The organism is Mycobacterium lepromatosis (assembly GCF_000975265.2).
Classification (GTDB): Bacteria; Actinomycetota; Actinomycetes; order Mycobacteriales; family Mycobacteriaceae; genus Mycobacterium; species Mycobacterium lepromatosis.
The window spans coordinates 403701-461044 of sequence record NZ_CP083405.1; the positions used below are offsets into that span (position 1 = coordinate 403701).

At 59.5% G+C, this 57344-nt stretch carries 55 protein-coding genes and 8 pseudogenes (1 of these 63 only partly in view); 50 read left to right on the forward strand and 13 right to left on the reverse strand.

All coding sequences use genetic code 11. The features are described from left to right. The 3 genes from MLPF_RS01695 to MLPF_RS16825 form a co-directional block, all read left to right on the forward strand. Positions 1-741, forward strand: partial view of an acyl-[acyl-carrier-protein] thioesterase gene (locus MLPF_RS01695; RefSeq protein WP_045843852.1) — the 3' portion only. It extends 57 nt beyond the left edge of the window; 741 of the gene's 798 nt are visible here — the last part of the coding sequence; its start codon lies beyond the left edge, outside the window; it ends in the stop codon at positions 739-741. 395 nt (positions 742-1136) lie between these two features. After that, entirely contained in the window at positions 1137-1304 is a 168-nt protein-coding gene (locus MLPF_RS16820) for a hypothetical protein (RefSeq protein WP_420329657.1), read from the forward strand. 392 nt (positions 1305-1696) lie between these two features. Continuing rightward, a complete protein-coding gene (locus MLPF_RS16825; protein WP_427901952.1) occupies positions 1697-1909 on the forward strand; it encodes a hypothetical protein in 213 nt (70 codons plus the stop codon). 72 nt (positions 1910-1981) lie between these two features. Here MLPF_RS16825 and MLPF_RS16830 read toward each other — a convergent pair whose 3' ends face one another. Next, a complete protein-coding gene (locus tag MLPF_RS16830; RefSeq protein ID WP_420329656.1) occupies positions 1982-2164 on the reverse strand; it encodes a hypothetical protein in 183 nt (60 codons plus the stop codon). 253 nt (positions 2165-2417) lie between these two features. On the opposite strand from MLPF_RS16830, the gene MLPF_RS01705 reads away from it, so the two are divergent. Both MLPF_RS01705 and MLPF_RS01710 read left to right on the forward strand, forming a co-directional pair. Then, positions 2418-3281, forward strand: coding sequence for a 3-hydroxybutyryl-CoA dehydrogenase (locus tag MLPF_RS01705; protein WP_045843851.1), 864 nt, complete (start codon positions 2418-2420; stop codon positions 3279-3281). 192 nt (positions 3282-3473) lie between these two features. Then, positions 3474-4323: pseudogene (locus MLPF_RS01710) on the forward strand (cyclopropane mycolic acid synthase family methyltransferase). Positions 4324-4409: 86 nt separating this feature from the next. On the opposite strand, the gene pcaA reads toward MLPF_RS01710, so the two are convergent. Further along, complete coding sequence (gene pcaA / locus MLPF_RS01715; protein WP_045843841.1) at positions 4410-5297, reverse strand: cyclopropane mycolic acid synthase PcaA; 888 nt, start codon at positions 5295-5297, stop codon at positions 4410-4412. Positions 5298-6366: 1069 nt separating this feature from the next. Next, positions 6367-7068 carry a TetR/AcrR family transcriptional regulator gene (locus tag MLPF_RS01720; RefSeq protein ID WP_045843840.1) on the reverse strand — a complete coding sequence of 234 codons (702 nt, stop codon included), beginning with the start codon at positions 7066-7068 and terminating at the stop codon, positions 6367-6369. Positions 7069-7215: 147 nt separating this feature from the next. Here MLPF_RS01720 and MLPF_RS01725 point away from each other — a divergent pair. From MLPF_RS01725 to deoC, 6 genes and pseudogenes are all read left to right on the forward strand, one after another. Next, positions 7216-8198: pseudogene (locus MLPF_RS01725) on the forward strand (DUF445 family protein); the annotation flags it as partial. Between the two features lie 66 nt (positions 8199-8264). Continuing rightward, positions 8265-8598: pseudogene (locus tag MLPF_RS01730) on the forward strand (transcriptional regulator). Positions 8599-8849: 251 nt separating this feature from the next. Further along, the gene (hbhA, locus tag MLPF_RS01735) at positions 8850-9416 is read left to right on the forward strand and encodes a heparin-binding hemagglutinin HbhA (RefSeq protein WP_045843848.1); all 567 of its coding nucleotides are present in this window, start codon (positions 8850-8852) and stop codon (positions 9414-9416) included. A 118-nt stretch (positions 9417-9534) separates the two neighbouring features. After that, positions 9535-9822 (forward strand): DUF2516 family protein, encoded by a 288-nt coding sequence (locus tag MLPF_RS01740; protein WP_045843839.1) that lies wholly within the window; start codon positions 9535-9537, stop codon positions 9820-9822. A gap of 102 nt (positions 9823-9924) precedes the next feature. After that, positions 9925-10305 carry a DUF2599 domain-containing protein gene (locus MLPF_RS01745; RefSeq protein WP_045843847.1) on the forward strand — a complete coding sequence of 127 codons (381 nt, stop codon included), beginning with the start codon at positions 9925-9927 and terminating at the stop codon, positions 10303-10305. Then, complete coding sequence (gene deoC / locus MLPF_RS01750) at positions 10305-10991, forward strand: deoxyribose-phosphate aldolase (RefSeq protein WP_045843838.1); 687 nt, start codon at positions 10305-10307, stop codon at positions 10989-10991. Before MLPF_RS01745 ends, deoC begins: the two co-directional genes overlap by 1 nt. A gap of 60 nt (positions 10992-11051) precedes the next feature. On the opposite strand, the gene MLPF_RS01755 is transcribed toward deoC, so the two are convergent. Continuing rightward, entirely contained in the window at positions 11052-12071 is a 1020-nt protein-coding gene (locus tag MLPF_RS01755) for an LmeA family phospholipid-binding protein (RefSeq protein WP_045843837.1), read from the reverse strand. 23 nt (positions 12072-12094) lie between these two features. Then, positions 12095-12910 carry a carbon-nitrogen hydrolase family protein gene (locus MLPF_RS01760; protein WP_045843836.1) on the reverse strand — a complete coding sequence of 272 codons (816 nt, stop codon included), beginning with the start codon at positions 12908-12910 and terminating at the stop codon, positions 12095-12097. Positions 12911-13650: 740 nt separating this feature from the next. Here MLPF_RS01760 and MLPF_RS01765 point away from each other — a divergent pair. Together MLPF_RS01765 and MLPF_RS01770 are read left to right on the forward strand one after the other, a co-directional pair. Continuing rightward, on the forward strand, positions 13651-14754 hold the full coding sequence (locus MLPF_RS01765) for a UDP-N-acetylmuramate dehydrogenase (RefSeq protein WP_045843835.1): 1104 nt from the start codon (positions 13651-13653) through the stop codon (positions 14752-14754). Positions 14755-14757: 3 nt separating this feature from the next. Beyond that, a complete protein-coding gene (locus MLPF_RS01770; protein WP_420329655.1) occupies positions 14758-16161 on the forward strand; it encodes a L,D-transpeptidase in 1404 nt (467 codons plus the stop codon). Positions 16162-16585: 424 nt separating this feature from the next. On the opposite strand, the gene MLPF_RS01775 is transcribed toward MLPF_RS01770, so the two are convergent. After that, on the reverse strand, positions 16586-16768 hold the full coding sequence (locus MLPF_RS01775; RefSeq protein WP_050039351.1) for a hypothetical protein: 183 nt from the start codon (positions 16766-16768) through the stop codon (positions 16586-16588). A gap of 250 nt (positions 16769-17018) precedes the next feature. Here MLPF_RS01775 and MLPF_RS01780 point away from each other — a divergent pair. The 8 genes and pseudogenes from MLPF_RS01780 to MLPF_RS01815 form a co-directional block, all read left to right on the forward strand. Then, positions 17019-17141, forward strand: a pseudogene (locus MLPF_RS01780) (cell division protein ZapE); the annotation flags it as partial. Continuing rightward, positions 17124-18157 (forward strand): annotated as a pseudogene (locus MLPF_RS16835) (hypothetical protein); the annotation flags it as partial. The pseudogenes MLPF_RS01780 and MLPF_RS16835, both read left to right, overlap by 18 nt. Before the next feature lie 98 nt (positions 18158-18255). Continuing rightward, on the forward strand, positions 18256-19566 hold the full coding sequence (gene mshA / locus MLPF_RS01790) for a D-inositol-3-phosphate glycosyltransferase (RefSeq protein ID WP_175266492.1): 1311 nt from the start codon (positions 18256-18258) through the stop codon (positions 19564-19566). 113 nt (positions 19567-19679) lie between these two features. Further along, on the forward strand, positions 19680-20195 hold the full coding sequence (locus tag MLPF_RS01795) for a type III secretion system chaperone family protein (RefSeq protein ID WP_045843832.1): 516 nt from the start codon (positions 19680-19682) through the stop codon (positions 20193-20195). A 12-nt stretch (positions 20196-20207) separates the two neighbouring features. Continuing rightward, the gene (locus MLPF_RS01800; protein WP_045843831.1) at positions 20208-20951 is read left to right on the forward strand and encodes a phosphoglyceromutase; all 744 of its coding nucleotides are present in this window, start codon (positions 20208-20210) and stop codon (positions 20949-20951) included. A gap of 158 nt (positions 20952-21109) precedes the next feature. Next, the gene (locus MLPF_RS01805; protein WP_156147289.1) at positions 21110-22330 is read left to right on the forward strand and encodes a sensor histidine kinase; all 1221 of its coding nucleotides are present in this window, start codon (positions 21110-21112) and stop codon (positions 22328-22330) included. Positions 22331-22376: 46 nt separating this feature from the next. After that, entirely contained in the window at positions 22377-23060 is a 684-nt protein-coding gene (gene regX, locus MLPF_RS01810; protein ID WP_045843830.1) for a two-component sensory transduction protein RegX, read from the forward strand. A 286-nt stretch (positions 23061-23346) separates the two neighbouring features. After that, positions 23347-23661: a hypothetical protein gene (locus tag MLPF_RS01815; RefSeq protein WP_236685214.1), complete on the forward strand. Its 315-nt coding sequence runs from the start codon at positions 23347-23349 to the stop codon at positions 23659-23661. Between the two features lie 329 nt (positions 23662-23990). Here MLPF_RS01815 and MLPF_RS01820 read toward each other — a convergent pair whose 3' ends face one another. Then, entirely contained in the window at positions 23991-24329 is a 339-nt protein-coding gene (locus tag MLPF_RS01820) for a GMC family oxidoreductase N-terminal domain-containing protein (RefSeq protein WP_236685213.1), read from the reverse strand. A gap of 99 nt (positions 24330-24428) precedes the next feature. On the opposite strand from MLPF_RS01820, the gene MLPF_RS01825 reads away from it, so the two are divergent. The 3 genes from MLPF_RS01825 (at position 24429) to MLPF_RS01835 (ending at position 26791) form a co-directional block, all read left to right on the forward strand. Continuing rightward, entirely contained in the window at positions 24429-24623 is a 195-nt protein-coding gene (locus tag MLPF_RS01825; RefSeq protein WP_236685212.1) for a hypothetical protein, read from the forward strand. A gap of 1720 nt (positions 24624-26343) precedes the next feature. After that, a complete protein-coding gene (locus tag MLPF_RS01830) occupies positions 26344-26529 on the forward strand; it encodes a hypothetical protein (protein WP_236685211.1) in 186 nt (61 codons plus the stop codon). An 85-nt stretch (positions 26530-26614) separates the two neighbouring features. Further along, positions 26615-26791, forward strand: a complete 177-nt coding sequence (locus MLPF_RS01835) for a hypothetical protein (RefSeq protein ID WP_237756046.1) — start codon at positions 26615-26617, stop codon at positions 26789-26791. 76 nt (positions 26792-26867) lie between these two features. Here the strand turns inward: MLPF_RS01835 and MLPF_RS01840 are convergent, their stop codons facing one another. Continuing rightward, a complete protein-coding gene (locus MLPF_RS01840) occupies positions 26868-27662 on the reverse strand; it encodes a DUF3109 family protein (RefSeq protein WP_175266491.1) in 795 nt (264 codons plus the stop codon). Positions 27663-27804: 142 nt separating this feature from the next. Between MLPF_RS01840 and MLPF_RS01845 the strand changes: the two genes are divergently transcribed. From MLPF_RS01845 to MLPF_RS01885, 9 genes are all read left to right on the forward strand, one after another. Then, positions 27805-28824: a Ppx/GppA family phosphatase gene (locus MLPF_RS01845; RefSeq protein ID WP_045843828.1), complete on the forward strand. Its 1020-nt coding sequence runs from the start codon at positions 27805-27807 to the stop codon at positions 28822-28824. Then, positions 28821-29888, forward strand: a complete 1068-nt coding sequence (locus tag MLPF_RS01850) for a hypothetical protein (RefSeq protein WP_045843827.1) — start codon at positions 28821-28823, stop codon at positions 29886-29888. Before MLPF_RS01845 ends, MLPF_RS01850 begins: the two co-directional genes overlap by 4 nt. Before the next feature lie 28 nt (positions 29889-29916). Beyond that, positions 29917-30759: a sugar phosphate isomerase/epimerase family protein gene (locus MLPF_RS01855; protein WP_045843826.1), complete on the forward strand. Its 843-nt coding sequence runs from the start codon at positions 29917-29919 to the stop codon at positions 30757-30759. Between the two features lie 158 nt (positions 30760-30917). Then, positions 30918-31184 carry a hypothetical protein gene (locus tag MLPF_RS16840; protein ID WP_052696487.1) on the forward strand — a complete coding sequence of 89 codons (267 nt, stop codon included), beginning with the start codon at positions 30918-30920 and terminating at the stop codon, positions 31182-31184. Between the two features lie 319 nt (positions 31185-31503). After that, positions 31504-32376: a pyrroline-5-carboxylate reductase gene (gene proC, locus MLPF_RS01865; RefSeq protein ID WP_175266496.1), complete on the forward strand. Its 873-nt coding sequence runs from the start codon at positions 31504-31506 to the stop codon at positions 32374-32376. Between the two features lie 138 nt (positions 32377-32514). Continuing rightward, positions 32515-32775 (forward strand): cell division/environmental response transcriptional regulator, encoded by a 261-nt coding sequence (locus MLPF_RS01870; RefSeq protein ID WP_045843824.1) that lies wholly within the window; start codon positions 32515-32517, stop codon positions 32773-32775. A 254-nt stretch (positions 32776-33029) separates the two neighbouring features. Then, a complete protein-coding gene (locus MLPF_RS01875) occupies positions 33030-33131 on the forward strand; it encodes a 30S ribosomal protein bS22 (protein ID WP_003402602.1) in 102 nt (33 codons plus the stop codon). A gap of 71 nt (positions 33132-33202) precedes the next feature. Further along, complete coding sequence (locus MLPF_RS01880; protein ID WP_045843822.1) at positions 33203-34321, forward strand: SDR family oxidoreductase; 1119 nt, start codon at positions 33203-33205, stop codon at positions 34319-34321. Between the two features lie 5 nt (positions 34322-34326). Then, positions 34327-35406 (forward strand): lysophospholipid acyltransferase family protein, encoded by a 1080-nt coding sequence (locus MLPF_RS01885; protein ID WP_045843844.1) that lies wholly within the window; start codon positions 34327-34329, stop codon positions 35404-35406. Positions 35407-35440: 34 nt separating this feature from the next. Here MLPF_RS01885 and cmaA2 read toward each other — a convergent pair whose 3' ends face one another. From cmaA2 to MLPF_RS01900, 3 genes are all read right to left on the reverse strand, one after another. Beyond that, positions 35441-36367, reverse strand: coding sequence for a cyclopropane mycolic acid synthase CmaA2 (gene cmaA2, locus MLPF_RS01890; protein WP_045843821.1), 927 nt, complete (start codon positions 36365-36367; stop codon positions 35441-35443). A gap of 10 nt (positions 36368-36377) precedes the next feature. Further along, entirely contained in the window at positions 36378-36878 is a 501-nt protein-coding gene (locus MLPF_RS01895; RefSeq protein WP_045843820.1) for an FAS1-like dehydratase domain-containing protein, read from the reverse strand. A 104-nt stretch (positions 36879-36982) separates the two neighbouring features. Further along, complete coding sequence (locus tag MLPF_RS01900; RefSeq protein WP_045843819.1) at positions 36983-37885, reverse strand: HAD family hydrolase; 903 nt, start codon at positions 37883-37885, stop codon at positions 36983-36985. Positions 37886-38687: 802 nt separating this feature from the next. Here MLPF_RS01900 and MLPF_RS01905 point away from each other — a divergent pair. The 9 genes and pseudogenes from MLPF_RS01905 to MLPF_RS01945 all read left to right on the forward strand — a co-directional run bounded on the left by MLPF_RS01905 (position 38688) and on the right by MLPF_RS01945 (position 46842). After that, positions 38688-38996, forward strand: a pseudogene (locus MLPF_RS01905) (glutaredoxin family protein). A gap of 53 nt (positions 38997-39049) precedes the next feature. Continuing rightward, complete coding sequence (locus MLPF_RS01910) at positions 39050-40456, forward strand: glutamyl-tRNA reductase (RefSeq protein WP_045843817.1); 1407 nt, start codon at positions 39050-39052, stop codon at positions 40454-40456. 13 nt (positions 40457-40469) lie between these two features. After that, positions 40470-41417: a hydroxymethylbilane synthase gene (hemC, locus tag MLPF_RS01915; RefSeq protein WP_045843816.1), complete on the forward strand. Its 948-nt coding sequence runs from the start codon at positions 40470-40472 to the stop codon at positions 41415-41417. 21 nt (positions 41418-41438) lie between these two features. Beyond that, positions 41439-43115, forward strand: a complete 1677-nt coding sequence (locus MLPF_RS01920) for a bifunctional uroporphyrinogen-III C-methyltransferase/uroporphyrinogen-III synthase (RefSeq protein ID WP_045843815.1) — start codon at positions 41439-41441, stop codon at positions 43113-43115. Positions 43116-43161: 46 nt separating this feature from the next. Continuing rightward, complete coding sequence (gene hemB, locus MLPF_RS01925; RefSeq protein WP_045843814.1) at positions 43162-44151, forward strand: porphobilinogen synthase; 990 nt, start codon at positions 43162-43164, stop codon at positions 44149-44151. A 38-nt stretch (positions 44152-44189) separates the two neighbouring features. Next, positions 44190-44690: pseudogene (locus MLPF_RS01930) on the forward strand (DUF3093 domain-containing protein). A gap of 1004 nt (positions 44691-45694) precedes the next feature. Next, entirely contained in the window at positions 45695-45976 is a 282-nt protein-coding gene (locus tag MLPF_RS01935) for a hypothetical protein (protein WP_045843812.1), read from the forward strand. Between the two features lie 129 nt (positions 45977-46105). Further along, positions 46106-46261 (forward strand): hypothetical protein, encoded by a 156-nt coding sequence (locus MLPF_RS01940; protein WP_156147287.1) that lies wholly within the window; start codon positions 46106-46108, stop codon positions 46259-46261. A gap of 416 nt (positions 46262-46677) precedes the next feature. Then, positions 46678-46842, forward strand: a complete 165-nt coding sequence (locus tag MLPF_RS01945; RefSeq protein WP_237817232.1) for a hypothetical protein — start codon at positions 46678-46680, stop codon at positions 46840-46842. 528 nt (positions 46843-47370) lie between these two features. Here MLPF_RS01945 and MLPF_RS01950 read toward each other — a convergent pair. After that, positions 47371-47688, reverse strand: a complete 318-nt coding sequence (locus tag MLPF_RS01950; RefSeq protein ID WP_156147286.1) for a hypothetical protein — start codon at positions 47686-47688, stop codon at positions 47371-47373. Positions 47689-48443: 755 nt separating this feature from the next. Between MLPF_RS01950 and MLPF_RS01955 the strand changes: the two genes are divergently transcribed. Next, entirely contained in the window at positions 48444-48626 is a 183-nt protein-coding gene (locus MLPF_RS01955; RefSeq protein ID WP_050039347.1) for a hypothetical protein, read from the forward strand. Between the two features lie 926 nt (positions 48627-49552). Here MLPF_RS01955 and MLPF_RS01960 read toward each other — a convergent pair. Beyond that, positions 49553-49938, reverse strand: a pseudogene (locus MLPF_RS01960) (nitroreductase family deazaflavin-dependent oxidoreductase); the annotation flags it as partial. Between the two features lie 99 nt (positions 49939-50037). On the opposite strand from MLPF_RS01960, the gene hemL reads away from it, so the two are divergent. The 7 genes from hemL (at position 50038) to MLPF_RS01995 (ending at position 56574) form a co-directional block, all read left to right on the forward strand. Then, positions 50038-51378 (forward strand): glutamate-1-semialdehyde 2,1-aminomutase, encoded by a 1341-nt coding sequence (gene hemL, locus MLPF_RS01965; RefSeq protein WP_045843809.1) that lies wholly within the window; start codon positions 50038-50040, stop codon positions 51376-51378. Further along, on the forward strand, positions 51378-51986 hold the full coding sequence (locus MLPF_RS01970) for a histidine phosphatase family protein (protein ID WP_045843808.1): 609 nt from the start codon (positions 51378-51380) through the stop codon (positions 51984-51986). Before hemL ends, MLPF_RS01970 begins: the two co-directional genes overlap by 1 nt. Before the next feature lie 14 nt (positions 51987-52000). Continuing rightward, positions 52001-52651, forward strand: coding sequence for a TlpA disulfide reductase family protein (locus MLPF_RS01975; RefSeq protein WP_045843843.1), 651 nt, complete (start codon positions 52001-52003; stop codon positions 52649-52651). Continuing rightward, a complete protein-coding gene (locus MLPF_RS01980; protein ID WP_045843807.1) occupies positions 52648-53436 on the forward strand; it encodes a cytochrome c biogenesis CcdA family protein in 789 nt (262 codons plus the stop codon). The genes MLPF_RS01975 and MLPF_RS01980 overlap by 4 nt, the downstream gene beginning before the upstream one ends. Before the next feature lie 11 nt (positions 53437-53447). Continuing rightward, a complete protein-coding gene (resB, locus tag MLPF_RS01985; protein ID WP_162196989.1) occupies positions 53448-55070 on the forward strand; it encodes a cytochrome c biogenesis protein ResB in 1623 nt (540 codons plus the stop codon). Beyond that, positions 55067-56062: a c-type cytochrome biogenesis protein CcsB gene (ccsB, locus tag MLPF_RS01990; protein WP_045843805.1), complete on the forward strand. Its 996-nt coding sequence runs from the start codon at positions 55067-55069 to the stop codon at positions 56060-56062. The genes resB and ccsB overlap by 4 nt, the downstream gene beginning before the upstream one ends. Positions 56063-56361: 299 nt before the next feature. After that, the gene (locus tag MLPF_RS01995; protein WP_045843804.1) at positions 56362-56574 is read left to right on the forward strand and encodes a hypothetical protein; all 213 of its coding nucleotides are present in this window, start codon (positions 56362-56364) and stop codon (positions 56572-56574) included. The last annotated feature ends 770 nt before the right edge of the window (positions 56575-57344 follow it).

Below are 57344 nucleotides of genomic sequence, written 5' to 3' on the forward strand. Positions count from 1 at the left end.
CGTGAATGGCCGCTTCGCGTCGGGGACATCGACCGCACCGGTCGGCTACGATTAGACGCAGGTGCTCGGCACATCCAAGACATTGGTCAGGATCAACTGCGCGAGATGGGGTTCGAGGAGACCCACCCACTGTGGATTGTGCGCCGCACCATGGTTGACTTGATCCGTCCGATTGAGTTCCAGGAAATGTTGCGGCTGCGTCGGTGGTGTTCGGGCACCTCGAACCGGTGGTGTGAAATGCGTGTCCGTATTGATGGGCGCAAGGGTGGCCTCATCGAGTCCGAGGCGTTCTGGATCAACATTAACCGGGAAACTCAGATGCCGGCGCGCATCGCCGACGACTTCCTGGGGGGCCTGCACAGGACCACGTCCATCGATCGGCTGCGGTGGAAGAGCTATTTGAAGCCAGGTAGCCGTGACGATGCGTCGGAAATCCACGAGTTCCCGGTGCGGGTAACTGATATCGACTTGTTCGACCACATGAACAATGCGGTGTACTGGAGCGTGATTGAGGACTATTTGGTGTCTCACTCCGAACTACTCAAAGGGCCGCTACGCACCACCATCGAACATGAGGCGCCCGTTGCGCTGGGCGACAAGTTGGAGATCGTTTCGCACGTTCACCCTGCTGGTTCGACCGATCGATTCGGTCCTGGCTTGGTCGACCGCTCTGTTATAACGCTCACATACGCGGTTGGCGACGAAACGAAAGCCCTCGCCGCCATTTTTGCACTATGGTGAAACCGCAAGCCGGGGAACTCTTGGCAAATACTTGGTTGACCTGTGAATCAGTGGTTACTGAACGGTAGTTTCTGAAATGTTTAGCGGTTTTGATCTTTTGTAAAATTCGCACAATCTCCTGAGGTCGTGACCGAAATTTGTAAGTTAAACAGGTGGGTTTGGGAAAGCAGGCTGTGCCATGGTCGAATTAGCGCAGCAGTGAATGCTGGGCTATTAGCACTGTCTCGCAGCGGTACGGTACCACCAATGCAGCAGTACCTGAGCAAGAAACACCGTTAAAAGAGCAGGCTAACTGTCTGTCGTTGGCACCCCTAAGAGCGCTGAGCGGATTCAGCACGACTGGGACACAAGTCGCGCTGGAAGTATGTCACTCGTTACCTAGCATCGCCGCGGACATGGTCGCCCTGCAGGGCAGCGTTGTTGAGGAACACACGCTAGCCCGCCATGGCGCGGAACTGTTGTGGGAACAGTTGCACGACTGGAAATGGGTCAACGCGCTCGGTGCCTTGATTGGCAACATGGCTGTCCCGCGGATGAGCGCCGACCAAAATCGCCAAGGCTGAGGGTGACACCTCGGTGGAGAACTGGTTCGCGCCGATCGTCGCGGACGGTGAGGTTTTGCTTCGGTAGTGTGCTCAACGCTTTAGAGTTGTAGAAGGCCTTGATCGCCACTGGGTGTCGCTGGTTAGCACTGGGATACCAGCTGGCCTCTGAGAAGATGATGTGCTCCCTTGCGTGGCAAGGTTATGATTCCCACCCAGCAGCACATCCGTATTTGATGTCTGCTCGGCTCGTGTCTGACCCGGTAGACGTGCCGACTGTCATGATTGCCCATATCGGCGCCGAGGTTGCCCCCTGATTAACCTCCGACGTTGACAAGCGTGACCGGCTGTTCATCACCGGCGAGCGTGCTAAGGATGGTTTCCACCGCACCAAGAACGGCATCGAGCTCTGCATCGCTCGATCGAAGGTCCATGCACCGTTCGTCGATTTGATCTGGATGGAGATCGGCACCCCGGACCTCAAGCTTGCGCAGAAATTCTCCGAATCGGTCATTCCTGCCCGGACCAGAGGCTGGCGTATGATTGCTTGTCATCGTTGCAATTGGAAGCAACACATTGACGACAGCACTATAGCCAAGTTCCAGAAGGATCTTGTCGCAATGTGATTCAAGTTTCATTCCATTACGGGCCGGCTTCCATGCATTGAATTACTCGATGTTCGATCTCGCCCATGACGACTATAGGACTATGCCCGTAACCAGATCACCGCCTAGGTTGGGTGGCAGGAGCGCTAGTTTGCAGTCGAGGAGCGTGATTACACAGCTACCGTGCGCCAGTACGAGGTTGGTGCCGGCTACTTTGATCGGCATCGCCACCACGGTTGACTCGCATTCGTCGATGGTCGCTCTGACCGGTTCCATCGAAGAGGGCTAGTTTCACCGAGGATGAGCGGGCGTAAGTCTGCGAAGACGAGGTAAAACCGATTGAGTGGGGGTCCTCTAAGCATGACTGGGGTTATGCTAGGCATGGAGTTGGTGCGATATTTTGTTGGTTTTTCGCTGCGATTTATGCCCGAAGGGCTGAGATGAGTTTGACAGCTTAGGCCTCGCTCAGCGAACGTGGGTGGGGCCTCTTGCGGTAGAACGGACAATACGGACTCTGGAGAGACAACAGTTGAGTGATGAAGCGATCCAGCGAGTAGGGGTTGTCGGGGCGGGGCAGATGGGGTCAGGCATCGCTGAGGTTGCCGTTCGTGCCGGTGTGAGCGTTACGGTGTTCGAGACCACTGACGCTTTGATCACCGCGGGGCGCAACCGCATTGTAAAGTCCTTGGAGCGTGGCGTTAACACGGGCAAGGTGACAGAGTACGAGCGCGACCGCGCTCTCGGCCATCTGGCCTTCACCACAGACCTGAGTGACTTGGTCGACCGGCAATTGGTGATTGAGGCCATTGTTGAGGACGAGGCCGTCAAGACGGAGGTCTTCGCCGAACTCGACCGAATCATTACCGATCCCGATGCGGTGCTCGCGTCAAACACCTCCAGCATCCCGATCATGAAAATCGCTGCGGCCACCAAGAACCCACAACGAGTCCTGGGTCTGCACTTCTTCAACCCGGTCCCTGTGCTATCCTTAGTCGAATTGGTCAGCACGTTGGTCACCGATGAAGCCACTGCCACTCGCACCGAAGAGTTTGCTAGCGGAGTGCTTGGCAAGCAAGTGGTGCGCTGCTCGGACCGGTCTGGTTTTGTGGTCAATGCGCTGTTGTTGCCGTATTTGCTGTCGGCGATCCGGATGGTCGAGGCTGGCTTTGCCGCCATCGAAGATGTCGACAAGGCTGTTGTTGCTGGGCTGTCGCACCCGATGGGCCCGTTGCGGCTCTCCGATCTCGTTGGCTTGGACACCCTAAAACTAATCGCGGACAAGATGTTCGAAGAATTTAAAGAACCGCACTACGGTCCGCCGCCGCTGTTGCTACGTATGGTCGAGGCGGGCCTGTTAGGTAAAAAGTCGGGTCGGGGTTTTTATACGTACTGAAGTAGCATGGGGTCCACCCGCGCGGTTCTTGCCGAGTTCGTGAGCGCCGAAAGATGTCGAGATTAATCGCAAGTGTACGCCGAGTGGTATGACAGTTGTTGCAAAAAAGACACTACTACACCAGTTTAACAAATGAGAAGTTTTTGCTGAACATGACCGAGTTAACACTCTTTTACGAAGAGCCCTAAATCTATTTATGGTGTTTCGGATGAGTTTTTCTCATTATTTTTAGATTTAATGATGGGATTATACGTGCGCGTACTTCGAGCGTGACGACATGACGCTCGAGGAGGCGCAGCTCGCCAAGGTCGATCTAGCGTTGGGAAAGCTCAAGCTTGAGCCCGGGATGACGTTACTGGACATCGGCTGCGGTTGGGGCGCCACCATGAGACGCGCGATTGAAATATACGACGTCAACGTTGTGGGCTTGACGCTGTCCGAGAATCAAGCCGCCCACGTTCAGAAGACATTCGATGAAGTAGACACCCCCCGAACCCGGCGGGTATTGCTGGAGGGCTGGGAGAAGTTCCACGAGCCCGTCGACCGCATTGTCTCGATCGGTGCATTCGAGCACTTCGGCCGCCAACGCTATGCCCGTTTCTTCAAGATGGCCCACGAAGTCTTGCCGGCCGATGGCGTGATGTTGCTGCACACCATCGTCCGTCCCACCTTTAAAGATGCCAGAGCGCGAGGCATAACGTTGACCCACGAAATTGTTCACTTCACCCAATTCATCTTGGCTGAGATCTTCCCTGGTGGTTGGCTGCCAACAGTCCCGACGGTAGACGAACACGCCACTGCGGCCGGTTTCAAGTTCACACGGGTCCAGTCGCTGCAGCTGCACTACGCCAAAACCTTGGACTTGTGGGCTGCCACACTTGAGGCCAACAAGGACAAGGCGATTGCCATCCAGTCTGAAGAGGTCTACGACCGCTATATGAAGTACCTAACTGGGTGCTGTTACTTCTTCCGCAAAATCATCGGCAACGTGGCGAAGTCCATCACTGAGGCAGTAATCTCGCGACAAGCTAGCAAGCGATAGGGCTGACGCCAGACCCACGCGCGGATCTGGGGTTTATATTTATGGGGTTAAATCCGTGGCGGTTTGTTGACGGTTAAGCGGGTGACTCAATGTCGTCTTGCGGCTGCTGGTTGCTTTTCCAATGTGAACTGGTCAACATCGGTGTACCCATCGCGGAACAGCTTAGCGCACCCAGTTAGGTACTTCATATAGCGGTCGTAGACCTCTTCAGACTGGATGGCAATCGCCTTGTCCTTGTTGGCCTCAAGTGTGGCAGCCCACAAGTCCAAGGTTTTGGCGTAGTGCAGCTGCAGCGACTGGACCCGTGTGAACTTGAAACCGGCCGCAGTGGCGTGTTCGTCTACCGTCGGGACTGTTGGCAGCCAACCACCAGGGAAGATCTCAGCCAAGATGAATTGGGTGAAGTGAACAATTTCGTGGGTCAACGTTATGCCTCGCGCTCTGGCATCTTTAAAGGTGGGACGGACGATGGTGTGCAGCAACATCACGCCATCGGCCGGCAAGACTTCGTGGGCCATCTTGAAGAAACGGGCATAGCGTTGGCGGCCGAAGTGCTCGAATGCACCGATCGAGACAATGCGGTCGACGGGCTCGTGGAACTTCTCCCAGCCCTCCAGCAATACCCGCCGGGTTCGGGGGGTGTCTACTTCATCGAATGTCTTCTGAACGTGGGCGGCTTGATTCTCGGACAGCGTCAAGCCCACAACGTTGACGTCGTATATTTCAATCGCGCGTCTCATGGTGGCGCCCCAACCGCAGCCGATGTCCAGTAACGTCATCCCGGGCTCAAGCTTGAGCTTTCCCAACGCTAGATCGACCTTGGCGAGCTGCGCCTCCTCGAGCGTCATGTCGTCACGCTCGAAGTACGCGCAGCTGTAGGTCTGGGTGGGGTCAAGGAACAGTCGGAAGAAGTCGTCAGATAGGTCGTAGTGGGCTTGTACGTTTCTAAAATGCGGCGTTAGCTGCACGGACATACGGTAATTGAGCCTTTCTGTGTCCCGGAGGCGTTTATGGCGCGGCAAAAGACACACTCTGGCTTGGGCCCCCGATGCATCCTCTGCATGTTAACCGTTCAAATGGCTCAAGTCGTCTACGCTGCGTTCGACATAGCATCACAACAGTCGATGCGATTCACAATGCGTGCAGGACGGTGCCGATCGTGAGGTCCACGACGAGCGGTCCCCTGGCTGGACGCACGTGCACCTACGCCAACCCGGCGTACTACACCGGCCCCGCCGGAAACTCCGGAGGCGGCTGGTTGGGTTTCGGCCGACGGAAGAAATACGGTCATGCCATTCACCAGACGAGGCGGCGCCATCAACAAGAACCAATGCGGACCACGGCCTGGCTCCTACCGCGACAGCGACTGTGATCAGTACGTAGAACCCGACCATCTTGGCCAGCGTCATCACGCTAGCGCGAGCCTCGCCAAGAAGGACCGGGAACGTCGCGATGCCGAGCGGTCGGTCGTAGGGGGATCTTGTCGATATGCTTACTCATCAGAACCGTCGTGCTCAACAAACCATTAGGTAGGAAACCGAGGCCAGTGCGACGTCTCAACTGCCTGCGTCCACCGCTAAGCCAAGTAGTACGTTCCGCACACCATTAGCGGGGACCATACAACGAAAATGTCGGGTTCACCGAGGCCATGTCTCTTTAACCGCAGCGTCGATGCTTTGTAAGCGACACTGAGTAAGAGCGACGCCGCTGAATACGAGGACTGCTGCGGGTCCACGTCAGCGTGAGCAGGATTGCCAGTTAGATAAAATTCATCAATAGATGTACAATCGCTAGCCGCAGTATGCTGCGGCTGAGCATCTCCAACAGCACTGGGTGAGGAGCGTAGCGGGCACGCAGGCAAAGGCATTGTCGGTGCTGACGTGAGGGTCATACAGGTTGTTGGCTATATGTAAGCCCGTGACATTCACCACGGCCAGGATCAGTCAACTTCAATATAGTGCGAAGTGCTTATGCCCACAACTTCAGCCGCGAACCAACGCTCACCTCGGACATTCCTCAAGCCTAAATCCGCAACGGAACCGCTTAGGGTGTTCGTGGTGGGACGATCGGTGATGGATGTGGCTGTTCACGGAACTTTTCCAGCGATCCGCCGACCTCGACGATCCCGCACAGTGCGTTCCAACTGAGCATGGTTAGGTAGTCGATCAGCTCGTCGGCGCTCATCCGTGGGTCCGACATCCACGAGTGGGTGGCAAGCTGCACGCCGCCAACTATCAAGTAAGCCCAGGGTTCCACGCCGCCGGTGTCCATGCCAGCCTCTTGCATGCGGCGACGCATCATGACTGCGAGCATGCGCGCAATGATCCGCTCGGAGTCGGCGATCACTTTACTTTTGCTGGCCGAGCTGTTCGCCATCACAAACTGATACGGTTCGGGTTCAGCCGCCACGGTTTTGACATACACCCGGATGATTTCACGAGTCAGATCAAAGCCATCCAGATTCGTTGACAGCGCGGCGGCCATGTTGGGAATCAACGTGGTTTGCGCGAAGCGCATCATCACCGCTGTAGTCAGGTCGTTTTTGTCTATAAAATAGCGGTAAAGCACGGTCTTGGAGACCCCGATCTTCCCTGCGATTTCATCCATGCTCAGGAAGCGACCCTGCCGGCGAATCGCATCGATAGTGCCGTCAACCAGCTCGTTGCGGCGCTCTACCTTGTGTTGGTGCCACCGCCGCTTGCGGCCATCCGTCTTGGCGGCCACAGTCGGGATATGCTCTGCCACTGTCCTCTGGTTCCCATTCACTAGACGCACTCGATATTATGGCCCGCCGTTGGCGTGGGCTCTATGCGCACAAGGGCTCGGAGAACAGTGTGGTTACAGTAACCTGGCTCCGACTATAGCGGGTGGTGTGTGGCGGCATACAGGACCTTGTCAACCTTGATGACACAGATCTTCTTGTCGCTGCAGTTCGTAGAGACCAAGCTGAGCGACGCGCAGGTACAGGGCCGACTTGGTAGGTGGCTGTCGGAAACATCGCATGCCCGGTGCGTGGTGACCAAGGCGGCGACGGTGCTGCGTATGCTGGCGGAGTTACTGCATGACAAGGACATTCAACAGGTGCTCGATTGGATGATCGTACGCTGCATCGCTGAACCGCAATGAGGTCAGTGGTGGGGCCGGGTACTGGTGTCCCTGTTCCCCGAGAACCGGTAGAGGCCCTGATCCAGATGTTGTTCGAACAGATGTTTCATTGGTTGCTGGACGCCGGCGAGATCATCCAGCGGGTGGTCGAGCGTGACTCACCGAGTAGGTCGCTGCGCTTCATCGATCATCTTGTCGGTTACCTCATCGTGTTGTGACGACCACATCAATTGTGGATTGGTGGACTTCACCGATAAGTTGCGTAGCAACCCCCGACCACGGATCGCGTCGTCTGGTGATTCGATTTCTGCTCGAATTCGCCGACGATCTGCAGCATCAACCTGCCATTATTGCGCGCGCCTGTGCGGTCCAGGAACAGTTGATGGCGCGCGATGAGATCGGCAACCGCGTGGCAGACGTTGAGGAGCTGGTGCCTGGGGTCCAGAAGGGTTGGCCGACCCGTCTGGCGCGTTGTGCGCTCGCATCGCTGGCACCGTGGTTCGGATCGAGGAATCACTGTGTGATGCTGCCTACCTGCGAGGCAAAGTCGACAACTGGATGGTGCGGGCAACCCAGCATCTGGCTTTGCAATATGGCGTAGAGATCATCGCGATCATCACCGAGACGATCGAGTGCTGATACGCCGAAGAAACCAGCCGACGCATCGAATTGCACACGGTCGTGAACTGCAGTTTATTCGGATCAATGTCACCGTGGTGAGGGCGCTGGCCGGACTAGCGATCTACACCGTTGCGCAAATGTTGTTCTGAATAATGGATTTGTTATGCATGCTAGTATCATTAGGTATCGACTATCGGGCGCAAGGAGGTGCGTCGGTGGTGTCAGACGAAAAGCTTTCTGCCAAGGTGTCCACCTCTGCCTCTGATATCGGTAGTTTTATCAAAACGCAGCGTGAGACGGCGTAAATCTCGGTGCGGAAACTTGATGAACAGTCCGGCGTCAGTAATCCGTAATTGAGCCCGGTGGAGCGCGGATTGCGCAAGCCGTTAGCCGACTTCTTGAGCCCAATGAGACCAGTCAAATGTGTAACGCCATCATCACCGATACGGCGATCACCGAGCGGCAGAAGCAGGTTTTGCTCGACCTTTATGCCTCTACCTAAATCAAAAGGAATCCATCCTTGAGGCGTGTCCCACCGAGACCCAATAACTACTACGAGTGACCAGCCTGGTTGGTTCGCAATCTGCTGAGGCTGGTGGGAATAGCCCACTAGCTGCCGGTTTACCCGAGAAAGGGCGACCCTGTTTAGGTCATGGTGGGTCCAGCCCGATTACTTGGTCAACAGAATGTCAATCCGCGAGTCTTGACTACTCCTCCCAGCGGAGCCGACGCTTGGCCTAACTTCCCGGACTAGACATGACTGACGCCTATAACGACAAAAATCTATGAAAGGAATCACCATGGCTGAAAACCCGAACGTCGACGACCTGCGTGCGCCATTGTTGGCAGCGCTGGGCGCGACAGACTTGGCCTTGGCCACCGTTAACGAGTTGATCGGCAACATGCGTGAACGTGCCGAAGAAACTCGCATCGACATCCGGAGCCGCGTTGAGGAAAGCCGCGCTCGTGTGGCCAAACTGCAGGAGGATCTGCCCGAACACCTTAGCGAGCTGCGTGAGAAGTTCACCGCCGACGAGTTGCGCAAGGCCGCTGAGGGCTATTTAGAGGCCGCTACCAGCCGGTACAACGAGCTAGTCGAGCGTGGCGCGGCCGCCCTGGAGCGGTTACGCAGCCAGCCGGTCTTCGAGGACGCGTCGACACGTGCCGAGGGTTATGTGGACCAGGCTGTCGAGTTGACCCAGGAGGCGCTGGGTACTGTCGCATCGCAGACCCGCGCGGTTGGTGGACGCGCAGCCCAGCTGGTCGGCATCGAGCTACCCGGGAAGGCGGCGGCGCCTGCGAAGAAGGCTCCCGACAAGAAGGCGCCTGCGAAGAAGGCTCCGGCTAAGAAGGTCACACAGAAGTAGGTTCAGGTTCTGAGTTACCCTGGTGGGGTGGTGCGGACCCGTAACGTATTTGACTCCGAGTTGCCTTGGCGGCGACTTGGAGTCGACGTTTGGTGCGGTACCCGCATACGCTTAAAGGATGAGCCACCTCGTGGGTACTGTCATGTTGGTCTTGCAGCTCGCCGTTCTGATGACGACGGTGTACGCGTTTGTGCATGCAGCGCTGCAACGACCCGACGCCTATACCGCCGCTGACAAGCTGACAAAACCGCTGTGGTTAGTGATCCTCGGTGCAGCTGTGGCGCTGACCTCTATCCTAGGCTTCGTTTTCGGTGTGTTTGGCATAGCGATAGCTTCCTGTGCCTCTGGGGTCTATCTGGTTGACGTACGGCCCAAGCTGCTCGATATCCAGGGCAAGTCGCGCTAACCCCATGACTGTTATCTCGGCCGCGTAGACGACGGTACTTTATTGGTGTATTGGGCTCGCTAGTAGCGTACAGTCCCCGTTGTGGTCGATCCGAGCACTGGCATGTCTAGCCTCTTGAGGCTGTCGTATGTCCCTCCTTTTGTTGACCACACCGAATGGACACGTTGGAGAAGCCTTATCAGCTTGTGCTTCGACCCGAAACTTTCTGGGCGTGCCTCTGCGATGCAGCTCGGTGTAGCTGCCGCCGACGAAACGTGGAGCGGGGTCCTCACGCTGTCTCCGGACGCCGAGGACGCCGACACCGCGGGCATGCGCGCACAGTTCATCTGTCGCGGACAGTTCGTCGAATTCGTGCAGCCCAGCAAGATAAGCTCGAATCTCGAGCCATGGCGTCCCGCCATCGATGACTTCGAGATGTTCGTTGCCGGCTGCAATCCCGGTATATCCGAAGGAACACAGCAAGCCGACGAGGGACCGCGGTAGTGCCGGGCCAACCTACTCGGAAACAGCTGGCGGCGTTGGTTGACCATACCCTGCTCAAGCCCGAGGCGACCCATGCTGATGTGGCTGCTCTTGTTGCCGAAGCTGTTGAGCTGGGCGTCTACGCAGTTTGTGTCTCGCCGTCGATGGTGCCGGCTGCCGTTGAAGCCGGCGCGGGTGGTTTGCAGGTTGCTACGGTGGTGGGGTTTCCGTCGGGCAAGCACGTGTCCATGGTCAAGGCGCGAGAGGCAGCCCAGGCCGTAGCATCCGGTGCAACTGAGATCGACATGGTCATCGCCGTCGGTGCTGCTTTGGCTGGAGACCTCGATGCGGTGCGGTCCGATATCGAGGCGGTGCGCTCCGCTATAACCGGTGTAGTGCTCAAGGTGATTGTGGAGTCGGCGGTGCTGTTGGGCCAGGCAAACGAACGTACTCTTGCTGACGTGTGTCGTGTCGCGAAAGCCGCCGGTGCGGACTTCGTCAAGACCTCGACTGGTTTTCATCCCGCTGGGGGAGCGTCGGTGCGCGCCGTCGCGCTGATGACCGAGGCCGTCGGGGGCCGGCTAGGGGTCAAAGCCAGTGGTGGTATCCGTACCGCCGCTGACGCGATTGCACTGCTGGACGCTGGTGCCACAAGGTTGGGCCTGTCTTCCACTCGAGCAGTGTTGGATGGGCTCTGCCCACCCTAAGTCGTTTTTCTTGTTTTTCCTGAGCAGGTCTGCCGATGACTGCTGGGCGTCATAACGCGCTTAGAGGTTAGCGAAGCAGGGGTCCTGACCGCCGTTACTGGGGGGAATATTGGCGTTCTGGGTCGAGAAGTGGCTTATCACGCCGGTCGACGTGACCTCCACGCTGTCCGCGTGGATGCCCAGGGGGTAGTTCTTGGTTAGGTTGGCGGTGAAATCGTCCAGGGTGAATTGCACGGTCTCTTTCGGCAACGAGAAGCCTAATGTATTGAAATTGATGATCTGTAGCTGCAGGCCACCGTTAGACACCACCGGCTTAGCCACAATGTCGTTCAGCATTCCTTTCAGCTCGATGGTGCCATTGGCGGGGTGAGTGGTCACATTGTTGGTGACGAAGGCGCCAAGTACCGGAATCGAGTTCTGCACCGATTGCTTGATGCCATCAGATGACCAGGTGATGGTGGCATCCAACACGCCGATCGTGCCCCTCGCAGTCGGGGTGTCTCTGATCTCCACATTCTGCATGTCTATTGCGATCTTCATGCCTTTGGCATCACGAATCTGGTTACCTGCGGTTTCCACAGAGATGTTGGTGAAATGTCGGGTAGTGATCTGCCACAGCAGTAACGGTGTCACACCGAACTTTGCGGAGGCCTGATCTTTGACCTCGCAGGCCACCACCTGGGCGACTTTGTTGTTCGCGGTGTGGCGGGCAAAAAATTCGGCTCCGACTAGCCCGCTGGTGACGAGCGCAACCACGATGATCAAGATCAGGACGATGGTGAGTGGGTCGCGAAGCAAGCGTCGTCGGGTTTTCTTTGGTGCTGGTTCTTTTTTCGGCGCAGTCAGCTGATCTGCTGGGGCCGGGGGTGTGGTGCGCGGTAGTGGGTTCCTCGCCCGCGGTGCCTCCGCATTCCCTCCTCCGATCTGCTTGGTCTGCTGCGTCAGCTGGCCGAGCGTAGTCGGAGACTCACCAGGCCTCGTCCGTTCAGTCGGAGTTTGCGGATGGCCGAGGAGACCCCGGTAGCCGAGACGCGTCCACATCGACGGGCTCTCATTCGGTGGTTCTTGCGGATTGGTCACCTACGTGATTGTGCCCTTTCAACCTAAGCAAAATGTGAACGGTTGCGCAGTACAGCGATGTTCTTGCGGGCCGTGGTCACGTTGTTGACGTCGATGTCGGCGACGACCAGCTGTGGCTCGGTGCCAGCCGACGCCACCACCTCACCTAACGGCGAGGCCACCAGGCTGCCGCCTACTCCGGTCGGCGCGGCTGAGCTGGGCTCCGAGCCGGTTAGGGCACTGCCTGGGTCAGCCTGACCGGCTGCGGCGACGTAGCTCATCGAGTCAAGCGCGCGGGCGCGGGCAAGCAACGTCCACTGCTCGAGTTTGCCAGCACCGGAGCCCCATGACGCGCAGATCACGATCAGTTGTGCGCCGCGGCGGGCCAGCTCGGTGTACAGCGCCGGAAAGCGGATGTCGTAGCAAATGGTGAGACCAACTTGGACGTCGTCTACCGTGATCACCACCGGTTCGTGCCCGGCTGCGACCGCCCGGGACTCAGTGAAGCCGAACGCGTCGTAGAGATGGATTTTGTGGTAGTGGGTGTCCGGCTGGTTGGGTGTCCCGGGGCCAGCCGCGATCAGCGTGTTCATTACCTGTCCGTCGTCAGCGGGGGTGAATATTCCGGCGATTACGGTGATGCCGGCCTCGGTTGCTATTCGTCGCACACCGTTGGCCCAGGGTCCGTCGACGGGCTCAGCGACCGGTCCCAGTGGAACACCGAATCGGCACATGGTCGCCTCCGGGAAGACCACTAGTGCCGCGCCGGAGTCGGCGGCCCGGCCGGTGTACTCTCGCACCAGCCGCAGATTTGCTCCCGGATCGGTTCCGCTGAGGATTTGCGCCAATGCGATTCGCATGTGCGTAAGCTTAGGCCTGGAGACGATGCGCTGCGCTTACAGCGTGAGGTAGGGGTGACTTCCCGCTTGCGTGGGAGAGCGGGGCTGTTCTGGATAGGTCCGGCGGTTGCTTCCGTCGGGCCGTCTAAGGCTGGACCTGGTGGAAAGCGGTAGGTAGGTTGCGCTGGTAGCGAATCAGGCGCTCTTCGCGATCCACATCGTGGTGAAACCCTGTTTAAGTCTCACCAACGTGGCCCAACTGGGTGCCGATGATCTTTCTCGAACTGGCCGCCAATAATGGGGATTCGCACTCTGAACGATGACCTGAAGTTTCAGCCGGGCTCCGCTGGACTCCGTCGATCAGTGACAGCACCGCAATGCCCGACAAGTTGGCTAGAGTATTCTAGATAGATCCCACAATGGACGCCGTCGCGACGCCATCGGCGATTGGACTCTGGGGTCTTCTCACGTCTAATCCTATAGGCCGCCTCGGTGTACCTGTGTGACCAGGTCCGGTAGGTTGTGACTGCGCATCACCTGCACGATGACTACTTCGACTACTTTCTGGTCTCGTCTTTGCTAAACAACACCCCCACCCGCATCGACGTCCAGCCGCCTGTCGTCGACTGCGGCCTTAGCCAGTCGGGCCTGCCAGTAGTTCGCCTCGCTTAATGCTTGAAAACGTCTTCGACATTGCCTTCGTAGTCCGGTGTACATGTCGCATGATCGCGGCGTAAGAGGTCAGTCTACCGTTACTTGCCATGAAACGGAGCGCTGTCGGTTCGTTCTTTGCCGGCGCGCATGTCGCAGAGGCGGTGCCACTTGCGTCGTTGACCACATTGCGGGTCGGTCCAGTCGCCCAGCGGGTTATCACGTGCGCCAGCACCGAACAGGTAGTTGACGTTATACGACAGCTAGACGTACCAGCTGGCGGCGGGGGCGCTGGACCGCTGTTGGTATTTGCTGGCGGCTCCAATTTGGTGATTGCCGACACGCTGGCCGACCTGACCGCGGTGCGCTTGGCCAATGCTGGCATCACTATCGACGGCAACCTAGTGCGTGCCGAGGCTGGCGCGGTCTGGGACGACGTGGTGGTGAGGGCTATCGAGCACGGGCTTGGCGGGCTGGAATGTCTGTCTGGTATCCCCGGATCGGCTGGGGCCACTCCGGTGCAAAATGTGGGCGCCTACGGCGCAGAAGTGTCTGACACGATCACTCGGGTCCGGCTGTTGGAGCGTAGTAGCGGCGTGGTTCGTTGGGTTCCCGCCTGCGAGTTGCGTTTTGGTTACCGCACCAGCGTTTTCAAGCAAGCTGACCCGTCAGGGTCGCAGCCGCCTGCTGTGGTGCTGGAAGTGGAGTTCAAGCTCGATGCGTCGGGGCGCAGCGCACCGTTGCAATATGGCGAGCTGGCGGCCACACTCGACGCGACTAGTGGACAGCACGCCGACCCCCACGCGGTGCGCGAGGCGGTGCTGGCGCTGCGTGTTCGCAAGGGTATGGTTCTCGACGCGGCAGACCATGACACTTGGAGCGTCGGATCTTTCTTTACTAACCCGGTGGTAGCGCCGGACGTCTACTATGAGCTGGCCAAGATGGTGGATGGGCCGGTGCCGCATTATCCGGCGCAGGGCGGCTTCAAGCTGGCCGCTGGCTGGCTGGTGGAGCGGGCTGGCTTCGGCAAGGGTTATCCCGATGATGCAGCCCCATGCCGGCTTTCCACCAAACACGTGCTTGCCCTAACCAACCGCGGCGCCGCCACCGCCGAAGACGTGGTAACTCTGGCCCGCATCGTTCGTAACGGGGTCTTCGATGTGTTTGGTATCACACTCGAACCTGAGCCTGCGCTGGTCGGGTGCGTGTTGTAGCTATTGCTTACGGGTTATCGTATTTTGCGGAAAGTTTTTAGAACAGGGGAGAAGTCGCCTGGCCCAGTATCTTTGTGTGTCGTGAGCGTATCCACCCCGCGTCAAGACCGGGAGCCGATTAATCGGCGCGTGGCTTTGACGGCTATTGGGCTAGGGGTGTTCGCTTCGAGCTTATTTGCCGCTTGCACGAGCAGTGCGATCAAACAATCCGAGAAGAAGGCGACGCCAGCACCGCACTTAACGTTTCAGCCGGCGACTGCGACTGATGACGTGATTCCGGTCGCGCCGATCAGTGTCCAAATCGCCGACGGTTGGTTCCAGCGCGTCACATTGACTAACCCAGTGGGCAAGGTCGTTTCTGGTGCTTTCAACCAAGATCGCACCGTCTACACGATTACCGAACCGCTGGGCTATGACACGACTTATACTTGGAGCGGTTCGGCTGTCGGTCACGACGGCAAGGCCGTTCCGGTAACGGGCAAGTTCAGCACTGTGACCCCCGTCAAGAAGATCAATGGAGGATTCCAGCTCGCCGACGGCCAGACGGTCGGGGTCGCTGCGCCGATCATCATCCAGTTCGATGCGCCCATCAGCGATAAGGCTGCCGTCGAAAAGGCGTTGACCGTCACTACCACCCCACCCGTTGAGGGTAGTTGGGCATGGTTGCCTGACGAGGCGAAAGGCGCCCGCATTCACTATCGTCCACGCGAGTATTACCCGGCGGGCACCACCGTCAACGTCGACGCGAAACTCTACGGGCTGCCGTTCGGCGGCGGTGCATACGGCCTGCAGGACATATCGTTGAACATCCAGATTGGTCGACGCCAGGTAGTCAAGGCTGAAGTGTCGTCGCATCGCATTCAGGTCGTAACTGATGCCGGCGTCATCATGGACTTCCCTTGTAGCTACGGTGAGGCTGACCAGGCTCGTAACGTGACCCGCAACGGCATCCACGTGGTCACCGAGAAATACTCCGACTTCTACATGTCCAACCCGGCTGCCGGCTATAGCAATGTGTATGAACGCTGGGCAGTACGGATTTCCAACAACGGTGAATTCATCCACGCCAACCCGGCCAGCTTGGGAGCGCAGGGCAATACCAATGTCACCAACGGGTGTATCAATCTGTCCACGGGAGATGCCGAGCAATTCTACCACAGCGCGATCTATGGTGACCCGGTTGAGGTGACCGGAAGTTCGATCCAGCTGTCCTACGCCGACGGTGATATTTGGGACTGGGCAGTGGACTGGAACACCTGGGTGGGGATGTCGGCGCTACTACCGTCTCCAACGGCGCATCAGCCGGCCACCCAGATCCCCGCTACCGCGCCGGCCACCCCGCCGGGTGCTCCCACCTTGTCGGGCACTCCAACGAGCGGTTCAGGAACTGCTAGACCCGGTGGTTAGCGCAGTGGGTGGCTGACGCTTGCTCGTGTGGTCGGACGATGGTCTGGTCCACGTTGACGCGAGAAGGTTGTGAGGTCATGAACCCGATAGCTTGGACCACGTCAGCGGTGTCGTTCGGACGAGACCGTGTCCGTGCGCTGCTGGCCACCAGCGAATCGGGCCATCGAGAATTTGTTTTGGCCGCGCCTGGCGCGATATCGGTGAGTCGCACCGATTTTCCCCGTATACTACGTTGCATAGCGTGCAGTGCCAGGCGCTTTGGGCGTGGCTTGACCGCGGTTTTAGCTAGCGTCGCCGTCGGTAAACTTCCATCGCTGCAATTTAAGGTGATTATGATGATCAGGACGTCGCTGCTGTCGATCAGCTTGGTCAACCGGGCACAGCTGACCCGGAGCGGATCTATCATATATACATACATCCAGCGTCAATGCTCCCAGTCAACGTTTGCGACGGATTCCAATGTCCATGCGCTACCGGCGTCGTTGACAAGCACATCAACCCGATTCGAACGGCGCACCGGCGCCTCGACTACGCTATCTTCTATGACTTCGGTCACGATGACCGTTCTGCCGATCCCGTTGGCCAGCGTGGTGCTCTGGATCCCCATGACGTTCCAAGGCTACCCCTGAAACCCAGGGACGGCAGGGTGTTCGCGGTTGCCTTATCGAGGCCGAAACTGGCGTCTGTGACCACCGCGATCCCTTTGATCCACCCCGGTAGCTGCGTTTATCCGAATAATTCTAAACAAAGACAATAATTCTAAACAAAGACAATGGGTAACGTGCTGATTTTTCTCGGTTTACACCGCACCGCTTTGTCCAACGTCACGACCGCGGGTGTCTTCGTGGCTTGTGCGTGTGGTTGCGCGTGCCGCACGCGTCCCGGGGGCCACCGTCGACGACTTCGACGCTTTGTGTGCGCACCTGGCCACCATCCATCCGTCGCTGAACCTGTTTGACTTGGCGGTGGTGGCCGTGTTTCGTGCCGTGTGGTTGCGCGACCCGGTCGGTTGTTCCGTTATTGCCGGAGTCACATCGCTGTCCATCGCGACGGTGAACCATCAGGCCATCGCCGCTGCTTGAGACCGCCCTTGTTGCGGGAGCCAGCTGGCCCGGCGGTCTCCGGGGCTATCAGGCGCCTCTGTTGTGCCTGGTCGAGATCAACCACGGAACCTTAATCTGACGCTAGGCATCCCCCATGTAGGCGCGCGAACCACCAGCATCGGTAGGGGGTGCCAGGAGCCGGTCTTGCCTTGACTTCGTTGGCCGAGAGCGGTTCTTGATGCTTGCGGCGCTGCCATAGATGCCGTCCACTGTGGGTCGGGATGGCAATCGGTGATACTGTTGACAGCGCTACCGGCTGTGGTGTCCCGCTCTTCGACCAATCTGTACTCCTAGACCGCGAAACGGTCGACTATGCGCCGGTGATCGGTTGACGTATGACATTGCCTGGCGAGCAGCCCCCGGCACTATCGCGGAGCTGCCGGCCTACACCGAGTGGCTCGGCAGGACTGGGCAGTCGGAGTCCACTGTCAGTGACTAGGCGGTTTCGGCTGCTGTCCGCCGTCCAAGGAGCATGCTCAGCATGCTATCTGGCGTTGCCCGCTCGGGGGTGGTGTCGCTGCTGCTATTACCGATCTGCTGTGGAGTGGTTCGGGCCGGCAATCAGTAAGCTTAAAGATCTCTTGGCGGAGTAGGCCCAGGTGCTCGGTTAGGCGGTTGTGTTACTGCGGGACTTGTTCAATCCCGACGAACTGGTGGCGGGTGGTCAGGCGTTCACCGAATACCCTGGGGCGATGAACTAGGTGGAGGGCGGCGTTCACTGCATGCTCGGTGTTACCGCCTCGTGATATCTGGGTGATGGCCTTCGGCAAGCGGGTACAAGAGGCCGGGGCCGGGATTGTGTCGTTGGGTGGGCTCTATGCCGATCCCAAGGCGCGATGCGCCGTTCCGGTGCACGAACTCCCGGTTGCCCAATGACGCGTTCTTCTGCTTGATAGGTTTTGATGTGCTGTTAGCGTACGTTTCGGGCGGTTCCAGGTTGGTCCTGTAAAGATGACAGTGTGCGGGCCGTCGAGTTGAAGCTTTTCCGCCAGTGAATGACCCCCATCGGGTCGCGGTGCTGGCAGTGCACACCTCACCGTTGGCTCAACCGGGCGTCGGTGACGCAGGCGGCATGAATGTTTACGTGCTTCAGAGCGCGTTGCACCTGGCCCGGCGTGGCATTGAGGTGGAGATCTTTACCCGGGCCACTGCCTCTGCTGATCCCCCGATTGTGCGGGTAGCGCCCGGAGTGTTAGTGCGCAACGTTGTAGCGGGGCCGTTCGAGGGCTTGGATAAATACGACCTACCTACCCAGCTGTGTGCGTTCGCGGCCGGGATGCTGCGCGCAGAAGCGGCTCACGAGCCGGGCTACTACGATATTGTGCATTCGCATTACTGGCTGTCTGGGCAGGTCGGTTGGCTGGCTCGGGACCGCTGGGCGGTGCCGTTGGTGCATACTGCGCACACGCTAGCCGCGGTGAAGAACGCGGCGCTGGCCGATGGTGACGTGGCTGAGCCGCCGTTGCGTAAGGTCGGCGAACAGCAGGTCGTCGACGAGGCCGATCGTATGATCGTCAATACTGATGATGAAGCAAGGCAATTAATTTCGATTCACCGTGCCGATCCAGCCAAAATCGACTTGGCCCATCCTGGTGTCGATCTGGATGTATTCCGTCCAGGTGACCGGCGGGCTGCTCGGGCTGCGCTGGGGCTGCCGCTCGACGACAACGTGGTCGCTTTCGTCGGACGGATCCAGCCGTTGAAGGCACCTGACATCGTGTTACGTGCCGCAGCGAAACTGCCGCAGGTGCGCATCGTTGTGGCTGGCGGACCGTCAGGCAGTGGTTTAGCCTCCCCGGACGGGCTGGTTCGGTTGGCCGAAGAACTCGGTATCACGGCCCGGGTGACGTTCTTGCCGCCGCAATCCCGTACGAATTTGGCTACCGTTTTCCAAGCCGCCGATCTGGTTGCGGTGCCGAGTTATTCAGAGTCGTTTGGCCTGGTCGCCGTCGAGGCGCAGGCTTGTGGCACCCCGGTGGTAGCGGCAGCGGTCGGCGGCTTGCCGGTAGCGGTGCGGGACGGGGTCACCGGCACTTTGGTGTTCGGACATAATGTCGGTCATTGGGCGGACGCCGTCGGTCAACTGTTACGACTCAGTTCCGGGCCGCAGGCAAGGGCGATAAGCCGCGCGGCTGTCGCGCATGCGGCCAAGTTCTCCTGGGACAGCACCACTGATGCGCTGCTAGCCAGTTACCGTCGTGCGATCGGTGATTTCACCACGACGCGTCAGCGCCGGGTCCGCGACTTGGTGGCAGCGCGCAAGCCCCGTAGCTGGATCTCACGCCGTGAGGTGGGCGCATGACCCGTATCAGCGACGGTGCAGAACGCAGAGATGAGGTGGGGGCACCTCCTGTTTGTAGGGGAGCGGGGCCGCACACGAGTACAGCCTTGGATGCAGTGTCGCACGTGTGTTCGATGATCGAGCACGCGTTGCAAGCCAGCCACCTCACCTACTCGGAATTTTCTGGGGCGCCTGGTGGATTGCTGCGACTGGTAGTGGAACTGCCCGGTGAGCGCAGGCTCAAGACCAACACCATCCTGAGTATCGGCGAGCATTCGGTGCGTATTGAGGCGTTCGTGTGCCGCAAACCTGACGAGAACCACGAGGGTGTCTACCGATTTTTGCTCAAGCGCAACCGTCGGCTCTTTTGTGTTTCTTACACGCTGGACAACGTGGGCGACATCTATCTGGTGGGCCGGATGTCGTTGGCGTCGGTCGACACCGACGAGATCGATCGAGTGCTCGGACAGGTACTCGAGGCGGTGGAATCGGACTTTAATACGTTGTTGGAGTTGGGTTTTCGCTCTTCTATCCAAAAGGAGTGGGATTGGCGAATATCTCGCGGCGAGTCGCTGAAGAACTTGCAGGCCTTCGCGCACCTAATCGACGACGAAGGTGACGGCGACGCCGCTGTTTGCGCTCGTCCGTGAAATGCTAGGCTGATGCACCACGGAAATACTGCTACGTTGGTTTTGCTCCGTCATGGCGAGAGTGACTGGAATGCGCGGAATCTGTTCACCGGCTGGGTCGACGTCGGGCTAACCGACAGGGGTCGAGCGGAGGCAGTCCGCAGCGGTGAGTTACTCGCCGAACATAATCTGTTGCCCGACGTGCTGTACACGTCGCTGTTGCGCCGCGCGATCACCACCGCGCATCTGGCGCTAGACACCGCCGACTGGCTATGGATTCCGGTTCGTCGCAGCTGGCGGCTCAATGAACGCCACTATGGCGCGCTTCAGGGTTTGGACAAGGCCGTAACCAAGGCTCGTTACGGCGAAGAACGATTCATGGCTTGGCGCCGCAGCTATGACACTCCGCCACCACCGATCGAGAAGGGCAGCAAGTTCAGCCAGGACGCTGACCCTCGTTACACCGACATTGGCGGCGGCCCGCTGACCGAATGCTTGGCTGACGTAGTGGCCCGCTTTCTGCCGTATTTCACTGACGTGATCGTGCCCGATCTGCGGACCGGCAGAACGATTCTTATCGTAGCGCACGGCAACTCGCTGCGCGCGCTGGTCAAACACCTAGACGGCATGTCCGACGACGAGGTCGTCGGGCTGAACGTTCCGACCGGCATTCCGCTGCGCTACGATTTAGATGCGGATCTGTGTCCGGTGGTGCCTGGCGGTACCTACCTCGATCCCGAGGCGGCCGCCGCGGTCATTAGTCAAACGCGCACGTAAAACATTGTTGCAGTGCATGTTGGTGCTTCAAGCACCTTATATTGTGCCACGCATCCTGTGAACAACAGCCGAACACCTGTAAATCAAAGGTGTGACTTGTCCAATTTTGGTCTCGCACCGTTAGGGCAGCGTTAAAAAGGATTTGTAAGATTTTTTATGTGACTGTGTTCTCGGTGCTGGCCGGGGTATTGTTCGGGTTGGCATTTGTCGTTGGCATTGTAGCCGGAACCCGGCTGTCGTCGCGAGTAGCCGAACGCCGGCAGAGGCTGACTACCGAGTGGACGGGCATCACTGTTTTGCAGATGCTGCAACGCATAATCGCGTTGATGCCGCTAGGCGCTGCGGTGGTTGATCCCTATCGTGATGTGGTTTACCTCAACGAACAGGCCAAGGAGCTAGGACTGGTGCGCGACCGGCAGCTTGATGAACAGGCCTGGCGGGCAGCACAGCAGGCGCTGGGTGGTGACGATGTCGAATTTGACCTGTTACCCGGAAAACGTTCGACTGCGGGCCGTTCTGGGTTATCGGTGCACGGCCACGCTCGACTGCTAAGTGAGGAAGACCGCCGGTTCGCCGTGGTCTTCGTTCACGACCAGTCCGACTATGTACGCATGGAGGCGGCTAGGCGTGACTTTGTGGCCAATGTCAGCCACGAGCTCAAGACCCCGGTCGGCGCCATGGCATTGCTAGCTGAGGCTCTGCTGTCATCGGCGGATGACGCCGAAACCGTGAGCCGGTTCGCCGAGAAGGTGCTAATCGAGGCCAATCGGTTAGGATACATGGTTGCAGAGCTCATCGAGCTGTCCCGGCTGCAGGGCGCTGAGCGGCTGCCTAACGTAACGGACATTGACGTCGATATCGTCGTGTCCGAGGCGATTGCCCGCCATAAGGTGGCCGCCGACACCGCTGCTATCGAGGTTCGCACCGATCCGCCTAGCGGTTTGCGGGTATTGGGCGACCAAACCCTACTGGTTACCGCGCTAGCCAATCTGGTGTCCAACGCGATTGCCTACTCGCCGGTTGGTTCGCTGGTGTCGATCAGCCGTCGCCGTCGTGGCGACAATATCGAGATCGCTGTCACCGACCGCGGCATTGGCATTGCTCTTGAAGATCAGGAGCGGGTCTTCGAGCGCTTCTTCCGCGGCGACAAGGCGCGCTCGCGGGCTACCGGCGGCAGCGGGCTGGGGTTAGCCATCGTCAAACACGTTGCAGCCAACCATAATGGCAGCATCGGTGTGTGGAGCAAGCCAGGAACCGGGTCGACATTCACCCTGTCTATTCCACTGTACCAGGATAACGATGAGCAATCCGAACAACCTCGGGGCTGCGATATGTGGCCCAACAGGTCACGACGGGAGGAAGAAGAGTTAAGTCGATGACCCGCGCAGGCGATGATGCAGAGCGAAGCGATGAGAGGGCACGCGAATGACAAGTGTGCTGATTGTGGAGGACGAGGAATCGCTGGCTGATCCGCTGGCGTTTCTCCTCCGCAAGGAAGGTTTTGAGCCCACGGTGGTGACCGATGGGCCAGCGGCACTCGCGGAGTTCGATCGCACCGGGGCTGACATAGTGCTGCTGGACTTGATGCTGCCGGGGATGTCTGGCACTGATGTATGCAAGCAGTTGCGTGTCCGTTCCAGCGTGCCGGTAATAATGGTGACCGCTCGAGACAGTGAGATTGACAAAGTGGTCGGTCTCGAGCTTGGCGCGGACGACTATGTTACGAAACCCTATTCGGCGCGTGAGTTGATCGCTCGGATCCGGGCGGTGCTGCGGCGTGGCGGCGACGATGACTCCGACAATAGCGATGGCCTACTGGAGTCCGGGCCGGTCCGGATGGATGTTGAGCGGCATGTGGTCTCGGTTAACGGCTATGCTATCACCCTGCCGCTTAAAGAATTCGATCTGCTGGAGTACCTGATGCGCAATAGCGGGCGGGTGCTAACCCGAGGGCAGCTGATCGACCGGGTCTGGGGTGCGGACTACGTCGGCGATACCAAGACCCTCGATGTCCATGTCAAGCGGCTGCGCTCCAAGATCGAGGCCGATCCCGCTAACCCGGTGCACCTGGTGACAGTGCGGGGTCTGGGCTACAAACTGGAGAGCTAGCCTGCGCACCGCACTGTGACCACCTCGTCGGCCACAGTGAGCGCCATGATCGATAGCTAGGTTCACCTCTAGGGATCTGGCCAGGATCGACGCGTCGGCAACCCGCACATCTTCGATTCTGCGTAGCCGGTTGTGGTTGTCCACCGGGCAGAGCCGCGCATCGGAACCGGCGGTCGTGATCCAGGTGGATGGAAAGTGGCCACGTGCAGCCTATTGAGGGCTGCACCGCCTCAGTGCCTCCTGCAGTGCAGGCAGCTCCGTCACGGTCGTTGCACCGGGCGGATCGGTGAGCACCTCGATTGCGGCGAAGAGTAGCTGGCTGACAGCAGCCATCGCGGTTAACAGTTTGGGCAAGGTGGTGGTGCACTACCGCCTCACTGTGCACCGACAGAACCGAGCCAACGCCGCGATCGGCCATCATCGCGCCAAACGTCGCGACGTTCGGTGCCCGATCCAGCTATCCAGCTTAGCCGAGCAGTTCGGTGCCGTAGCCGGAGAAGACCATCAACCCCATGCCCTGCGGTGTAGCGGTAGCTTCAATCAACACGTCAGCCTGACTCGTGAAATTCGTGTACGGCAATCGCTTTGCAGCATGTCGTGACACGTGACAACATCCCCGTCGAAGCGCCCGAACAGCATGGTGGCCGGATGCAGCGCGAAGTTTCGACCAAACCGTGGGTGCACGCCACGACCGCTGCTTTCGCAACAACACCGGTGTTTCGGTGCCACCGGCGGTGATGATGACGGTTTCCGCTCGCAAATCGAGCGCGGTGCTGCCGTGTCGGCATGCTAGCACGCCGCGCGCAGGCCATACACGCCTGGGGTAATGCGTTGAGGTGTACATCGAACTTAGCGTTATGTGGTTATCCGAGTTGCGCATTGGCAGTTGCCGGCACAGCTGGATGCGTTGTGTGGAATGGGCACCGTTTGTCAGGTCGACGATTTGGCGGCCTTGCTCAGCAAGTGTCCGTTGCGGTCCATGATCTTAAGCGACACTGGCGTGGCCTGCAGTGTGTGCTCGACGTCGTCGAGGTGCTTCGTCAGCTGTTCCGGATCGACCAGGCCAAGACCGAATTCGTGGCGCCGGCGTCGTTGCGCAGCTGGCGGCGGCAGGAAGCAGGTGCCGGAGTTCGTGACGGTAGTGCCACCGACTGCATAGCCGACTGGCAGCACTAACGATGGTCGTACCAGCGCTATGGTCGCACCGGGATTGCATTGTAAGCTGGCGTAGTAGTCAACTGGGTGGCTGGTACGTAACTCATCGACCATTCAGCGACGACCCTGCTTCGAGCACGCCAGTTCCTAAGCCGGCTTGCGCCAAGGTGTGAGCCATCGTGGCGCCGGCCAGCGCCGGACCCGACGATCACCGTGTCGTCCGGTAATGACGGAAGCTCTGTTATTCGACTGGGTGACGGTCAAGGCGGTGTCGGGGTTAGCCGCGTCATGTTCGTGGGCGTGAGCGAACTATTCCTGCGCAAAAGGTGTTACGCGCCGTTGGCCAGCAACACGATCACCGTCATCACCTCGACGGCCGCACTGGCATACAGGGGCATACCGGCTTAGCACAGTGACTCGCTGCAGTACCTGATCTTCTTGCTGGCCGGGTTAAGTCGCTACAGCGGCCGGCCGGTGGTCAAGTAGCTCGTCGCGGTCAGTTAGAGAAGCCCGGTGCGCACCTCCCGCCATGCCAGGGCACGTAGTTGTGTGTGGTAAACGGTCAACGCGTGTGACGAGCTGGGCCCGTGACGGGCTGCCGCGCTCCTCGGGCAGCAACGCGCCGCCGAACGAGCCTAACGAGGGGGCCTAAGCGTGATCAGCAAGATGGCTCATTCATGCGTCCGAGTCGCCGCCCAGCGTGATGAAGAACGGGTAGGTTGCAAAGAATGCACTCAGCTGCTGCGTGCAGCGGCCACCCCGCTTTGTTTGTCTTGACGTCGAAACCCTGCTTGCCTACTGGGGGGATTCTAATCGATTGGGTCAGAAAAGCTGGGACGCTTGCAACTTCGTGACACGCCATACCAGACCATCACGACGGTCGGCGTGTAGGCCGCGCTCGATCAGTATTCCTGCGGCAAGCAGCAGCATCGGGTCGAAGAGACAGATCGTTTCGTTGATGTTGATATTGGGTGCCTCGACACCGCGCAGCCCGACTTCGACATGCCCGGTTACCAGCCCACCGACCAGTGCCGGTCACCGATCTCTATGTGGCTGTCGGCCTGCTAAGTGTTGGTGCGCGCCGCGACGGCTTTGTCCGGATCGGTATCTCTCAGGCTCACGCACAGGTCGGTAGGCTAGTCTACACAGATGAGCATGGCGTGGGCACCAATGTGTACCTCCAGTCCATTTGCCAGTGTCGCAGAACGAATGTGGTTCGAATCCGAAGCGACGGGACAGGGCCTTGCGGGCCAGTATTTTCCGTCAATACGGAAGCGTACGAACGCGATTGTTATCGCCATAGACGGTGCCACCCGCGGTGACAGCATCTAAGACGTTGCCACCGTCGGGTTAGGCATGGATCCACCCCCGGAATTTTGCGCTGCTGTGCTCGTAGATGTGAGTCACACCACCGAGCCATATGTCGACACAGTGGGTGGTTTCGCCGACCGTTCAGCGAACTTGTGTTTGTCCAGGACAGAACCTATACGAGTGATTGCGTGCTCGGTCAATACACCCGCGCCTCCTGCACGTCTGCCGCGTAGAACCAAGTCATGTCGGTCGCGGTTTGGAATGGGTTTGGGTCCGAAACGCGCGGTTCGTGGTGGAGCTGGGCCGTCGAGCCAGTGCCGCGCTGCGAAAATCCTCACAGTGGGTACACAAGCTGGCGCACGTCAGGCGAATCCGACAGGGTCGGCTTACTAGGTTAAGCGCTCCGTCCGGGCCCCGACAATGCGAGGCTGCGGGCGGATCTCAGGGCGGTTGTCCACTCTATCCACCTCTGGTCGACTGGTCGTCGAGCGGACGTTACGCTCATCGGGTTGTGTAATCTTGATGTCCAGTGGTGGTTTGGCGATCTCATTGGTTCATTCACTTTGATTGTATGGAGCTAATGAACCAATCAAGGCTGATTCAGCCACCTGATCGTTGTCGTGTGGCTAAGCAAATCTCTGCGTCGATCGCCGATGCCATCCGCGATGGCGCTTTTCCGCCGGGCTAGACTCCGCTGCCCGAGCGGGAGTGGGTTGAACAAGCTCAGTGTTAATCGCACGTTGTTTCCGGCAGAGTCGGGCCCGGATGCAGTAGATTGGGTCTTTATCGAGGCCCGGCATGGGGCTAGCAGCGTGGTGTGCGATTCCACCCCTTCATCTATCCTGCGGTCGTCGAGGCGTTGGTGCGGAAATTGGGTTCCGAGTTCCTGATCGAGCTGTTTGCGATCCGCGCGGCTCTAGGTCCTCTGATCGGTTGCCTGGTTGCTGACCGGAACACATTCGATTACGCCGAGGCATTGTGCGCCGCGCTGGCAGGAGTGTAGGGGGGGCCGAGACGGCCCCGGCACGTCAGGCGGACTACGACTACCTAGCCTACTTTGGTGTCCTCATCCACAGCATCCGCCAGCCGTGCGTTGGGTCTGTTGTATCGCTGGGTCGAGCACGCCTTCGGCGGACGCGAGCACGAACTCACCGGTAGCCTACGCCGACCCCGCCCCGGTGGTCGCTGACTTGCACGCCATCCCCAAGGCTGTGCTGGCGCGCTACACGGTGACGGCCGCTTCGTTGGTCGAGGCATACCTGTAGGCCGGCGTGCTGCGCGTCGTCGGGTCGTACCAAGAAGGCGGCAAACCCGATACAGGATTTAATGGGCAACCTGGCGCTACTTGGCCGCCTGCGTCGCCGGGTGCACTGCGATGATACCTAATTTGTTGCGACGCTTACATATTGCCGCTAGCTCGGCGTAAGCGTTCGCGCCAAGCAGTTCGGTGAGTTCGTCGGCCAGGCTCTCCCACACCTGCTTACTGTCGACGTGGCTGGCCGGATCACCGGTGCAATACCAATGTAAATCCGCGCCGCCGGAACCCCAGCTGCGGCGGTCATATTCGGTGACTGTGGTTTTTAGAATTTCGGTGCCGTCGGGCCTGGTCACCCACTCCTGGCTGTGTCGGATCGGCAGTTGCCAACAAACATTGGGTTTCATCGTCCGCGGCGGTACGCCTAGCTTGAGGGCTTTGCTATGTAGTGCGCAGCCAGCTCCGATAGGGAACTCAGGTCGGTTTAGGAAGATGCAGGCGTCCTTGTGCTTTCGGGTCCGGAATTGGGGTTGGCCATCATGCTCGTCGAGTTCCAAGTAACCTCTATGGCCCAAGCCTTTTTCGCGGAATTGCCAGTCGTCGTGGCTGAGCTTTTTTACCGCTTCGTCCAAGCGAGTTCGGTCGTCGTCGTCCGACAGGAATGCGCCGTGCGAGCAGCAGCCATCATCTGGTCGACCGGCCACGGTGCCCCTGCACGCAGGTGTGCCGAACACACACGTCCAGCGTGACAGTAGCCAGGTGAGGTCGGCCGCGATTAGCTGATCGGAATTGCCCGGGTCGTAGAACTCCACCCACTCACGGGTGAAATCCAAGTCGACCTCTTCCCCTGGATGCACCGGTTCCAGCTGCGAGTTTGCCACGTATTCAACCGTAGACCCAGATTCTGGACCGCCTGACACGGTGATACCCTGCGCGCATCGTTGCTTGGCGGGGTTTGTTTTGCCGCGGTGTCTCAGCGGGTCGCGCAGCGCTAGCTGCGTTGTCCGGCTAGGTTGGTGTTTTGTGCGATTGGGCGTGCTTGACGTTGGTAGCAACACGGTTCATCTGCTTGTGGTTGATGCTTATCGCGGCGGACATCCGACACCAATGAGTTCGACAAAGGCTACGTTGCGAATGGCCGAAGCCACGGACAGCTCGGGTAAGATCACCAAGCGCGGTGCCGACAAGCTAGTTTCCACAATCGGCGAATTCGCTAAGATTGCCGTCAGTTCCGGCTGCACTGAGCTTATGGCCTTCGCTACGTCCGCAGTGCGCGAGGCGGGAAATTCCGACGACGTGTTGTCCAGGGTGCGCAAGGAAACCGGTGTCCCGTTGCAGGTGCTACGCGGTGTCGACGAGTCACGACTGACCTTTTTGGCGGTGCGGCGGTGGTTTGGGTGGAGCGCGGGGCGAATCATCAACCTCGACATTGGCGGCGGCTCGTTGGAGTTGTCAAGCGGTGTCGATGAGGAGCCCGAGGTCGCGTTATCACTGCCGCTTGGTGCCGGACGGTTAACCCGCGAGTGGCTGCCAGACGATCCGCCCGGCCGGCGCCGGGTGGCTATGCTGCGTGACTGGCTGGATTCCGAGCTGTCGGGTGCCAGAGTGACTGTTTTGGAAGCCGGCAACCCCGATCTCGCGGTAGCAACGTCGAAGACGTTTCGTTCGCTGGCTAGGCTCACTGGTGCGGCACCGTCAACGGCGGGACCGCGGGCGAAGCGCGCACTAACCGTCAACAGCCTGCGACAACTCATCGCGTTTATCTCTAGGATGACGGCGTCTGACCGTGCCGAATTAGAAGGGATAAGTGCCGAGAGGGCGCCGCAAATCGTAGCGGGCGCTTTGGTGGCCGAAGCAAGTATGCGAGCGTTGTCGATAGAAACGGTGGATATCTGCCCGTGGGCGTTACGGGAAGGCCTCATCTTACGCAAACTCGACAGCGAAGCTGATGGAACCGCACTCGTGCAGACTGCGGTGCGGGATACTAAAGGCCAAGAGGTTGATCGGAACGCAGCTAGCCGATCGAGAGGCGAAAAAACATGACCGGACCACACAACGACACCGAGCGCCCCCCCGCCCGGCCGATCTCGGTGGCCGAATTGCTGGCTAGGAATGGAACCATTGGTGCTCCCGCGGTCAGCCGCCGCCGGCGTCGGCGCACTGACAGTGACACGGTCACGGTCGCGGAGCTGACCTGCGATATTCCGATCATTCATGATGACCACGACGACGAGCAGCGTCTGGCAGCCATCCATGCTCATAGGGCCAACATAGGAGTCCGGGTTGTCGAGCCGGCCGACCAATCTCCGCTAGAATCGGTCTGTGAAGGCATCATCGCTGAGTCACCGGTCGACGACCGCGGCCATGTCCCGCCCGGGTATTGGTCCGAACCTGAACCGCGTTGGCCCAATTCGTCGCCGCTAAATCAACTCAAGGCGGGACTGCAACGGAGTGCTTGCTCGCGTCCGTTGCCCAACTTCGGTGACGTATGGCACTCGGTTGCTTCGGCCAGCACCGCGCAGCCGCCATCCGATGCCGAGGAGATGAGCCCCGATCCAGTGGAGCACTTCACCCACATCCCGGTGGACTTGATGGACTCCGAGGTGCGTGCGGCCGAATTGGTGACGGAGGAGTCGGCGTACGCACGTTACCACTTGCAATTGTCAGCGGAGGCTCTGTTCAGCGGGCACAACCTCGCCAATGAGCTAGTTGGACGGTGTGGCGATGACCACGCTGCAGCGGGTTCGCTGGCCGTCGGAGCAGACCTCGACGAAGGCCATCTCGACTTGAATACCGATCTTGCTGATATAGTCTCTCCTGCCGGCGGCTGGCAGAGCAGATTCGAAGCACTGTGGCGAGGCAGCCTGGTCGTGCTGCAGTCGATTTTGGCCGTGGTGTTCGGCGCCGGGCTGTTCGTTGCCTTCGACCAGCTGTGGCGTTGGAACAGCATTGTGGCGCTAGTTTTATCGGTGTTGATGATTCTTGGCTTGGTGGTCGGGGTGCGGGTAGTTCGCAGAACTGAGGACATCGCCAGTACGCTGATCGCGGTTGTGGTGGGTGCTCTGATCACCCTGGGACCGTTAGCGTTGTCCTTGCAATCGGGCTAGGTTCAGCACATCGAAACCACGTAGACCTTTGCGCCCAGTCATTAAAGTCGGTCTGTCGACGGCCTCTGTGTACCCGTTAAGGGCCGAGGCCGCATTCGAGTATGCGGCTAGGCTCGGCTACGACGGGGTCGAACTGATGGTGTGGGGCGAATCGGTCAGCCAGGACATCGATGCCGTCAAGGAGCTGTCGCGACGCTATCGCGTGCCGGTGCTATCTGTGCATGCGCCCTGTCTACTGATCTCGCAACGGGTGTGGGGTGCCAACCCAGTCCCCAAACTGGAACGCAGTGTGCGAGCCGCCGAGCAATTGGGTGCACAGACGGTCGTCGTGCACCCGCCATTCCGTTGGCAACGGCGTTACGCCGAGGGATTCAGCGACCATGTGGCCGCGCTGGAAGCAGCTAGCGATGTGATGATCGCCGTTGAAAATATGTTCCCGTTTCGGGCTGACCGATTTTTTGGGGCCGACCAGTCGCGGGAACGGATGCGCAAGCGTGGCGGTGGTCCGGGTCCGGCTATCTCGGTGTTCGCACCCTCCTTCGACCCGTTGGATGGCAACCACGCGCACTACACCCTGGACCTGTCGCACACCGCGACCGCGGGCTCCGACTCACTGGAGATGGCGCAGCGGATGGGCTCGGGGCTAGTGCACCTGCACTTGTGTGACGGCAGCGGGTTGCCCGCAGACGAGCACCTGGTGCCTGGCCGTGGCACGCAACCTACCGCTGCGGTGTGCCAACTGCTGGCCGGCGCAGACTTCACTGGCCACGTGGTGCTCGAAGTGTCCACGTCCAGCGTGCGTTCGGCAACTGAGCGTGAAACCATGCTGGCCGAATCGTTGCAATTCGCTCGCACGTACCTGCTGCGGTGATGTTCATCGAGACCTCTGATTACCGCCATGAACGCGCTATTCACCACTGCAATGACGCTGCGTGAGGTCGATGCAGGTGTATACGAAGGCGAGCAGCCCGCATTGGATCATCGGGCCCAAGGTGTACAGTGGAGCGACACTGACACTGTGCGTCAACGTTGCTCACACCGCATGCAGGTGGTGAATCGAGTGGACTGCAACCGGTCGCGGTGTCGGCCGGCTCTTTGTGGCCGCCGATCAGCGTGGTCGATGTCGAGCTCGCCCAAGAGAACCGCATCGTGGTGCACCTCATGGTCAACCTCGGTGAGCTAGAGCATTGGGTCGCTGGTGACCCAAGCGAGGCCTTTGCAGCCGCATTCCTGCTGTCGACGTTGGCCCTCGCCAGGGTCGGGTCGTCCGGGCGGCCGCCGGTGATCCAGATGTGAGCGCGCCAGCGTGGCGTAGCTCCCGACACGTTGTCCTCCCTCATGTGTGGAGATTTGTCGGCGCTGGTAACAAATTGGTCTTGGGCAGCACCGGCTGGGCGCTCGCCGTCGTACTTACCGCCTTTTGTCGGTGCTTGACCACCTAAAAGGCTGGCTGTGGGTGATCTGCACCAGCCTAGAGGTTGGGCAGGACTGGGTTCGAACAGGATCACATCGTCGCCGACTATGTTGTCCGCATTGTAGCGGAGTCGTGCTACCTGGCGTTGGTGCCCTTGCCCGGTAGTATGGCTGAGCCGAGCTGTCTGGGATGCTTTCCGGCATGGTAAGAATCGCGATCATCGGTGGTGGCAGCATTGGTGAGGCGTTGTTGTCGGGGCTTCTGCGGGCTGGGCGGCAGGTCAAAGACCTGGTGGTGGCTGAACGGATGCCCGATCGCGCCCGGTACATAGCAGACACTTACTCGGTGTTGGTGACGTCAGTAACCGAAGCGGTTGAGAACGCAACGTCTGTCGTTGTCGCTGTGAAGCCTACCGACGTCGAGTCAGTGATGAGGGACCTGGTTCAGGCGGCCGCCGTCACGAATGACAGCGTTGAGCAAGTGTTAGTCACCGTGGCTGCTGGTGTCACGATCACCTACTTCGAGTCCAAGCTGCCGGTTGGTACGCCGGTGGTGCGGGCCATGCCGAACGCAGCCGCGCTCGTGGGCGCGGGGATTACCGTGCTGGCCAAAGGGCGTTTCGTTACTGGACAACAGCTCGAGGATGTTTTGGCCATGTTTGACGCGGTCGGTGGCGTTCTGACGGTGCCCGAGTCGCAAATGGATGCGGTTACCGCGGTATCGGGTTCGGGCCCGGCATATTTCTTCTTGCTGGTAGAGGCTCTGGTAGATGCCGGCGTCGCGGTGGGTCTGACTCGTCAGGTGGCCACCAAACTGGCCGCACAGACCATGGCGGGATCCGCAGCAATGCTGTTGGAGCGCATGGATCAAGATCGGCATTACGCTGAGGTGGCGCCTCTGGGTGCACGGGCAGACGTCACGGCGGCGCAACTACGCGCCACGATTACCTCGCCTGGTGGTACTACCGCCGCTGCGCTGCGCGAACTCGAACGTGGCGGGTTGCGGATGGTGGTCGACGCGGCGGTTCAGGCCGCCAAAATCCGGTCTGAACAGCTCCGAATTACATCGGAATAATTCAAGATTTTTGAATTGATTTCCCCCATCAGTACCAGTAACACCACTAGTCCCGCTATCCTCTTCTTGTATGCACGTGTGGGTGCCAGCGGAGGGGAAGCCGCTGGAATTGCGCGTGCCTGACACGATTGGGTTGCGATGACGTCTACGAACGGGCCATCGGCGCGGGATTCAGCTGGCAAATCGGTGCGGGAGACCGGTTTGGTCGAGAGCCAGCAGCCCCGCACGCAATTTCTCACCGTGGCTGAGGTGGCAGCACTAATGCGGGTCTCCAAGATGACGGTGTACCGGCTGGTGCACAACGGCGAATTGCCGGCGGTTCGCGTGGGGAGGTCCTTCCGGGTCCATGCCAAGGCTGTCCACGACATGCTCGAGACATCGTACTTCGACGCGGGCTAGCCCCGGGCATTGCCTTGCTCCTCCTCACGCCGCTGCAAGGTACGCATTGTCCGCAGGGCTAAGCAAAGTTCAGCTGCGCGCCAACGCAAGGCAGTACCAGGCGAGTCCGGGGCACGGCGGCCAATGCAAGGCTGTGAGCACCTAGCATGGCCTGGTATGTGGTCACGCGGCTGCTCGTTTGGTGTTCGAGCCGGCCAGTCGGGTACAGTGACCAGGAAGTTTTCTTCCAAGCCGGCCACGGGATAGCGGAGTTCATGGGTTCAGTAATCAAAAAACGGCGCAAGCGTATGTCCAAGAAAAAGCATCGCAAGTTGCTGCGCCGCACCCGGGTGCAGCGCAGAAAACTTGGCAAGTAACCGCCGCTGCCTGTGTCGGTTTTCACACGGTTGTAACGCCACTGGTTTCTTCTGGCCGCTAGGCTCAACAAGTGGATTCCTCGAACGGTCGGGATGGCGCTGGAACAGGCGGCGTCGTGCCTTACCCCAAGGTAGTACTGGTTACTGGTGCTTGCTGCTTTCTGGGCAGCTATCTAACTGCTCGATTGGCGCAAAACCCGTTGATCAACGCGGTCATCGCGGTGGATGCGATTGCGCCTAGCAAGGACATACTGCGTCGGCTGGGGCGCGCCGAATTCGTTCGCGCCGATATTCGTAATCCCTTTATCGCCAAAGTGATTCGCAACGGTGAGGTTGATACGGTCGTGCACGCTGCTGCAGCGTCCTATGCGCCGCGGTCCTATGGTAGTGCGGCGTTGAAAGAACTCAATGTTATGGGCGCGATGCAATTATTCGCCGCCTGCCAGAAGGCGCCTACCGTACGTCGTGTCGTGCTGACGTCAACCTCGGAGGTTTACGGATCGGGTGCCCGCGATCCGGTGATGTTCACCGAGGACAGCGGTAGCTGGCGTCCTTTCCGTGAGGGTTTCGCCAAGGACAGCCTCGATATCGAGGGTTACGCGCGTGGGCTGGGCCGGCGCCGGCCCGATATCGCGGTAACCATTTTGCGGCTGGCTAACATGATTGGCCCGGCGATGGACACCACGTTGTCGCGGTATTTGGCCGGGCCGTTGGTGCCGACGGTGTTCGGCCGTGATGCACGACTGCAGCTGCTCCACGAACAGGATGCGCTGGGCGCGCTGGAGTGCGCGGCAATGATCGGCAAGGCTGGCACCTTCAACATCGGCGCCAGCGGCATTATGATGCTTTCGCAAGCTATTCGGCGGGCTGGCCGGATCGCGGTGCCGGTGCCCGGCTTCGGCGCCTGGGCACTTGGTTTGCTACGCTGGGTTAATTGCTATACTGAAATCACTCGAGATCAGTTTGAGTACCTGAGCTATGGTCGGGTCATGGACACCACCAGGATGGGCTCCGAACTTGGTTACAACCCGAAGTGGACTACGGCCGAGGCGTTCGATGACTACGTTCGTGGCCGAGGCTTGACTCCCATAATCGACCCACATCGGGTACGCTCCTTGGAGGGGCGCGCCATAGCGTTAGTGCAGCGTTGGAGTAGCCGAAATGGAATTCCGTGGGGTGGGGTCAGGTAGATACTGTGGTGGGCGAAACCAGAGCAAATGTTATTCCGCTGCATATCAATAGGGGTCGGATAGTAACACGTCGGAGAGCCGGTCACCGGGTCGACGGGTCTCGTCAACATCCTTCGTTACTTTCTGATCTGCGCGGTCGCGCCTCAGATGGGCAGATTGCGGCAGTCGTCCGCGAAATCGATGAACATCGGCGTGCCACGGGCGTGTCCCGCTTATTGGGGGCAACCACCGAAGCACCACTTAGTGAACTTGCCCAGCACGTTGCCGCTGTTGCAGGGTTCCTTCGGCAGCGGTTGATCGGCGACTACACGGTCGACGAATTTGGGTTCGATCCGCACTTCAATAATGCAATCGTTCGGCCTTTGCTCCGGTTTTTCTTCAAGTCATGGTTCCGGATCGAAGTTAGCGGTATCGAAAACCTGCCGAGCACCGGTGGGGTGCTGGTGGTGGCCAATCATGCCGGTGTGCTGCCGTTCGACGGGTTGATGCTGTCGGTGGCGGTTCACGACGAGCATCCAGCGCAACGGGACTTGCGGCTGCTAGCAGCCGACAAGGTGTTCGACTTGCCAGTGGTCGGCGAAGCCGCCCGTAAAGCGGGGCACACCATGGCCTGCACGGTCGACGTGCACCGATTGCTCGCCGCCGGTGAGATCACTGCCGTGTTTCCGGAGGGCTACAAGGGTTTAGGCAAGCGCTTCCATGACCGGTATCGGTTGCAGAGGTTCGGTCGTGGCGGCTTCGTAACGGCGGCGCTAAGCACCAAGGCGACGATCGTGCCGTGCTCGATTGTCGGTTCGGAAGAGATCTACCCGATGCTGACTGATGTTAAGCTGTTGGCTCGGCTGTTCAGTGTGCCGTATTTTCCGATTACGCCGCTGTTCCCGTTGGCTGGGCCAGCGGGCCTGGTGCCGTTACCTTCGAAATGGCGCATAGCATTCGGTGAGCCAATTTACACCACTGACTATGCTGCGAGCGACGTCGAGGACCCAATGGTCACCTTCGATCTGGCCGATCAGGTGCGTGAGACGATCCAGCAGACGCTGTATCGGTTGCTCGCTGGGCGCCGGAATATCTTCTTCGGCTGAGCAGGGGCCGTGATTGTGTGTCGCGCAGCTACTTTTACTTGACCAAGGTGAATTGGCAGACGTCGGTGTAATGGTCGCGGAATAGGTCCGAGCAGCCCGTCAGGTAGTGCATGTAGGTGTCGTACGTTTTTTGGCCCTGCAGTGCGATGGCCTCGTCCTTGTGCGCTTCCAGCGCTACGGCCCAGGCGTTCAGCGTCGGGACGTAGTGGGACCCGATCCGATGGTACCGCTCGACCTTGAAACCGGCGTTGGATGAGTAGTGGTCGACCTGCGAGATCTTCGGTAGCCGACCGCCAGGAAAGATCTCGGTTAAGATGAACTTGACGAAGCGGAGCAGGCTCATCGGCGTCGTCAAGTTCAGCTCCTTGGTTTCCTTGGCATCAGGCACGATGATCGTGTGCAGCAGCATCCTCCCATCTTTGGGCAGCACGTCGTAGCACATTTTGAAGAAGCTGTCGTAGCGCTCGAATCCGGCGTCGCCTGCGCCGTCGGCAAAATGCTCGAACGCGCCGAGTGAAACTATGCGGTCGACCGGTTCGTCGAATTGTTCCCAGCCTTGCAGCCGTACGTCCTTGGTTCGGTTCGTTCCGGTGTGGTCTATCTCGGCGAACTTCAGCTTGTTGTGGGCGAACTGATTCTTGCTCAACGTCAAGCCGATCACATTAACGTCATATTTTTCGATCGCATGCCGCATGGTCGATCCCCAGCCGCAGCCGATGTCGAGCAAAGTCATACCGGGTTCTAGCCTAAGCTTGCTCAAGGCGAGGTTACGCTTAGCGTGCTGGGCCTCTTCCAGCGTCATGTCGGGGCGTTCAAAGTATGCGCAGCTGTAGGTCATCGATGGATCGAGCCATAGCTTGAAAAACTCATTCGATCGGTCGTAATGCGACTGGACGGCTTCGATCGGCGGTTTTAGCTGTTTACGAGGGGTTTTGGCCGGATAGCTCTGTGACCGAACCATGATTCGCCTTTCATATCGACGCGATTGCAGCGACGGTTTCTTCAGCGGTAGCATCCTGACGTGCCGCTTCGCCCAGCATAGTGACAATACTGGTGACGACTGGCTTGCCCTCCGCATCGGTGACCTCGCTGCGGATTTTTGCGATTACAGTGCCATGAGACTCCATTACCGAGTCGAGGTAGGTGTCGAAGTACAGCTTATCTTGCGCCAGGATCGTACGGTAGAAGCGAAATTTCTGGTCGCGATGGAAGACCCGGGTGACATTAATCGGGATGTTGAATTTGGTAAAGATCTCGAGCTGTACGCGTCGTCCAGCGATCGCCAAGAAGGTTAGCGGAGCCACTAGTGCAGGGTATCCGGCCTTAATAGCTGCAGTTTCGTTGTAGTGGGTTGGGTGGTCGTCTTTAACCGCAAGCGCGAACTCACGGATTTTCTCGCGTCCGACTTGGAAGTGATCCAACTGCCGATAATGCTTGCCGATGAGTCCTTCGGCCTCTAGGGGAACTGTCATGACGCTGCGCTCTCCGCTCACACTCTGGGCTCAATGTCGCAGTTTATCAGCGTGGTTTACGTTGCGATGCTTGGGTTCGATCAGGTCGGTGTGCTTTTCGCGCGTTATTCGCGCTCACGGCGACGCGACACGGCTGCTGCCAACGCGCCGCCCAATGCCAAGGCCGACGGCACTCCGATCCGGGCAGCCTTGCGCGCAGTTCGAAAGTCGCGGATCTCCCAGCCCCGTTCACGGGCCAGACTGCGCAGCTGGGCGTCCGGGTTGATGGCGACCGCGGTGCCTACCAACGACAACATGGGCACGTCGTTGTAGCTGTCGGAATAGGCGGTGCAGCGCTTCAGATTGAGGCCCTCCCGGATCGCCAGCGATCGGACTGCATGTGCTTTCCCGGCTCCATGCAGGATCTCGTCTACCAGTCTGCCAGTGAATACCCCGTTTACCGACTCGGCGACTGTTCCCAATGCGCCGGTCAGGCCGAGCCGACGTGCGATGGTGGCAGCGAGTTCGTATGGCGTGGCAGTGATCAGCCACACCTGCTGGCCGGCATCAAGATGCATCTGAGTGAGCTCGCGGGTGCCAGCCCAGATTTTGTCCGCGATGATTTCGTCGTAGATCTCCTCGCCCAGAGCTACCAGCTGCTCGACTGATCGTCCTTCGATGAACGCGAGCGCTTTGCGCCGGCCGGCAGCCATGTCGTGGCTATTTTCTCTGCCGAGTAACTGAAACTTAGCCTGAGTGTAGATGAATCCGAGTACATCGCGATAGGTGAAATAGTCGCGAGCAGCCAGCCCGCGACCGAAGTGCACCGCCGATGAACCCTGCACCAACGTGTTATCGACGTCGAAAAATGCCGCCGCGGTCAGGTCGATCGGTGGTTGCGGACAGACCCCTGCGTCAGCCACTGCTGTGGGCATATCGTTAAGCGCCTGGTTGATGCTCGCGTTTTTGACCAAGGAATTCAGGTCAATGCGACCCTTATATGCGTTGCCCAGGTCAGGGGAAGCCATCGCGAAACCTCCTAAATCGCTGCGCTTGCCCGGTGGTCGGTTCAGTGGCAGACATCAACCCTATCTGGCAAATTGGGTTGCGGAGGTTTACGTATCTAGCCTGTGAGTCAGCGGCTAGATGTCAACTCGAGTCGCAGAGGTTATGGCTAGCGGTCCATCGGTTCACGACCACATCACCGAATTTGTTGAGTTGACATGGCGTCCAGGTTAGTTGTGGTGCGCGGTTGCACCGGCGTCCTGTAACTGTGCTAACGCGTTGCGTATCAGCTCTTCGCCGCGCGTTCAGTGCCGATGCACCTCGGCATGTGGTGCTGCATTTTGTCCTGGACCACATTGTATGCAGACTGGTTACCAGAGAGTCGGTTTCGGCGAGCATGCTTTTTGCATAGCGCCGAAACTCGGCCATTTGATGCACTTCCTCAACCAGCGCATCGAGATCCACGCGAAACGCTTCAGCCACTGTCGGCCTCTCGCCGCGCCTGCGCCGATGCTGTATCGTTCTCGTGGTAACCATCGTCAGTTGTGGCTGTCAGCTACAGCTAACATCGACAGGTTCGCGCCTGCCGCACCCTCACCATACGCGTGGCAGAGGTGTAGGCACCGTCAGATGCGCCGTGTCAGCCGGCCCGCTGATTCCGCAGATCCTTTGCGTTATCGCGCAGCTCTTGGGTGAACCTCTGCAGCGCCGCTGGATCGACATTAGGTTGTCCGGAGGAGCAACAGCGGCAATCTAGTGAGAACTGGGCCGGGTCACGCTTTCACTCGGAAAAGTCTCTCGAAAACGGCTACCACACTGGTGGCCATGACCGAGGCGCCAGATTGTCCGCAGGTTGAGCTGGCCAACCCGCGACGAGTGCGCGATCTGCGCACGGGTAAACAGCCAGCTGATTGAACTGGTTGGTGAGCTGGGCTTCCATCTGAAGATAACGGATATCGACGTCGCGGCTTTAGCGGGCACCCCTGGGCTGTGGGTTGAGTTCGGCCACCGTCTTCCAGTGATCCTGCTCGATGGCCGCTAGCACAGCTATGGTGAGGTCGACGAGGTCCGGCTCTGCGCGGATCTCACCTGCTGACAATATTTGGTAGCCCACTTGATCAACGTCTACCGTAGACACCAGTCCTGCTACTGGAGGAAAGCAAGGGAGCTGGCCAAGTGATGCTGCCGTGAGCATTTTGCTCTTCGGGGTTTCGCACCGCAGTGCGCCGGTCTCTGTTTTAGAACAACTCAGCCTGGACGGATCCGATCAGATCAAGATCGTCGACCGGGTGCTGCAGTCCCCGTTGGTGACCGAGGCGATGGTGCTGTCGACCTGTAACCGGGTCGAGGTCTACGCCGTGGTGGAGGCGTTCCACGCGGGATTGTCAGCTATTGGGCAAGTGCTGTCGGAATACTCCGCGATGCCGATCGGCGACCTGACCAAATACGCTTACGTACGCTACAGCGAGGCTGCTGTCGAGCATTTGTTCACGGTTGCCAGCGGTCTGGATTCAGCGGTGGTCGGCGAGCAGCAGGTGCTGGGTCAGGTGCGTCGCGCATATGCCGCCGCTGAGGCTAATCGGGCGGTAGGCCAGGTGTTGCATGAGGTGGCCCAACGAGCGTTGTCGGTGGGTAAGCGGGTGCATTCCGAAACTGCCATCGACGCTGCCGGGATCTCGATGGTGTCGGTCGCCCTTGGCATAGCTGAACGCACGCTGGGCGGGTTGGCGGGCCGGACCGCGGTAGTGATCGGCGCTGGCGCGATGGGTGCACTCTCGTCGTTGCACCTGACGCAGGCCAACATCGGGCGTATCAATGTACTTAACCGGTCGTTGTCTCGAGCGCGGCAGCTGGCCGGTAAGGTCGGTGAAGCGGGCGTGCCGGCCGACGTGCGGACTCTTGATCAGCTTGCTGAGGTATTGGCGGACGCTGACTTAGTGGTCAGCTGTACGGGGGCGGTCAGCCCCGTGGTTTCGCTGGCGGACGTGCACCACGCTTTGGCTGCCATGCGCCGTGACGAAACGACTCGGCCGCTGGTGATATGTGATTTAGGTATGCCGCGCGACGTGGATCCGGCGGTGGCCAAACTGCCCGGCGTTTGGGTCGTTGATGTAGACCGCGTGCAGCGTGAACCGTCGGCCCATGCCAGCGCCGCCGACGTTGATGCCGCGCGCCGCATTGTGGCGGCTGAAGTGGCCACATATCTGACTAGGCAGCGGATGGCCGAGGTGACCCCGACGGTGACGGCGTTGCGTCAGCGAGCCGCCGATGTGATCGAAGCGGAGTTACTGCGCCTAGACCACCGACTGCCCGGGTTGGAAAGCACTCAGCGCGAGGAGGTGGCACACACCGTGCGACGGGTGGTAGACAAGCTGCTACACGCGCCTACCGTGCGGATCAAGCAGCTTGCCAGTGCTCCCGGCGGTGACAGCTACACCGAGGCGCTGCGTGAGCTTTTCGAGCTCGATCAGACCGCTGTCGATGCGGTTGCCACTGCAGGTGAATTACCAGTGATGGTAAGCGGGTTCGGCGATGCTACTAGTAGGTACGGCACAAGTGCTGCGCAGGACAGCTCAAAACATCACGCCGACTAGTTGATTGGCCCACGTGATCCGGATAGGCACTCGGGGCAGCTTACTAGCCACCACCCAGGCTGCGCTCGTTAGAGACGCTCTCATTGCCAACGGGCATCCTGCGGAGTTGGTGATCATCAACACCGCAGGCGATCAATCGTCTGCGCCTGTCGACAGTCTAGGTGTGGGTGTCTTCACCAAAGCATTACGTGAGGCTATCGAAGAGGGCTGCGTCGATGCTGCGGTGCACTCGTACAAGGATTTGCCAACCGCTGACGATCCGCGGTTCACGGTAGCGGCGATTCCTCCACGAAACGACCCCCGCGACGCAGTGGTAACCCGCGATGAGCTGGTGCTTGCGGAATTGCCGGCTGGATCGCTGGTAGGCACGTCCTCGCCACGGCGGGCGGCACAGCTTAGGGCACTGGGTCTCGGTTTGGAAATTCGCCCCCTACGAGGCAACCTAGATACCAGGTTGAACAGGGTAAGCAGTGGCGATCTTGACGCCATCGTGGTGGCCCGGGCCGGGTTGGCCCGGCTGGGCCGCCTCGATGAAGTCACCGAGACGTTAGATCCGGTGCAGATGGTGCCAGCACCGGCTCAAGGCGCGCTCGCGGTCGAATGCCGCGCTGGTGACAGCCGGTTGGTGGCGGTGCTGGCGGCGTTGGACGATGCCGACACACGTGCGGCGGTCACTGCGGAGCGAGTCCTGCTCGCCGAACTGGAGGCCGGCTGCTCCGCACCGGTGGGCGCGATCGCTGAAATGGTCGAGTCCATCGATGAGGAAGGCCGCGTCTTCGAAGAGTTGTCGCTGCGCGGCTGTGTGGCGGCGTTGGACGGATCCGACGTGATCCGCGCGTCCGGCATCAGCATGTCTGGTCGGGCGAGCGAGCTTGGGCTAGCAGTTGCTGTAGAGCTGTTTGAGCTGGGTGCCCGGGAGCTGATGTGGGTAGCGCGGTCAGACCGGGCACGAGGAAGTTGAACGGGAGTGGTGGGAGCGACAATGACGACGCGAGGGCGTAAGCCTAGACCAGGTCGCATCACATTTGTGGGCGCCGGTCCAGGCGCCCCGGGTTTACTAACTGCCCAGGCTGTAGCGGTGCTGGCGAACGCCGCCCTGGTTTTCATCGACCCCGATGTACCTGAGCCGGTGCTGGCGCTGATTGGCAAGGACCTGCCACCGGTCTCTGGTCCAGCGCCTGCCGGTCCGGCTGCTGCGACCGCCGTCGGCGCTGCCGATGATACCCCCGAGGGGGATCGCAACCAAGCCGCACCGACGGTCGTGTCCGGAGGCGCTGACATCCGTCCTGCACTGGGGGACCCCATTGAGGTTGCCAAGAATCTGACCGCCGAGGCTCGTTCCGGTGTCGACGTAGTGCGGCTAGTGGCGGGTGATCCGTTGACGGTGGACGCGATTATAACTGAGGTGAACGCTGTGGCACGCACCAATCTACAAATCGAGATCGTGCCCGGCTTAGTCATCAGCAGCGCCGTACCGACCTATGCTGGGCTACCCCTGGGTTCGTCGCACACGGTGGCTGATGTACGTGGCGACGTGGACTGGGAAGCGCTAGCCGCGGCTCCTGGGCCGCTGATTCTGCAAGCCACCGCATCACATCTTGCCAACGCGGCGCACACATTGATCTACCACGGGCTGGACGACGCCACCCCCTGCGTGGTGACCGCGCAGGGCACGACCTCTCAGCAACGTTCTGTCGAAACCACATTGGAGGGATTGATCGACCCGGCTGTCCTAGGCGGCACCGATACAGCAGGCCCGCTGACCGGGCCGCTGGTGGTGACCATAGGCAAGATGGTGACAAGCCGAGCTAGGCTGAACTGGTGGGAAAGTCGCGCACTCTACGGTTGGACCGTGTTGGTACCGCGTACCAAGGACCAGGCCGGCGAGATGAGCGAGCGGCTAGCGTCGTACGGCGCGTTGCCGGTTGAGGTGCCGACCATCGCCGTTGAGCCGCCTCGCAGTCCCACTCAGATGGAGCGTGCTGTCAAGGGGCTGGTCGACGGTCGTTTTCAATGGGTGGTGTTCACTTCCACCAACGCGGTGCGCGCGGTGTGGGAGAAGTTTGGCGAGTTCGGTCTGGACGCCCGCGCTTTCTCCGGGGTGAAGATCGCCTGCGTCGGAGAAGCGACTGCCGACCGAGTCCGTGCATTCGGGATCAGCCCGGAGCTGGTGCCGGCCGGGGAACAGTCGTCCCTCGGTCTGCTGGACGAATTCCCGCCTTATGACAGCGTTTTCGATCCAGTGAACCGTGTTTTGCTGCCGCGCGCTGACATCGCCACCGAAACGCTGGCTGCGGGACTGCGTGAGTATGGCTGGGAGATCGAGGATGTCACCGCTTATCGGACGGTGCGGGCGGCACCGCCGCCGGCGGCCACCCGGGAAATGATCAAGACAGGTGGCTTCGACGCCGTATGCTTCACCTCCAGCTCCACGGTGCGTAACTTGGTCGGTATTGCCGGCAAACCGCACGCGCGGACTATTATCGCTTGCATCGGACCCAAGACCGCCGAGACCGCTTCTGAGTTTGGTTTGCGGGTGGATGTCCAGCCTGAAACCGCCGCGGTTGGACCGTTAGTTGACGCGTTGGCCGAACATGCCGCTAGGCTACGCGCCGAGGGCGCTCTACCTCCACCGCGCAAGAAAAGCCGCAGGCGCTAGTAGTGATCGCGAGCACGGTGGGTACGGGTTCGGCAGTAGGCAGTCAGTGAGCGTCAGTGGTTACCCGCGACACCGACCGCGTCGGCTTCGCTCAACCCCCGCTATGCGCCGCCTGGTGGCGCAGACCTCGCTGGAGCCAAAGCATTTGGTGCTGCCGATGTTCGTCGCTGACGGTATCGAAGAGCTGCGACCAATTGCTTCCATGCCGGGCGTTGTGCAGCACACCCGGGATTCGCTGCGTCGCGCTGCCGTCGATGCTGTCGCTGCCGGGGTAGGTGGATTGAACCTGTTTGGCGTGCCCTGCGACCAGGATAAGGATGCAACTGGCTCGGCTGGGGTAGATCCCAATGGCATCCTCAATGTCGCTCTTCGCGATCTGGCCGAGGATCTCGGTGATGCCACCGTGTTGATGGCCGACACCTGTCTGGACGAGTTTACCGACCATGGGCACTGTGGCGTCCTCGACGAGCGGGGCCGAGTGGACAACGACGCAACCGTGGCACGGTACGTGGAAATTGCTGTGGCACAAGCGGAATCCGGTGCTAACGTGGTTGGGCCGAGCGGGATGATGGACGGCCAGATAGGTGCGATCCGAGACGGACTGGACAGTGCTGGCTACACCGACGTAGCGATCCTGGCTTACGCTGCGAAGTTTTCCTCGGCGTTCTATGGACCGTTCCGCGAGGCGGTGAGCTGCAGCTTGTCCAGTGACCGATGCACCTACCAGCAGGAGCCAGGAAATGCCCGCGAGGCGTTGCGCGAAATCAAGTTGGATCTCGACGAAGGCGCAGACATCATCATGGTCAAACCCGCTTTAGGGTATCTGGACGTTGTTGCTATGGCGGCCGGTGTTTCGCCAGTTCCGGTAGCTGCCTATCAAGTCTCGGGAGAGTACGCAATGATTTGCGCCGCGGCCACAAACAACTGGATTGACGAACGTGCCGCTGTGCTAGAGTCGCTGACAAGTATCCGGCGCGCCGGGGCGGATATCGTGTTCACCTATTGGGCCGCTGATGTGGCGGGTTGGCTTTCCTGACCAATCCATTAGGTCGCAATCACTCGATGGGGCTGCAGATGATGGCAACGACGGAAGCCAATCGCAAGCTGTTGTTTTATGAGCTCGGCGCCAACTGGATTTGGTTGCTATCAGTACCAGCGGCAGCGACTGCCGTGATCTTCATGAAATCTTGGAGTGGTGCTTCGATGCACCTGGTAGTCCTGTTGATCTTTCTGGTTCTGGTGTCTGGGTTTGTAGGCTTCCAGGTGAAGCCGGTGCAAATCCAGTGCTCAGTCGAACTCACCGACGATACCCTGCGTCGGGACGCCGAGACGATCCTCGTCACCGAAATCCTGAAGATCCTATCCGGGAGTCGAGAATTCACTGACGTCCGACAAGGAGTTGAAGCCGTGGCAGTCGGTGCGGGCGCTTGGCTAATTGGTTGTGGTGCTGCGCGGCCGCGTTGGTATCGGACTGAGGCTCAACGAGGGTCGTACCGCGCAGGCTTGGGCCCGTCATATCGTCATTCTCGGGCGGCACTGACTCCGCTGGTTCAGGAGAGTGTGGAGCCCGCCTGATCGGATGTCACCGATGTCGATAATGACAACAACGAGTTACCGCGGTGATCGGTCGTTATCGAACGATGATCGAACTCGGTTTGGCCCTTCTCATGTTTATGGGAGCTGAGATGAGCTGGTTGTGCTCGCGTTACACGGTCCCCATCGTGCCCATCGCAGACGGGCAACCGATCACAATGTTCGGTGATGCACACTCCTCGGTGGCTGCTACTGACCTTGTTGTTGGGAACGTTCGCCGCTATCCTAGTGGTTGTTGGGGCGACGTGGCTGTAGCAGTGTCTGACTGCTCTCCAAAAGTGAGGTGAAAAGTTAATTGAGCGCAATTCTTCCATTGTTGCACGGTTCCGCTCATAGGTCCAGCGTGCCAGTCACTCCTGCAGCAGCACAAGGCCAAGCCTGGTCAGTTGCGTGACAGTCGATAAGTAGATCAGCAGCGCGATCATCTCAAACCTCCCCGCAAGCCTTGCAGTAATAGGAAGTCAATAGAACGAGTGGCTTTGGCAAGAAGTTCACCGCGACAGCTGATCATATTCGCTAACATGGTGACTGGCCTCAGCCGTCAGCCAGGGCGCGATCGGCTACCGTGTCGATGGTCGATGGCGGGTGCCAGCAACTGCGTGTACTCGGGGTATCACATCGTTGTCGTACCGGAACACCAAGGTACTGTCGACGATCATCAGGCAGCGGCCGAGGGGGTGCAGGGCAGGTCGGTTAGATCGGCGTAGTGAACTCTGGCACCGGTCGTTGTCGTTGCCTAGCCCGGCGGGTAGCACACCACCGCGAACACCGCGACCGGCACGCAAGTCCTCGATGTCCGGGCGGCATCCCCGCTGCTCTGCTCGACAGCGAGGGCGGGCGATGTTTTCCTACTGGGTCTGTCATGAATTCGTTGTCTGTCCACATCCGATAGGAGGCTATCCAGTCCAACTTGTCGGGTAGCTGCTTTCAGCAATACGAAATATCGTGTCCTTCTGGGAAAACCTCCCCGTCAGTGGCGTTTTCAGGTGGTTGACGAATTGGCGGGTGGCGAAATTGAAGCGGTCGCTGGTGCTGCAGTGTCCACCCGCAGGGGTATCGACGACAACGCCGGCAGACCCACCACGCTGTGTTGTACCCAATCATCGTGGCTGTCAGACGCTCCGGGTATGCTATCGGTGAATAAGGTGAACAATGTTGGGATGATCGCGCAGATCCTTTTGGTCCGCGACGGCCCCAGCAGGAACGCCCCGTGTTCATACCATCAACCCGCCCAGAAAACCCACCCGGGAAGTGTCTATATCCATTGAAGACAGTAATCGGCAGGAGCTCATCAAGCATCATAGCGCCGGAGTCCACGCTGGATGCACGTCGGTGCCAGTAGGTATCACCACCATCGACTCCTACCACGGCGATGGTGCTCGGCCCGTCTTGGCTAGTTGGGCGAGTGCGCCCTCCACGCCGGCGTCGAGCATCATTTCCGCGTTGCTGCTCTTGCCTGCAACGCAATCACTGTACACAGCATCCCGATCTTGTCCGGCGGGAAAAGTGATGACTCAATTGGTATTGGTCTTGACGCTGCCGCGATCCGCTGAGCGTGGTCGGTAACGTGTTATCTGCTATTGCAGGCTCAAACGGGGTGAGTGTGCCCAGGGGGTGCGCCGCCGCTTGTGGTTCGAGTGGATCCAGGATGGCGCCCAAAGTCCACACATCAGCGGCCGCAACATCAACGCCGGCTCCCATGAGCAGTACCACGTGTCGGTTCAGGTCAGGTACGGGCGTCAATAATGCCGCGATAGTCGGTCTTTGCTGGTACCTGGCATCTCAGGGTCTGTAGAGACAGCGATAAAACAGTTCGATTCCTGATCACCGACCGGCGGTCCGTTCCTATGCCGTAAATCTAATGGGAACCTTTAGGCCCATAAGTTTGAAGATGAGTTCTGCGACATGTCATTGCAACCCAACGGTCACTTGAATTCGTGGTTTCGCAACACGTTCCGCCCAAACGAGTGTGCGTTTTCTGTCAGCGGCTGCGGTGGTTGCTCTTGTCGCGGCGTGCTCACACGGGTCCAAGACCCCGAGTGCGGGGCCGGTAGCTGCGACACTAATGCGCCATATAGTGGTCATCTTCCATGGGAACATCTCCTTTGACCACTACTTCGGAACCTATTATTAGGTCGCCAACATCGATGGCCAACCGTTTATGGCCAAACCGGACATCCTCACGGTCAACGGTCTAACTTCAGATTTGTTGACGAACGATCCCAACTCGGTGCAGCCGATGCGTTTAGGCGGACCGGGTCAGCAGCTGACCTGCGATTAGCAGCGTGAGTACCAAACCGAGCACTTGTCCGCCTATGGCGGTGCCATGGATAGGCTTGTTGAACACGACAAGAATGCTCCATGTTCACCGCTGTTCTTCAGTGTTCCTGGCCTGATGATATCTTATTAACTACTGAAGACAACTCGGTGACTGTGCCGTGGAACGGCACCCGACGGTACTCAAGAGTGACAACTTCCACGCTACCATCTTCGGCCTTTCTACGCCCATACGCATCAACTTAGTGCGGGTTAAACTCATAGAGCAATAACCAAATTTAACATCGGATGGGGAACCGCTCCGGCCCCGTATGGTCATTGACTTTGCAAGCAACGGGCAAGGCACTTTGATCCAAGATCCGCAATCTTTGGGTGATGATGGTTCCTACCGGGAGTAGGTGAAGTTCAGCTCCGACAACAAAACATCGGTTACCGCGTTCAACGCGAAGGGCGTCACGGCTACTTTCAAGGCGGTTTCAAACCCACCGGCTGCAAGCCCGACGGTAAGGCGGAATGCGTTGCAACGCGCAACATTGGCACGGTCTTGGGCGGCACCGGCAAGACTTTTAGAGCGTTCCCGTTCGACACTAGATCTGACTACATGCCCCACCACGAGCCGTTTCAGTACTACATTATCCACAACAAACCTACACCATCTGCCGCCGAGCGCGACCGGCAAGATCGGCTTCACTGATAAGGCCACCCACCAAATACAACCTATCGGATTTTTGGGCCCCCACCTACGGGGGCAATCTGCCAGTGACGAGCATTCTGAAACCGCCACGCTACCAAGACGTGCACGCCGGTTACTCCGGTCTGCTCGACGAACAACCGTTCCTCGTTGGTACGGTCAACTATCTACGGAAGTTCCCGGAATAGTGGGATATGGTTATTCTCATCGCCTATGATGCCTTAGAGAGCCGATACGACCATTAGCCTACCAGTGGTAGTGTCGCCTTCCGACACAGCCGAAGACACTCTGGACAGCCCAGGATAAATACTGCGATCCGGGGCGGCATGACCATAACCCACCAAAGACAGTGCGGGTATGGTACTCGGCTACCGCTGCTGGCTATGGCGTAAAATGCCCTGAAGTAAATCATAAGCTAACTGGCCAAAGTTCAATCACTCGGTTCATCGAAGACAACTGGGACACCGGACGCATTGGCGATCACTCGTTCAACGGACGTGCTGGTTATACTGGACCGGGTGTTTGACTTCAGGAGTTCGACCACACCATCCCGTTCAACCACCAGGATCCGATCCCGCTGGCTTCGATAGTCTCACACCGTATGCTACCGAATGGTGCTCCGCCCCCCATTATGGATTATGGGTCTATGTGGCTGTGGTTAGACCAACATTATGGGGACGGGGTGCGTCAGGAAGACCCGTAAAATGGCAAGCCATGGGTAGTCTCCATCGGAGTTACGCTAAGGCCTGTCGCAGCGTTAGCGCAACATGATCGCCATCGGTAGCGTGATCGGCGCTCGGTTGTTTGGCGGTTTTGGCGTGGTAATCCATGCGACTGGCTCCGCCGCGTTCCTGACCTACGCGGTTTGCGATGTGTTGATCATTCTCGTGATGCGTATGCTCGTCGATATAGCTCCCGCGAACCTTTGTACGGGATCGTTCGCCAACTAGGCGGGACAAGCCCTCGGTGCCATTCGGTTGGCTGATTGTATCGGTACTATATTTAGGTAATTGTGTTCGGATGCGAGGCTGTCGCTGGCGGGTAGGTTATCATTTCCTGGCTCCATACGCCATTGTGGCTTTCTGCACTGATCCTGATGGTCACGATGACTGTGACCAATCCTGTTTTCCGTCGCATCCTACGGAGAGTTCGACTGTCTGGTTCGCTGGAACCAAAAACCGCTATCTTCGTGGTTTTTTTGAGCTCCGGAACAGTGTTAGTCCTCGAACTGCTGCCACATCGTCAGTGGATTTATCTAATCTCGATTAGCATAGCGGATTTTGCCGAATAGTGTGGGGGCCGTTTGTGCCGCCGTCGTGGTGGCATAGTGTACAGACAGATGCCCAAATTTCAGGAGCAGGGCTTTAACCAGCTCAACGGCACCGAAGCTAAACCAGCCAACGGCTGACAATCATCATTGTACGTATTGTGAAGCGGTGTTTCAGCCTCGGCTCACGACGATTCCGCCGCTGATGATCGCCGGTTCACGCGGGGCCCTAACTCGTGGAACCCGTGAAACTACTCTCTGCCTGTGGTCGTGCACCAGGGCGTCTTTGGCGATTTTCTATCCAGGTCCAGTACAGGTCTACTTGTTGGTGTGGTGGCGGCGCTCGTCGCTTGTCCTTCGTCGGCAACGAGGAAAGAGACTTCGCATTCCAGACTTGCGCTGGTCGGTTTTGTCGATCAGCGGGCCAACGACGCCAGGTCGCCATCCGTATGTGGAACGCCGCGCTGCTTAAAAAGCATTACCGCAAGCTGATTTTCGGTCGGATCAGCGCAATGTATCAACCCCCCCAAGTCTTGTATCCGCGCTGATGCGGGTTGGGCCGCCGGGATTGAACAATTCGACCACTGCACGGGTTGACACTAACGCGGTCCGAGTGATCAGCACCGCTTGCTCGGCTGGCAGCCTCGTGAAAGACTGCCGGCCGATGTGTACGTGCTGGATCGCTTTGGCCTTAGTGACGATCTGGGGTCGGCGACACCGTAGCTCTTGCCGCTGCGGCGCATCCGCCCACCTCCTGCTGCGGTGAGGTTCTTCAATCGGTCACGGTCGGAGCCGTAGGTCAGCAGGATCACAAACCCGAGCTGTTCGTTGAAGTTGTCGCGAAACACCACCAACGGTGTGCTGTAAGCCTTGCCGGATCACCTCCCGACGTGCTTTGAGAATGCCGTGCATGGGTAGCCAGCTGGCCTACAGCCGTTGAGTGGGGTTGGTGACGTGCCGGGGTAAAATCGGGCTAGTCATTGGGGTAGTTGCATGCCGTTATCCAACTTGTCGGCTTGGACCGACCTAAGGCCTTACCCAAATTCTTACACCCTGTAGTTCAACGAGTCGCGGAGGCTGGAACACTGGTCGTCATGGGCAGCACTAACCAGGCAAACGCACCGGCCGGCCCAGCCGTAAGCATCTCGGCGAAGCTGTTCGAGGATGCTTGCGCCGTTATTCCCGGTGGGGTGAACTCCCCGGTACGTGCCTTCTCGGCGGTCGGTGGCACCCCGCTCTTCATCACCGAAGCGCGGGGTTGCTGGCTAACCGACGCCGACGGTCACCGCTACGTTGACTTGGTCTGCTCGTGGGGGCCGATGATCCTCGGGCATGCGTATCCTGCCGTGGTCGACGCCGTCGCTACTGTCGCCGCCTCCGGTCTGTCGTTCGGGGCACCGACGCCGGCGGAGACGCAGCTGGCAGCCGAGATCATCGGGAGGATGGCGCCTGTCGAGCGAATACGGTTGGTAAACTCCGGCACTGAAGCCACCATGAGCGCGGTGCGGTTGGCACGTGGATTCACCGGACGGACCAAGATCATAAAGTTTTCTGGCTGCTATCACGGCCATGTGGACGCGCTGTTGGCCGACGCGGGCTCTGGGGTGGCGACGCTGAGCTTGCCGTCCTCGACGGGAGTAACCGGCGCCGCCGTAGCTGACACAATTGTGTTGCCCTATAATGATATAGCGGCTGTTAGGCAGACTTTTGCCCGGTTTGGTGACCAGATTGCCGCGGTGATTACCGAAGCGAGTCCCGGCAATATGGGAGTTGTCCCACCCGTGCCCGGCTATAACGCGGCGCTGCGCACGATCACCGCAGAGCATGGTGCGCTACTGATCATCGACGAGGTGATGACCGGTTTCCGGGTTAGCCGAAGTGGTTGGTACGGGCTCGATCCGGTCGCCGCTGACTTGTTCATCTTCGGCAAGGTGATGGGCGGCGGAATGCCGGCCGCCGCGTTCGGCGGGCGAGCCGAGGTGATGGAGATGCTGGCGCCGCTGGGGCCGGTGTATCAGGCGGGGACTCTGTCGGGTAACCCGGTGGCGATGGCCGCTGGGCTGGCAACGCTACGGGCTGCCGTCGACGCAGTCTATGCCACACTGGACCACAACGCCGACCGGTTGGTTGCACTACTATCTGAGGCGCTTACGGGTGCCGGTGTGCCACACCAGATTCCGCGGGCCGGCAATATGTTCAGCGTGTTCTTTTCTGAAGCGCCGGTGACCGACTTTGCGTCCGCTTGCAACAGCCAGATCTGGCGTTATCCGGCGTTTTTTCATGCACTGCTGAACGCGGGTGTTTACCCGCCGTGCAGTACGTTCGAGGCGTGGTTCGTCTCGGCCGCTCTCGACGACGACGCGTTCGGTCGCATCGTTGATGCTCTGCCTGGTGCGGCCGCTGCCGCAGTCGCCGCCCGGAACCGGGAGTCCTGATGGTCGAGCACAATCGGGTCCATGTGGTGCGTCACGGTGAAGTGGACAACCCCACCGGGATCCTCTATGGGCGACTCGCCGGGTTTGGCCTTTCTGAGACGGGTAGAGCGCAAGTGGCCGCAGTCGCCGATGCGCTGGCTGACCGTGATGTCGTTGCGGTAATCGCTTCTCCGCTACAACGGGCACAGGAAACCGCGGCGCCCATCGCCGAGAAGCACAACCTGCCTGTGGACACCGACCCCGATCTGATCGAATCGGTCAGCTTCTTCGAGGGGCGACGTGTCGGCTTGGGCGACGGCGCCTGGCGGGACCCTCGGGTGTGGTGGCAGCTGCGCAACCCATTCACCCCGTCATGGGGGGAGTCCTACATCGAGATCGCAGCTCGGATGATGACCGCGATGGACAAGGCACGTACCCGCGGCGCCGGCCATGAGGTGGTGTGCGTCAGCCATCAACTGCCGGTGTGGACGCTGCGGCTACACCTGACCGGCAAGCGACTTTGGCACGATCCGCGGCGCCGAGACTGTGCGTTGGCCTCTGTGACGACCTTCGTCTACGACGGAGACTGGCTGGTCGACGTGGAGTATTCTCAACCGGCGGGCACTTGATCACGCCGGTGACGATGCAGAGCGAAGCGATGTGGAAGAGTGGTGCCACGATAATCTGGCGGCTGGCGAATGCCGGTGCAGTGTTGGCGACGCTGCTCGTGGGCTGTTCGGGTCGCAACGCGGTAGTCCAAGGCGGCACCTTCGAATTCGTCTCGCCCGACGGCAAGACCGACATCTTCTACGATCCGCCCGCGAGCCGTGGCCGCCCGGGGCCGCTGTCCGGGCTGGATTTGGCGGATCCTGCGCGGACGGTCGCGCTAGACGATTTCACGGGAAACGTTGTCGTTATTAATGTTTGGGCCCAGTGGTGCGGGCCATGCCGGGCCGAGGTGACCCAACTGCAGCAGGTCTATGATGCTACCCGAGATTCCGGAGTGTCCTTCCTGGGCATCGATGTCCGCGATAACAACCGCCAGGCGGCCCAGGATTTCGTCAACGACCGCCACGTCACGTTCCCGTCGATCTACGACCCGGCGATGCGGACCCTGATTGCTTTCGGAGGCAAATACCCGACCACCGTGATCCCGTTCACGTTGGTGCTGGACCGTCAGCATCGGGTCGCGGCGGTATTTCTGCGGGAATTGCTCGTCGGGGATTTGCAACCCGTGGTGGCTAGGGTGGCGCACGAAACCGCGGCGGGTCAACTACCGCGGGGAACGCCATGACCGGTTTCACCGCTATTGCCGCCACGGGACCGCTGTTGGTGGCTTTAGGGGTGTGTATGTTAGCAGGGCTGGTGTCGTTTGCCTCACCGTGTGTGGTGCCGCTGGTGCCTGGCTACCTGTCGTATCTGGCGGCGGTCGTTGGTGTCTCGGACGAAGAGACGCAGCTAGGGTCGGGTGCGATCAAAGCCCCACCTGCTGCCCGATGGCGGGTGACAGGATCTGCGGCGCTGTTCGTTGCCGGGTTCACTACTGTGTTCGTCTTCGACACCATCGCCGCCCTGGGGATGACCACTGTGCTGACCACCAATCAGGTGCTGCTGCAGCGGGTCGGAGGTGTGCTGACCATTGTGATGGGGTTGGTGTTCGTGGGCTTGATCCCGACCTTGCAGCGCCAGGCTCGGTTTAGCCCGCGGCAGTTGACGACGGTGGCGGGGGCGCCGGTGCTTGGCGCCGTCTTCGCGCTCGGCTGGACGCCGTGCCTAGGGCCGACATTGAGCGGGGTAATCGCGGTTGCCGCGGCCACCGACGGCATAAATGTGACGCGCGGCATTGTCCTGGTGATTGCCTACTGCATGGGCTTAGGAATCCCGTTCGTGCTGCTAGCGTCCGGTTCGGCGCAGGCGGTGGCCGGCTTGGGGTGGTTGCGGCAACACGGCCGAGCCATCCAAGTCTGTGGCGGCATGTTCCTGGTCGCGATCGGTGCAGCGCTGATCGCTGGGGTGTGGGATGACTTTGTTTCGTGGCTGCGGGATGCCGTCGTCAGTGACATGAGGGTATCGATTTGATGCAGGTTCTCATGCGACTTCTGGCCTGGGTGCGCAACACGTGGCGTGCGCTGACTTCGATGGGCACTGCGCTGGTGCTGTTGTTTTTGCTTGCATTTGGCGCTATACCCGGTGCGTTATTGCCGCAGCGCGGCCTCAACGTCGGCAAGGTTGACGACTACTTGGCTGCTCACCCGATAATCGGGCTGTGGCTGGACCAGCTGCAGGTCTTCGACGTGTTCTCCAGCGTCTGGTTCACCGCCATCTACACGTTGCTGTTCGTATCCCTCGTCGGCTGCCTGGCCCCGCGGATGATCGAGTATGCTCGCAGTCTGCGCGCTACGCCGGTGATTGCCCCACGCAACCTGGCCCGGCTGCCCAAGCACGCCAGCTTCCAGGCCATCGGTGATGCCAAGACTCTGGCGGGCACCATCGCTGGCAGACTGCGCGGCTGGCGTACGGTCATTCGCACTCAAGACGGCGTAGTCCACGAAACCGTGGTGTCAGCTGAAAAGGGCTACCTGCGTGAATTCGGCAACCTGGTCTTTCATTTTTCGCTGCTGGGCCTGCTGGTCGCGGTGGCCGTCGGCAAGCTGTTCGGTTACGAGGGCAATGTTGTTGTCATCGCCGACGGTGGACCTGGCTTTTGCTCAGTATCGCCAGCTGCGTTCGACGCGTTTCGTGCCGGCAACACCGTCGACGGAACTTCGTTGCATCCGATTTGCATTCGGGTCAACGACTTTGCGGCACATTACTTGCCCTCGGGACAGGCCACGTCGTTCGCCGCGGATATTGACTATCAGGATGGTCACGATCTGATAGCGAATAGCTGGCGGCCCTACCGGCTGGAAGTCAACCACCCACTGCGCGTAGCCGGTGACCGGGTGTACTTGCAGGGCCACGGCTACGCGCCCACCTTCACCGTGACATTTCCCGACGGACAGACGCGCACGTCGACCGTGCAATGGCGACCTGAAAACCCGCAGACGCTGTTGTCGTCGGGTGTGGTGCGCATCGACCCGCCCGCAGGCAGCTATCCCAACATGAGCGAGCGTCGTCAACACGAGATCGCGATCCAGGGCCTGTTGGCACCGACCGAGCAGCTAGACGGCACTCTGTTGTTGTCGCGTTTCCCAGCGTTGAACGCTCCTGCAGTAGCCATCGATATTTACCGCGGTGACACAGGCCTGGACAGCGGGCGGCCTCAGTCGTTGTTCACTCTGGATCCCCGGCTGATCGATCAAGGCCGGCTGGCCAAAGAGAAACGGGTCAATCTGCGGGCTGGCGAACAGGTCCGGCTTGGCCAAGGCCCAGGGGCCGGCACCGTGGTGCGCTTCGACGGGGCCGTGCCGTTCGTCAATTTGCAGGTGTCACATGATCCCGGCCAGGCTTGGGTGTTTTTTTTCGCCATCGCGATGATGGTCGGGCTAGTGGTGTCGCTGATGGTGCGTCGTCGCCGGGTATGGATCAGGCTCACACCGGCGGCCGGTACGGTAAATGTCCAACTGGGCGGCCTTGCGCGCACCGACAATTCCGGATGGGGCGACGAATTCGAGCGATTGACGGAGCGACTATTTGCCGGACTCGGCGAGTCTGCCGCGGCTGACCGGACGCTTGCAACGGCCAGAAGGTGTTCTCAGATGGACGTCAAATGAATACTCTGCACGTCAACATCGGCCTGGCGTGCTACTCCGACTGGGCGTTCACTTCGGCCGTGGTGGCGCTGGTGGTCGCCCTGCTGCTGTTGGCTTATGAGCTGGCGTACGTCGGCAGCCGCCGAGTAGACAACCGCGCGAGAGTGGTGGCCGGGTCGGTCGCCGCCGACAGCGGGACTCCCGGTATCGTGGTGGATACTCGGCAACGGCCGTTCGACGAACGTGTCGGGCGGGCTGGGTTGGCCGTGACCTACCTTGGCATCGGTCTGTTGCTAGCGTGCATTGTGTTGCGCGGCCTGGCCACCCTGCGGGTGCCTTGGGCCAATATGTACGAGTTCATTAACCTGACCTGCTTTTCCGGGCTGGTCACCGGCGCGATTGTGTTGCGCCGGCGGCAATACCGCCCGCTGTGGGTTTTCTTACTGGTGCCGGTGCTGATCCTGCTCACGATTTCCGGGCGATGGCTTTACGCCAACGCAACGCCGGTGATACCGGCGTTGCAGTCCTACTGGCTGCCCATCCATGTGTCGGTGGTCAGCCTCGGTTCGGGGATTTTCCTGGTCGACGGCATAGCCAGCATCTTGTTCCTGCTGCGTACCTCGCGGCTGGTGGTTTCCGGCCCCGAAGGCGCTGAGCGCAGTAAAAACGCACTGGCCCGGCTGGTGCGGCGATTCCCTGACGCACAGACCCTGGACCGGATCGCCTATCGAACGACAATCTTTGCGTTTCCGGTGTTTAGTTTCGGGGTGATCTTTGGTGCGATCTGGGCCGAGGAAGCCTGGGGCAGGTACTGGGGCTGGGATCCTAAGGAGACGGTTTCTTTTGTCGCGTGGGTGGTATACGCAGCTTATCTACACGCCAGGTCGACCGCGGGATGGCGGGACAGGAGGGCAGCGTGGATCAACGTGGTTGGGTTTGTTGCTATGGTCTTCAACCTGTTTTTCGTGAACCTGGTGACTGTAGGTCTGCATTCGTATGCGGGAGTGGACTGACTGCTTGTTGGTAGGTGGCCGAATATTGCAGCCAAAGGAGTAAAGTTGCCATTTTGAGCATTCACGGATGCAGACACCCCGAAACGATACTGACTGTGACGACACGATAACCTTACGACGCAGTTGCCGTCTCAACCCCGTACTCTGGCGACCTACTCAGCCAATCCGGCAGCACTACACCGACACCGGCCTTTGTTAGATTTCGCAGAGAGCGGCGCTCCCGCGGACCTGACCCGTTGGCCGGGACACCTCCACCAGCACCCTCATCGCCTGTCCGGATGCCGCATGGGGAGTCACCTATGGTTACCGACGTCCTGCGGGTTTACGCGACGGAATTAGGCAACTATTACGGTGGCGAGATCAAACAGACCCGTCGGTGCTCGGCACCGCCCGGAGGGCGTGCCAACGCTGTATCCGGAGTTGTCCACCCGAACGCTCATGCTACCGGTCAGACCGCCGCCGTCGGAGTGCGGGCAGCGCATGCTCTACATGCTATCCGGCTAGCTGATTAACCTGAAGGGAGAGCCCCAGGGCCTCCAATTATACGACTTGGTGGCCCAGATAGATCTGGCCGGTGCGGGGTTGTTACCGGATTGCGGTGTTGTCGCTGAAGGATAGGGGTCGGCAAAACCACAATCATCGCGCCGCTGGGTTCGACGTTGTTGCTGTCCGAGGCGATCTGGGTGATGGCGGTAGATGTAAACTCTGATCGCGGCACCTTGAGCTAGAAGTTTCCAACTTCGTCTACTGTGCGCCAGTTACAGCACGGCGCCGGAACAATTGAGCGTTACAGCAATGTCCGTCGTTAAACCTCGCAAGGCCCGAGTGGGATGGAAGTGCTGACGTTGGAAAGTAATCTGACGGTCTCCGACGCATCCAGCGCTGACGACTACAGTCGCATCCAGGAAATCCTGGAGGTGTTCTAGACCTGGTGCTGACTGACTACGGTACAGGGCTGCTACACTCGGTGATATCGTTGGTGCTGGACAAAGTTGATGCTCTGGTAGGTTGTCCAGTTCGGGATCCATCGATGGCGCACTCGGTGTCTCGGCGACGCTGGACTGGCTGGACGCGCACGACCATCAGGTCCTGGTGGGCAATTCGATCACCGTGATCAACTTCTTATGATCACGACCAGGCAAGGTTGACATAAATTAAAGTGGTCGATCATTTCTCGCGACGTTGCTGCGAGGTTAGGCTGGCGCTTTTCGCACCCGCATCTGGAGGAGGGTCCCGAGATCAACTGGATTGGTTGCGGCGATAGACCCGTGAAGTGCTTATC

Coding starts and splice junctions, on each gene's coding strand:
- MLPF_RS16820 (WP_420329657.1), top strand. CDS start 1,137: ATGGTCGCCCTGCAGGGCAGCGTTGTTGAGGAACACACGCTAGCCCGC.
- MLPF_RS16830 (WP_420329656.1), bottom strand. CDS start 2,164: ATGGAACCGGTCAGAGCGACCATCGACGAATGCGAGTCAACCGTGGTG.
- pcaA (WP_045843841.1), bottom strand. CDS start 5,297: ATGTCCGTGCAGCTAACGCCGCATTTTAGAAACGTACAAGCCCACTAC.
- hbhA (WP_045843848.1), top strand. CDS start 8,850: ATGGCTGAAAACCCGAACGTCGACGACCTGCGTGCGCCATTGTTGGCA.
- MLPF_RS01740 (WP_045843839.1), top strand. CDS start 9,535: ATGAGCCACCTCGTGGGTACTGTCATGTTGGTCTTGCAGCTCGCCGTT.
- MLPF_RS01745 (WP_045843847.1), top strand. CDS start 9,925: ATGTCTAGCCTCTTGAGGCTGTCGTATGTCCCTCCTTTTGTTGACCAC.
- MLPF_RS01760 (WP_045843836.1), bottom strand. CDS start 12,910: ATGCGAATCGCATTGGCGCAAATCCTCAGCGGAACCGATCCGGGAGCA.
- MLPF_RS01765 (WP_045843835.1), top strand. CDS start 13,651: ATGAAACGGAGCGCTGTCGGTTCGTTCTTTGCCGGCGCGCATGTCGCA.
- MLPF_RS01775 (WP_050039351.1), bottom strand. CDS start 16,768: ATGGGGATCCAGAGCACCACGCTGGCCAACGGGATCGGCAGAACGGTC.
- MLPF_RS01795 (WP_045843832.1), top strand. CDS start 19,680: ATGATCGAGCACGCGTTGCAAGCCAGCCACCTCACCTACTCGGAATTT.
- MLPF_RS01800 (WP_045843831.1), top strand. CDS start 20,208: ATGCACCACGGAAATACTGCTACGTTGGTTTTGCTCCGTCATGGCGAG.
- regX (WP_045843830.1), top strand. CDS start 22,377: ATGACAAGTGTGCTGATTGTGGAGGACGAGGAATCGCTGGCTGATCCG.
- MLPF_RS01820 (WP_236685213.1), bottom strand. CDS start 24,329: ATGGTCGATGAGTTACGTACCAGCCACCCAGTTGACTACTACGCCAGC.
- MLPF_RS01850 (WP_045843827.1), top strand. CDS start 28,821: ATGACCGGACCACACAACGACACCGAGCGCCCCCCCGCCCGGCCGATC.
- proC (WP_175266496.1), top strand. CDS start 31,504: ATGGTAAGAATCGCGATCATCGGTGGTGGCAGCATTGGTGAGGCGTTG.
- MLPF_RS01870 (WP_045843824.1), top strand. CDS start 32,515: ATGACGTCTACGAACGGGCCATCGGCGCGGGATTCAGCTGGCAAATCG.
- MLPF_RS01875 (WP_003402602.1), top strand. CDS start 33,030: ATGGGTTCAGTAATCAAAAAACGGCGCAAGCGTATGTCCAAGAAAAAG.
- cmaA2 (WP_045843821.1), bottom strand. CDS start 36,367: ATGGTTCGGTCACAGAGCTATCCGGCCAAAACCCCTCGTAAACAGCTA.
- MLPF_RS01895 (WP_045843820.1), bottom strand. CDS start 36,878: ATGACAGTTCCCCTAGAGGCCGAAGGACTCATCGGCAAGCATTATCGG.
- MLPF_RS01900 (WP_045843819.1), bottom strand. CDS start 37,885: ATGGCTTCCCCTGACCTGGGCAACGCATATAAGGGTCGCATTGACCTG.
- MLPF_RS01920 (WP_045843815.1), top strand. CDS start 41,439: ATGACGACGCGAGGGCGTAAGCCTAGACCAGGTCGCATCACATTTGTG.
- MLPF_RS01955 (WP_050039347.1), top strand. CDS start 48,444: ATGATCGCCATCGGTAGCGTGATCGGCGCTCGGTTGTTTGGCGGTTTT.
- hemL (WP_045843809.1), top strand. CDS start 50,038: ATGGGCAGCACTAACCAGGCAAACGCACCGGCCGGCCCAGCCGTAAGC.
- MLPF_RS01970 (WP_045843808.1), top strand. CDS start 51,378: ATGGTCGAGCACAATCGGGTCCATGTGGTGCGTCACGGTGAAGTGGAC.
- MLPF_RS01975 (WP_045843843.1), top strand. CDS start 52,001: ATGCAGAGCGAAGCGATGTGGAAGAGTGGTGCCACGATAATCTGGCGG.
- MLPF_RS01980 (WP_045843807.1), top strand. CDS start 52,648: ATGACCGGTTTCACCGCTATTGCCGCCACGGGACCGCTGTTGGTGGCT.
- resB (WP_162196989.1), top strand. CDS start 53,448: ATGCGACTTCTGGCCTGGGTGCGCAACACGTGGCGTGCGCTGACTTCG.
- ccsB (WP_045843805.1), top strand. CDS start 55,067: ATGAATACTCTGCACGTCAACATCGGCCTGGCGTGCTACTCCGACTGG.
- MLPF_RS01995 (WP_045843804.1), top strand. CDS start 56,362: ATGGTTACCGACGTCCTGCGGGTTTACGCGACGGAATTAGGCAACTAT.